53 protein-coding genes, 1 tRNA gene and 3 pseudogenes (1 of these 57 only partly in view) are annotated in these 54,006 nt (G+C 72.5%); 27 read left to right on the top strand and 30 right to left on the bottom strand.

What is annotated here, in order from left to right; translation table 11 throughout:
* The first annotated feature begins 204 nt into the window (after positions 1-204).
* From EDC50_RS11905 to EDC50_RS11895, 3 genes are all read left to right on the top strand, one after another.
* Entirely contained in the window at positions 205-1,278 is a 1,074-nt protein-coding gene (locus tag EDC50_RS11905) for a polyketide cyclase (protein WP_123770699.1), read from the top strand.
* A 286-nt stretch (positions 1,279-1,564) separates the two neighbouring features.
* Positions 1,565-1,933, top strand: coding sequence for a DUF423 domain-containing protein (locus EDC50_RS11900; RefSeq protein ID WP_123770698.1), 369 nt, complete (start codon positions 1,565-1,567; stop codon positions 1,931-1,933).
* Between the two features lie 3 nt (positions 1,934-1,936).
* Positions 1,937-2,611 carry a DNA-3-methyladenine glycosylase family protein gene (locus EDC50_RS11895; protein WP_123770697.1) on the top strand — a complete coding sequence of 225 codons (675 nt, stop codon included), beginning with the start codon at positions 1,937-1,939 and terminating at the stop codon, positions 2,609-2,611.
* Between the two features lie 444 nt (positions 2,612-3,055).
* On the opposite strand, the gene EDC50_RS11890 is transcribed toward EDC50_RS11895, so the two are convergent.
* From EDC50_RS11890 to EDC50_RS11855, 8 genes are all read right to left on the bottom strand, one after another.
* A complete protein-coding gene (locus EDC50_RS11890) occupies positions 3,056-3,415 on the bottom strand; it encodes a hypothetical protein (RefSeq protein ID WP_123770696.1) in 360 nt (119 codons plus the stop codon).
* 125 nt (positions 3,416-3,540) lie between these two features.
* The gene (locus EDC50_RS11885; protein ID WP_123770695.1) at positions 3,541-4,344 is read right to left on the bottom strand and encodes a M15 family metallopeptidase; all 804 of its coding nucleotides are present in this window, start codon (positions 4,342-4,344) and stop codon (positions 3,541-3,543) included.
* A gap of 9 nt (positions 4,345-4,353) precedes the next feature.
* Positions 4,354-4,896 (bottom strand): hypothetical protein, encoded by a 543-nt coding sequence (locus EDC50_RS11880; RefSeq protein WP_123770694.1) that lies wholly within the window; start codon positions 4,894-4,896, stop codon positions 4,354-4,356.
* A gap of 171 nt (positions 4,897-5,067) precedes the next feature.
* Complete coding sequence (locus EDC50_RS11875) at positions 5,068-5,247, bottom strand: DUF4177 domain-containing protein (RefSeq protein ID WP_123770693.1); 180 nt, start codon at positions 5,245-5,247, stop codon at positions 5,068-5,070.
* Positions 5,244-5,429 (bottom strand): type II toxin-antitoxin system antitoxin, encoded by a 186-nt coding sequence (locus tag EDC50_RS11870; RefSeq protein ID WP_123770692.1) that lies wholly within the window; start codon positions 5,427-5,429, stop codon positions 5,244-5,246. The genes EDC50_RS11875 and EDC50_RS11870 overlap by 4 nt, the downstream gene beginning before the upstream one ends.
* Positions 5,426-5,710 (bottom strand): hypothetical protein, encoded by a 285-nt coding sequence (locus EDC50_RS11865; RefSeq protein WP_123770691.1) that lies wholly within the window; start codon positions 5,708-5,710, stop codon positions 5,426-5,428. Before EDC50_RS11865 ends, EDC50_RS11870 begins: the two co-directional genes overlap by 4 nt.
* Before the next feature lie 8 nt (positions 5,711-5,718).
* Positions 5,719-6,582, bottom strand: a complete 864-nt coding sequence (locus tag EDC50_RS11860; RefSeq protein ID WP_123770690.1) for an SPFH domain-containing protein — start codon at positions 6,580-6,582, stop codon at positions 5,719-5,721.
* 311 nt (positions 6,583-6,893) lie between these two features.
* The gene (locus EDC50_RS11855; protein WP_123770689.1) at positions 6,894-7,823 is read right to left on the bottom strand and encodes a hypothetical protein; all 930 of its coding nucleotides are present in this window, start codon (positions 7,821-7,823) and stop codon (positions 6,894-6,896) included.
* Between the two features lie 320 nt (positions 7,824-8,143).
* Between EDC50_RS11855 and purT the strand changes: the two genes are divergently transcribed.
* Together purT and EDC50_RS11845 are read left to right on the top strand one after the other, a co-directional pair.
* Entirely contained in the window at positions 8,144-9,343 is a 1,200-nt protein-coding gene (gene purT / locus EDC50_RS11850) for a formate-dependent phosphoribosylglycinamide formyltransferase (protein ID WP_123770688.1), read from the top strand.
* An 88-nt stretch (positions 9,344-9,431) separates the two neighbouring features.
* On the top strand, positions 9,432-9,860 hold the full coding sequence (locus tag EDC50_RS11845) for an SPOR domain-containing protein (RefSeq protein ID WP_123770687.1): 429 nt from the start codon (positions 9,432-9,434) through the stop codon (positions 9,858-9,860).
* 139 nt (positions 9,861-9,999) lie between these two features.
* On the opposite strand, the gene EDC50_RS11840 is transcribed toward EDC50_RS11845, so the two are convergent.
* The 3 genes from EDC50_RS11840 to EDC50_RS11830 all read right to left on the bottom strand — a co-directional run bounded on the left by EDC50_RS11840 (position 10,000) and on the right by EDC50_RS11830 (position 12,945).
* Positions 10,000-11,235 (bottom strand): endonuclease/exonuclease/phosphatase family protein, encoded by a 1,236-nt coding sequence (locus tag EDC50_RS11840; RefSeq protein WP_123770686.1) that lies wholly within the window; start codon positions 11,233-11,235, stop codon positions 10,000-10,002.
* Positions 11,236-11,677: 442 nt separating this feature from the next.
* Complete coding sequence (locus tag EDC50_RS11835) at positions 11,678-12,418, bottom strand: arginyltransferase (protein ID WP_123770685.1); 741 nt, start codon at positions 12,416-12,418, stop codon at positions 11,678-11,680.
* Between the two features lie 77 nt (positions 12,419-12,495).
* A complete protein-coding gene (locus tag EDC50_RS11830) occupies positions 12,496-12,945 on the bottom strand; it encodes a DUF6491 family protein (RefSeq protein ID WP_123770684.1) in 450 nt (149 codons plus the stop codon).
* Between the two features lie 168 nt (positions 12,946-13,113).
* Here EDC50_RS11830 and EDC50_RS11825 point away from each other — a divergent pair.
* Positions 13,114-13,189, top strand: a tRNA-Phe gene (locus tag EDC50_RS11825).
* A 72-nt stretch (positions 13,190-13,261) separates the two neighbouring features.
* Here EDC50_RS11825 and EDC50_RS11820 read toward each other — a convergent pair.
* From EDC50_RS11820 to ftsY, 4 genes are all read right to left on the bottom strand, one after another.
* Positions 13,262-13,534, bottom strand: a complete 273-nt coding sequence (locus EDC50_RS11820) for an oxidative damage protection protein (protein WP_123770683.1) — start codon at positions 13,532-13,534, stop codon at positions 13,262-13,264.
* A gap of 3 nt (positions 13,535-13,537) precedes the next feature.
* Positions 13,538-14,590 carry an A/G-specific adenine glycosylase gene (mutY, locus tag EDC50_RS11815; protein ID WP_123770682.1) on the bottom strand — a complete coding sequence of 351 codons (1,053 nt, stop codon included), beginning with the start codon at positions 14,588-14,590 and terminating at the stop codon, positions 13,538-13,540.
* A complete protein-coding gene (locus EDC50_RS11810; RefSeq protein ID WP_123770681.1) occupies positions 14,587-15,774 on the bottom strand; it encodes an AsmA family protein in 1,188 nt (395 codons plus the stop codon). The genes mutY and EDC50_RS11810 overlap by 4 nt, the downstream gene beginning before the upstream one ends.
* 102 nt (positions 15,775-15,876) lie before the next feature.
* On the bottom strand, positions 15,877-17,151 hold the full coding sequence (ftsY, locus tag EDC50_RS11805; protein WP_123770680.1) for a signal recognition particle-docking protein FtsY: 1,275 nt from the start codon (positions 17,149-17,151) through the stop codon (positions 15,877-15,879).
* Positions 17,152-17,216: 65 nt separating this feature from the next.
* On the opposite strand from ftsY, the gene rsmD reads away from it, so the two are divergent.
* From rsmD to ggt, 5 genes are all read left to right on the top strand, one after another.
* Positions 17,217-17,876, top strand: coding sequence for a 16S rRNA (guanine(966)-N(2))-methyltransferase RsmD (rsmD, locus tag EDC50_RS11800; protein ID WP_123770679.1), 660 nt, complete (start codon positions 17,217-17,219; stop codon positions 17,874-17,876).
* Complete coding sequence (coaD, locus tag EDC50_RS11795) at positions 17,873-18,376, top strand: pantetheine-phosphate adenylyltransferase (RefSeq protein WP_123770678.1); 504 nt, start codon at positions 17,873-17,875, stop codon at positions 18,374-18,376. The genes rsmD and coaD overlap by 4 nt, the downstream gene beginning before the upstream one ends.
* A gap of 32 nt (positions 18,377-18,408) precedes the next feature.
* Positions 18,409-18,900 carry a hypothetical protein gene (locus tag EDC50_RS11790; protein ID WP_123770677.1) on the top strand — a complete coding sequence of 164 codons (492 nt, stop codon included), beginning with the start codon at positions 18,409-18,411 and terminating at the stop codon, positions 18,898-18,900.
* Positions 18,901-19,170: 270 nt separating this feature from the next.
* Positions 19,171-19,419, top strand: coding sequence for a YfhL family 4Fe-4S dicluster ferredoxin (locus EDC50_RS11785; protein WP_123770676.1), 249 nt, complete (start codon positions 19,171-19,173; stop codon positions 19,417-19,419).
* A 277-nt stretch (positions 19,420-19,696) separates the two neighbouring features.
* Complete coding sequence (gene ggt, locus EDC50_RS11780) at positions 19,697-21,445, top strand: gamma-glutamyltransferase (RefSeq protein ID WP_123770675.1); 1,749 nt, start codon at positions 19,697-19,699, stop codon at positions 21,443-21,445.
* Between the two features lie 24 nt (positions 21,446-21,469).
* On the opposite strand, the gene EDC50_RS11775 is transcribed toward ggt, so the two are convergent.
* The gene (locus EDC50_RS11775; protein WP_123770674.1) at positions 21,470-22,210 is read right to left on the bottom strand and encodes a response regulator; all 741 of its coding nucleotides are present in this window, start codon (positions 22,208-22,210) and stop codon (positions 21,470-21,472) included.
* 376 nt (positions 22,211-22,586) lie between these two features.
* Between EDC50_RS11775 and EDC50_RS11770 the strand changes: the two genes are divergently transcribed.
* The 11 genes and pseudogenes from EDC50_RS11770 to EDC50_RS11720 all read left to right on the top strand — a co-directional run bounded on the left by EDC50_RS11770 (position 22,587) and on the right by EDC50_RS11720 (position 34,017).
* Positions 22,587-24,620 carry a hypothetical protein gene (locus EDC50_RS11770; protein ID WP_123770673.1) on the top strand — a complete coding sequence of 678 codons (2,034 nt, stop codon included), beginning with the start codon at positions 22,587-22,589 and terminating at the stop codon, positions 24,618-24,620.
* Between the two features lie 51 nt (positions 24,621-24,671).
* Positions 24,672-25,286, top strand: a complete 615-nt coding sequence (locus tag EDC50_RS11765) for a DUF1318 domain-containing protein (protein ID WP_123770672.1) — start codon at positions 24,672-24,674, stop codon at positions 25,284-25,286.
* 302 nt (positions 25,287-25,588) lie between these two features.
* Positions 25,589-26,917, top strand: a complete 1,329-nt coding sequence (gene rlmD, locus EDC50_RS11760) for a 23S rRNA (uracil(1939)-C(5))-methyltransferase RlmD (RefSeq protein WP_123770671.1) — start codon at positions 25,589-25,591, stop codon at positions 26,915-26,917.
* A 212-nt stretch (positions 26,918-27,129) separates the two neighbouring features.
* The gene (locus EDC50_RS11755) at positions 27,130-27,639 is read left to right on the top strand and encodes a CYTH domain-containing protein (protein ID WP_123770670.1); all 510 of its coding nucleotides are present in this window, start codon (positions 27,130-27,132) and stop codon (positions 27,637-27,639) included.
* A 229-nt stretch (positions 27,640-27,868) separates the two neighbouring features.
* Positions 27,869-28,551, top strand: a pseudogene (locus EDC50_RS11750) (DsbA family oxidoreductase).
* A 184-nt stretch (positions 28,552-28,735) separates the two neighbouring features.
* Positions 28,736-29,734 carry a beta-N-acetylhexosaminidase gene (gene nagZ / locus EDC50_RS11745; RefSeq protein WP_123770669.1) on the top strand — a complete coding sequence of 333 codons (999 nt, stop codon included), beginning with the start codon at positions 28,736-28,738 and terminating at the stop codon, positions 29,732-29,734.
* Positions 29,734-30,300: a hypoxanthine-guanine phosphoribosyltransferase gene (locus EDC50_RS11740; protein ID WP_123770668.1), complete on the top strand. Its 567-nt coding sequence runs from the start codon at positions 29,734-29,736 to the stop codon at positions 30,298-30,300. The genes nagZ and EDC50_RS11740 overlap by 1 nt, the downstream gene beginning before the upstream one ends.
* A 148-nt stretch (positions 30,301-30,448) precedes the next feature.
* Complete coding sequence (locus EDC50_RS11735; protein ID WP_123770667.1) at positions 30,449-31,201, top strand: S-methyl-5'-thioinosine phosphorylase; 753 nt, start codon at positions 30,449-30,451, stop codon at positions 31,199-31,201.
* A 121-nt stretch (positions 31,202-31,322) separates the two neighbouring features.
* A complete protein-coding gene (locus EDC50_RS11730) occupies positions 31,323-31,541 on the top strand; it encodes a cold-shock protein (RefSeq protein WP_123770666.1) in 219 nt (72 codons plus the stop codon).
* A gap of 168 nt (positions 31,542-31,709) precedes the next feature.
* Positions 31,710-32,171: pseudogene (locus tag EDC50_RS16685) on the top strand (flavin-dependent monooxygenase); the annotation flags it as partial.
* Positions 32,172-32,376: 205 nt separating this feature from the next.
* Complete coding sequence (locus EDC50_RS11720; protein ID WP_123770665.1) at positions 32,377-34,017, top strand: acyl-CoA dehydrogenase family protein; 1,641 nt, start codon at positions 32,377-32,379, stop codon at positions 34,015-34,017.
* Between the two features lie 58 nt (positions 34,018-34,075).
* Here EDC50_RS11720 and EDC50_RS11715 read toward each other — a convergent pair whose 3' ends face one another.
* From EDC50_RS11715 to EDC50_RS11680, 8 genes are all read right to left on the bottom strand, one after another.
* A complete protein-coding gene (locus EDC50_RS11715) occupies positions 34,076-34,555 on the bottom strand; it encodes a cupin domain-containing protein (protein ID WP_123770664.1) in 480 nt (159 codons plus the stop codon).
* Positions 34,556-34,563: 8 nt separating this feature from the next.
* A complete protein-coding gene (locus EDC50_RS11710) occupies positions 34,564-34,833 on the bottom strand; it encodes a hypothetical protein (protein WP_123770663.1) in 270 nt (89 codons plus the stop codon).
* Positions 34,834-35,773: 940 nt separating this feature from the next.
* The gene (locus EDC50_RS11705; RefSeq protein ID WP_158635731.1) at positions 35,774-36,109 is read right to left on the bottom strand and encodes a hypothetical protein; all 336 of its coding nucleotides are present in this window, start codon (positions 36,107-36,109) and stop codon (positions 35,774-35,776) included.
* A gap of 64 nt (positions 36,110-36,173) precedes the next feature.
* The gene (locus tag EDC50_RS11700) at positions 36,174-36,575 is read right to left on the bottom strand and encodes a hypothetical protein (protein WP_123770661.1); all 402 of its coding nucleotides are present in this window, start codon (positions 36,573-36,575) and stop codon (positions 36,174-36,176) included.
* Positions 36,576-36,825: 250 nt separating this feature from the next.
* On the bottom strand, positions 36,826-37,413 hold the full coding sequence (locus EDC50_RS11695; protein ID WP_123770660.1) for a hypothetical protein: 588 nt from the start codon (positions 37,411-37,413) through the stop codon (positions 36,826-36,828).
* 105 nt (positions 37,414-37,518) lie between these two features.
* On the bottom strand, positions 37,519-37,980 hold the full coding sequence (locus EDC50_RS11690) for a hypothetical protein (RefSeq protein ID WP_123770659.1): 462 nt from the start codon (positions 37,978-37,980) through the stop codon (positions 37,519-37,521).
* A 57-nt stretch (positions 37,981-38,037) separates the two neighbouring features.
* Positions 38,038-38,682 carry a hypothetical protein gene (locus EDC50_RS11685; RefSeq protein ID WP_123770658.1) on the bottom strand — a complete coding sequence of 215 codons (645 nt, stop codon included), beginning with the start codon at positions 38,680-38,682 and terminating at the stop codon, positions 38,038-38,040.
* 68 nt (positions 38,683-38,750) lie between these two features.
* Positions 38,751-39,818, bottom strand: a complete 1,068-nt coding sequence (locus EDC50_RS11680; RefSeq protein ID WP_123770657.1) for a RelA/SpoT domain-containing protein — start codon at positions 39,816-39,818, stop codon at positions 38,751-38,753.
* A gap of 180 nt (positions 39,819-39,998) precedes the next feature.
* Between EDC50_RS11680 and EDC50_RS16680 the strand changes: the two are divergent.
* Positions 39,999-41,005 (top strand): annotated as a pseudogene (locus tag EDC50_RS16680) (integron integrase).
* Positions 41,006-41,067: 62 nt separating this feature from the next.
* Here the strand turns inward: EDC50_RS16680 and EDC50_RS11670 are convergent.
* The 4 genes from EDC50_RS11670 to EDC50_RS11655 form a co-directional block, all read right to left on the bottom strand.
* Positions 41,068-42,825, bottom strand: coding sequence for an ABC transporter transmembrane domain-containing protein (locus EDC50_RS11670; protein WP_123770656.1), 1,758 nt, complete (start codon positions 42,823-42,825; stop codon positions 41,068-41,070).
* A gap of 217 nt (positions 42,826-43,042) precedes the next feature.
* Positions 43,043-43,627, bottom strand: coding sequence for an IMPACT family protein (locus EDC50_RS11665; protein WP_123770655.1), 585 nt, complete (start codon positions 43,625-43,627; stop codon positions 43,043-43,045).
* Positions 43,624-44,520, bottom strand: coding sequence for a hypothetical protein (locus tag EDC50_RS11660; RefSeq protein ID WP_123770654.1), 897 nt, complete (start codon positions 44,518-44,520; stop codon positions 43,624-43,626). Before EDC50_RS11660 ends, EDC50_RS11665 begins: the two co-directional genes overlap by 4 nt.
* Positions 44,517-45,071, bottom strand: a complete 555-nt coding sequence (locus tag EDC50_RS11655; protein ID WP_123770653.1) for an RNA polymerase sigma factor — start codon at positions 45,069-45,071, stop codon at positions 44,517-44,519. Before EDC50_RS11655 ends, EDC50_RS11660 begins: the two co-directional genes overlap by 4 nt.
* 186 nt (positions 45,072-45,257) lie before the next feature.
* On the opposite strand from EDC50_RS11655, the gene EDC50_RS11650 reads away from it, so the two are divergent.
* The gene (locus EDC50_RS11650; protein WP_242003112.1) at positions 45,258-48,176 is read left to right on the top strand and encodes a bifunctional diguanylate cyclase/phosphodiesterase; all 2,919 of its coding nucleotides are present in this window, start codon (positions 45,258-45,260) and stop codon (positions 48,174-48,176) included.
* A 98-nt stretch (positions 48,177-48,274) separates the two neighbouring features.
* A complete protein-coding gene (locus EDC50_RS11645) occupies positions 48,275-48,796 on the top strand; it encodes a DUF1579 domain-containing protein (RefSeq protein ID WP_123770651.1) in 522 nt (173 codons plus the stop codon).
* Here the strand turns inward: EDC50_RS11645 and EDC50_RS11640 are convergent.
* Together EDC50_RS11640 and xseA are read right to left on the bottom strand one after the other, a co-directional pair.
* Positions 48,793-50,262, bottom strand: a complete 1,470-nt coding sequence (locus EDC50_RS11640; RefSeq protein ID WP_123770650.1) for an aldehyde dehydrogenase family protein — start codon at positions 50,260-50,262, stop codon at positions 48,793-48,795. The two genes, EDC50_RS11645 and EDC50_RS11640, sit on opposite strands and share 4 nt — an antisense overlap.
* A 313-nt stretch (positions 50,263-50,575) precedes the next feature.
* Positions 50,576-51,931, bottom strand: coding sequence for an exodeoxyribonuclease VII large subunit (xseA, locus tag EDC50_RS11635; RefSeq protein WP_123770649.1), 1,356 nt, complete (start codon positions 51,929-51,931; stop codon positions 50,576-50,578).
* A 290-nt stretch (positions 51,932-52,221) separates the two neighbouring features.
* On the opposite strand from xseA, the gene ispG reads away from it, so the two are divergent.
* Both ispG and EDC50_RS11625 read left to right on the top strand, forming a co-directional pair.
* Positions 52,222-53,487, top strand: a complete 1,266-nt coding sequence (ispG, locus tag EDC50_RS11630) for a flavodoxin-dependent (E)-4-hydroxy-3-methylbut-2-enyl-diphosphate synthase (RefSeq protein ID WP_123770648.1) — start codon at positions 52,222-52,224, stop codon at positions 53,485-53,487.
* A protein-coding gene (locus tag EDC50_RS11625) for a phosphatase PAP2 family protein (protein WP_425477922.1) crosses the window boundary here: on the top strand, positions 53,484-54,006 show its 5' portion. 206 nt of this gene lie beyond the right edge of the window; the window shows 523 of its 729 coding nt (coding positions 1-523); its start codon is at positions 53,484-53,486; its stop codon lies off the right edge, out of view. Before ispG ends, EDC50_RS11625 begins: the two co-directional genes overlap by 4 nt.

The raw sequence follows: 54,006 nt of genomic DNA, 5'->3' as shown, positions 1-54,006 counted from the left end.
AGATCGGGCAAACGCCTCGGCCCGCGACCGCGCCGTTCCGGCCCGGCCCGGGAACCGTACGTGCCGGTGCGGGCGCCGCCGGCACAGGGCGCGGCACACTTGCGATGCCGCGCTGCGGCGACTGCCACCGGTTACGTCTTCCTTGATACGATTGCCGGTCTGTGCCCCGGTCCGACCCGGGTCCCGGCTCCTGGAGAAACCTGAATGACCCGTCTGATCGAGATCTTGATTTCCTTGGCCATCGTGGCCGCGCTTTTCGTCATCGTCGGCGTGATGCTCCCGGCGAGCCGCCACCTGGAGCATTCGGCCGAAACGAACCGCAAGCTCACCATCGTCTACGACACCCTCAACAGCTTCCGCCGCTTCAAGGACTGGAACCCGCTGGTGCTGCGCGACCCGCGCGTCCAGATCAAGCTGTCGGGGCCGGAAAGCGGCGTCGGCGCGCGCCTGGACTACGAGTCGCAGGAGCGCGGCATCGGCACCGGCTCGTGGGAGATCGTCGCCAGCGAGCCGGGCAAGCGCGTGGCCTACAAGATCGAGAGCGTCGAGCCGGGCCGCAACAAGCGCTCCGAGTTCACGTTCCGGCCGACCGGTCGCGGCGGCCGCAACATCCAGATCACCCAGACCTACGACGTCGACTACGGCTGGAACCTGATCGGCCGCTACGCCGGCCTGTACGTCAGCAGCAACGTCGGCGAGGACATGAAGCTCGGCCTGGGCCGCCTGAGCAACATGCTGGCGGCGGTGCCGAACTACGACTACGCCGAGCTGAGCAAGGACGATGCGAGCAAGGCGCCGAAGATCGTGCAGCGCGACGCCGAGAACGTGCTGGCCCTGACCGCGGTGGTGGAGCGCACCAACGAGAAGGTCATGGGGCAGATGAAGATCAACCAGGAGTGGATCAAGAAGAACATGGAGGCCAACGGTCTCGAGGCCGCCGGCCCGGTGCGCATCGTGACCAACGAGTTCGGCTCCGAGAACTACTCCTTCGACGTCGTCCAGCCGGTGCGCAAGGCCGGCGAGACCGGCCCGGCGACCAAGCTCGACATCAAGACCAGCAACAACGTGGTCGCCGAGTTCCACGAGCCGGCCAAGGTCGCGGTGGCGCAGTACAAGGGCCACATGGCGAACCTGCCGCGCGTGCGCGACTCGCTGCGCGCCTGGGCGCTGACCCATGGCTACGAGACCGTCGACCGCCCGTACGAGATCTGGAAGAACGGCATCGACGCCGGCTTCACCGAAGAGGGCGACTTCGAGGTGGTCTGGGCGGTCAAGTAAGCCCGTCCCGCCGCCGGAGGCACCACGAACGCGCCGCGGATCTCCGCGGCGCGTTCTTTTTTGCCCGGCACGGCCGATGCGCGGCCGGCGCGGAGCGGCTGTCGTCCCGCGCACGGGCCGGGGGCGTGCCGCCCGCGGTGTCGCGGCGAAGGCCGCAGCCTCCCACGCGGGGCCGGCACCCGGCAGTCGGCGGGAGCGCCGCGGGGTGCGTTGGCGGGCCTGCAGGCGAAGGCAAGCACGGCGCCCTGCTATCGTGGCGGCCCCTTCGTCCGAGGCAGGCATTCGCATGGGCTCTCCCGCCGTCCCCGACTTCGCCGCGCGCATCCTCGCCGCCGGCGGCGCGGCGCTGGCCGCCGCCGGCATCGCGCTCGCCGCGTACGCCGCGCACATGGCTGAAGCGGCAGGGCAGGGCCGGCTGCACACCGCCGCGCTGTTCGCGTTCGGACACGGCGTCGCCCTGGCGGCGCTGGCGCCGCACGCGGGGCGCGGGCCGCGCCGGCTGGCGCTGGCGGGGCTGCTGCTCGGCGTGCTGCTGTTCGCCGGCGGCCTGGCGGCCGCGCACTTCTTCGCCGCGTCGACGCGCGCGGTGCCGTTCGGCGGCGGCCTGATGATCCTGGCCTGGCTGCTGTACGCGGCCGACGCGCTGAGGCGCTGACCCATGCCGCGCCATGCCCGCGGCTTCGACGTCGAGGCCGCCTTCGACCATCTGAGCCGCCGCGACGGCAGGCTCGGCGCGTGGATGCGCCGGCTCGGCCCGATTCCGCGCGACCCGCGCTGGCGCAAGCCGTTCGACCCGGTGGACGCGCTGGCCCGGGCGATCCTCTACCAGCAGCTCAGCGGCAAGGCGGCGGCGACGATCGTCGCGCGCGTCGAGGCGGCGATTGGCAGCGATCGCTTCCACTGCGACACGCTCGCCCGGATCGACGACGCCGGCCTGCGCGCCTGCGGCGTGTCCGGCAACAAGATCCTGGCGCTGCGCGACCTGGCCGCGCGCGAGGCGCGCGGCGAGATCCCCGACCTGCGGCGGATGAGCGCGATGGACGACGACGCGATCGTCGCTGCGCTGACCCCGGTGCGCGGCATCGGCCGCTGGACCGTCGAGATGATGCTGATGTTCCGCCTCGGCCGCCCGGACGTGTTGCCGGTCGACGACCTCGGCATCCGCAAGGGCGCGCAGGCGGTGGACAAGCTGGAGGTGATGCCGGCGCCGAAGGCACTGGCCGAGCGCGGCGAGCGCTGGGGGCCCTACCGCACCTACGCCAGCCTGTACCTGTGGCGGATCGCCGACCTGGCCAGCGGGGCCAAGGACGCGACCAAGCGCTCGCAAGAGTGACGGCTCGGAACGCCCGATGCCGCCGCCGCGCGGGGCCTTCGCGTTCGGCGGATTTCCGGCGACGGCGCCGGGCCGCGCTTTCGATGCCTGGTGGCGCACGCCGTGCTTTCGCCGGATCGCGCGGCAGCGTCGGGCCCGGCGAAGGTTGGGCGGGGCGTGGTCGAGACGCGGCCCAACACGATTGGAGCCACGCGGTTCCAAATGGCGGCCTGCAAGCTTGCCGGAGGGCCGGCCTGTGGGGGCATCGCGTCAAGCCGGACCGCGAAGCGGCCCCGACCGAGGCAGAGCGATGCCCCCGGCAGGCTGCCCCCGCGCCGACGGTCTCCGGAGCGCGACAGACGAGTCGGGGCACGGTTCGAGCCGATCGAATCCCATGCCTGGGCGGAACATGCGGCCGCGGGCCGGCGTCGGGCCCGATCCGCCCGGTGCGGCGGTTGCGCGGGATCAGCCGCGCTCCCCGGCCTTGCTCTCGATGTACTCGTCCATCCGGCTGAGCAGGCGCCACCATTCGCTGCCGTCGCCGCGGAAGGTGCGGATCGCGCCGGCGCGGACCAGGATCTTGCGCAGCTCGTCGTCGTCGAAGCCGCCCAGGTGCTTGCGCAGCGTCTCGAACGAGCGATCGGTGTAGCCGCGGTGGCTGAGGAAATGCCGCGCCGTTTCCTCGGCCATGTATTCGGTCTTGTGCGCCTCGCGGCTGAGCCGCAGCTGGTGGCGATACTGCTGCCGGTTGAGCAGGTAGCTGATGCCGCCGCCGACCAGCGCGCCGAGCAGCGAGGCCAGGGCGCCTGCGAGTGTCTCGTCCATACGCGTCTCCTCTGCATGGCCGGCGCCGCCGCCGGCGTGCGTGCTGCGGTCCGTGCGCGCCGGCATTGTCGCCGCGCAGAGTGAAGGCGGCGCCAGCGCGGGCGCGGCGTCGCCGGGACGCGCGCTCACCCGGCGCGATAGCGCCAGTGCCAGGGCTCGTAGACGATGCCGTGCGGGTTGTCGCGCGGGTAGCTCATGGCGAAGCCGAAGAACGCGGCGTTGGCGCGCAGCCACCCGAACGCCGGCGTGCGCTCGAACGATTCCTCCGCGGGCGGCTCGTCCGGCGTGCCGATGTCGAGGGCGAGGCCGGAGTGGTGCTCGCTGTAGCCGGGCGCGGCGTTCACCGCGAGGATGTCGTCGACGCCCAGGCCGCGCGCGCGCTTGCGCTCGAAGATGCCCAGCTGGTAGTCGTGGCTGCGATAGCCGGAGATCGCCTCCAGCACGATGCCGTCGCGCAGCGCCGCGGCGCGCAGATGGTCCCAGGCGCGGGCGGCGTCGGGATGCAGCCACAGCGGCCGGCGGTAGCGGTCGTGGCCGGCGAACGCCAGCCGGTCCGGCTCGGGCACCAGGCCGAGTCCGGTCCGCGCGGCGTAGTCGCGGCCCTCCAGGCCGAGCGCGCGCAGGCGCTGTTCGAGCCGGGTAAGCGGCAGTTCGCCGACGCGTTCCAGGCCGGGGCGCCGGTGCGGCGGGTGGGCGTCGAGCGCATCCAGCGCGGCCTCCAGGCCGGGTTCCCGGCGCAGGCGCGGCACCAGCGCGAGCAGGCCTTCGGGGAGGTCGGCGGCGAGGTAGCGCCCGTCGCGCTTGCGCCGCAGCACCCAGCGCGCCCGCGACAGCGCCCGCGCGTCCGCATTGGCGCGGGCCCGGAGCAGGTCGCCGGGCCACAGCTCGATCTCGGGCGTGTTGATCAGGACGCGGGGGCGGGGACGCATGCGCGCAGGTTAGCCGGGCGGACGGCCCGGCGCCATGTCGCGCAACGCGTCGAGCAGTTCCTGCGGGCGCTGCAGCGAAAGCAGCAGGTCCTGCCGCGCGGCGGGCAGCCACAGCGCGCGCCGGCCCCCGGTGAGCAGGCAGAAGCCCCGGCGGCGATTGCGCAGCAGGAACCCGCCGGCTTGGAAACCCGGCAACGCCATGCCGAACGACTTCAGGCTCGGGCGCAGTTCGGTGCGCTCTTCCAGGTCGACGACGCGGGCCCGCTCCAGTTCGAGGTCCGCGACGGGCACGCGGCGGGTGAACATCGCCGCGGCGACCACCAGCACGCCGTCGCGCAGCACGACGCGCCTGCGCCGCAGCCCGGAGACGCACAGGCCGATCGCGGCGGAGACGGCGAGGGCGGCGACCGCCTGGGCGGTGCGGTCGGCGCCGTTCGCCGGGGGATCGGTGGCGATCTGCCAGGCGACCATCGCGATGGGCAGGCCGAGCAGCACCGCCAGCGTCCACCAGGATCGCGGCGGCGGCGGGAACACGGGGAACTCGCGCTCCATCCTCAGCGCCTCCGTGGCCGACCGATGCGCCGCGCAGATGCCGCGGCCGCCACCCAAGCCGCGGCGGGAGGCTGCCGACGGACCTGGCGTCGCGCGCGTCCGATCACATGCATCACCCGTTCTCCCGTTGCGCCCTGTCCTTGCAAGGCCGCGGCCCACTTGGCGGCCGCGTCATTCTTCCGGCTTCTTCATCACCACCCGCAGCTGGTCGAACGGGGTGACCGGCATCACCGACACCAGTTCCCAGCCGTCCGCGCCGAGGCGGTCGAGTTCGTCCTGCAGGCGTTCGCTGACCGGCGGGCCGAGCATGCTCGGCAGGATCTCGAACACCCGATAGCGCCAGCGGTTCATTGCGTTGGGTCCTCCTGGGAGTCGCGTTTCGGTTGCGGCAGGCGCCCGGCCTTGCGCAGCGCGTCGCGCAGCACGTATTCGATCTGGGCGTTGAGGCTGCGCAGCTCGTCGTCCGCCCAGCGCTGCACCGCCGCGAGGATCTCGGCGTTGATGCGCAGCGGGTAGGCCTTCTTCTCGCTCACCTGCGTGTTCCGTCGCGCACCCAGCGCAGCAGCAGGAGCAGGCCGAGGCCGTTCACCGCCAGCGCCAGGGCGACGATCACGGCCAGCCGCCGCGCCGGGTCGTCGCCGGCCCAGAGCAGCCCGGCGGCGCCGGCGAGAATCGCGATGCCCACCGCCCGCATCAGCCGCGCCGCGGCCGGCATCGCGGGACGGCCGCCGGCGCCGCGGGCGAACAGCGCCGCGGCCACGAACGCGGGCAGGCTGCTGAGGGCCAGGATCGCCGGGACCAGGTACGCGCCCATCGCCCGCCTCAGTACAGCGAACCGGCGTTGACGACCGGCTGGGTGCCGCGCTCGCCGCACAGCACCACCAGCAGGTTGCTGACCATGTGCGCCTTGCGCTCCTCGTCGAGCTGGACCATGCCGCCCTTCTGCAGCTCGGCCAGCGCCATCTCGACCATGCCCACCGCGCCGGCGACGATCCGCGTGCGCGCGGCGATGATCGCGCTGGCCTGCTGGCGCTGCAGCATCGCCTGGGCGATCTCCGGAGCGTAGGCCAGGTGGCTGATGCGCGCCTCGAGCACGTCCACGCCGGCCTCGCCCAGGCGCTCGTCGAGCTGCTCCTTCAGGTGCTGCGAGATCTCCGCCGGATGGCTGCGCAGCGACACCTGGCCGTCCTCGTGCTGGTCGTAGGGATAGCTGCCGGCCATCGCCCGCACCGCGGCCTCGGACTGCACGTGGACGAAGCTTTCGTAGTCGTCGACGTTGTAGACCGCCTCGGCCGAATCGACCACCTTCCACACGATCACCGCGGCGATCTCGATCGGGCTGCCGTCCAGGTCGTTGACCTTGAGCTTGCCGCTCTCGAAGTTGCGCACCCGCAGCGAGACCTTCTTCTTGCCGTAGAAGGGGTTGTTCCAGCGCAGCCCGCTGTCCTTGACGGTGCCGACGTACTTGCCGAACAGGTTCAGCACCGCGGCCTGGTTGGGCTCGACCATGTACAGGCCGACCAGCACGAACAGCGCCGCTACGGCGAGCAGGACGGCCGCGGCGAGCGACGGCAGCGATTCGCCCTGCGCGCCGCGCACGAACAGCCAGGCCGCGAGCGCGGCGACGGCCAGCGCGGCCAGCAGGACGGGAATGCCGGGCAGGGAGCGGATCGGGTTCTCTTTCATGGCCGGACTCGGTCGGAATTTCGGATGTGATATCAAAACGATATCTGAAGGGCAAGCCACCGGGCGGGGCAGGCGGCGATCGCCGACGCGCGGCTTCCGGGCCTCGTTGGCCATGCGGCGCGCGCATCGGGCGCGCCGGCTTCCCGCCGCCGCGTGCGGACCGTCCGAACGGGTCTGCGCAGCGGAAGCAGCGGCTCCCGCCTTCGCCGGAAACGACGGCATGAAGCTGGCGGGGCCTCGCCGAAGGCCTGCGCCCGCGGCTCGCGGGCGGTGCGAATCGCGATGCGACGGGCCGGGCCGGCGCGACCCGGTCAGGGATCGATGCGGTACAGCGGCGCCGGCACGAATTCGCCGGTGGCGTAGAGCTCGCGGCCGTCGGCGCTCCAGCCCAGCGCCTCGGCCTGCGGCAGCCACGGCAGCGGCCGCACCTGCGGCGGGACGGCGACCGCGGCGGCCCAGTCCTGGTCGGGGCGGCGCGGATACAGCAGCAGGTGGCGGTAGGTCATCGCCGCCAGGACGCGGCGGTCGGGCGAGACGTCGGCGGCGGTGATCTGCACTTGTGTGCGCGCGCGCTGCGGGTTCCGGCGCAGGGTCCCGGCATCCGGTTCCGGCACGCCGGCCAGATGGCCGAGGAGGGCGGCGGTCTGCACGCTGCGGTCCGCGGGCCGCAGCGGCAGGGCGAACAGCTCCGGCGGCCGGCGCTTCTTCGAGATCAGCAGGACCTGCCCGGCCGCGGCGTCCACCGCCACCGCCTCGCAATCGCGCGCGCCGTCGGGCCAGCGGAAGGCGATCGACCAGGCCGGCCGTACCCGCGCGTTCTCCAGCCGTCGCGGTTCCTCGATCGCATGCAACTGCAGCGTGCGGCGCAGGCCGCCGTTGTCGCCAGTGTCGGCGATCAGCAGGTAGGCGCGGCCGTCGAGCTCGAACGCGGCGAGGTCTTCCCAGTCGGTCTTGCTGAGGCCTTCCACGCGCAGCGTGGCCAAGCGGTCGCCGTGGGCGTCCACCGCGAACAGGCGCGCCGGGTTGCCGCCGTCGTCGTGCATCCACAGCACGCCGCGATGGCGCCGCGACGCGGCCAGGCCGCTGATCTCGCCGAGCTGCGGGTCGAGCATCAGCCCGGCCAGGTGCGCGCCTTGCTCCGGCGGCCGCGGTTCCGGCCGGCCGTCGCCGCAACCGGCGAGCGCCGCCGCGATCAGGGCGGCGGCCAGCAGTCGCGGCGGCGGAACGGAGGCGAGCGGCATCCGGCAAGCATCGCATGCGCGTCCGCTTCGCCATAGACCGTGCGATGTGGCGGCGCAGGCGTCGGTTCTTGCCGCGGCTCCGCGCGGACGCACGCGGATCGGTCCGACGCGGAACCCCGGCGGGCCGGTCGGCGGCGGAGCGCACGGCCGAGCGCCGTGCGCATGCCGGGTCCCGCCCGCGTGCATCCGCGCCGATGGGCATGGATCCGCGGCAAGAACGCAGAACGGGGCGGATGTCGCCGCCACGACGGGGCGATGCGGCGCGATCGGCCGGCGGGGCGTGGACTAGACTAAGGCCCCCGACCAGCCCCGGATCGCGCATGACCACGCTCGGCACGCCCCTGTCCCCGCACGCCACGCGGGTGCTGCTGCTCGGCTCGGGCGAACTGGGCAAGGAAGTGGCGATCGAGCTGCAGCGCTTCGGCGTCGAGGTGGTCGCCGCCGACCGCTACGCCGATGCGCCGGCGATGCAGGTGGCCCATCGCAGCCACGTGCTCGACATGCTCGACGGCGCCGCGGTGCGCGCGCTGATCGCGCAGGAGCGGCCGCAGCTGATCGTGCCTGAGATCGAAGCCATCCACACCCAGACCCTGGTCGAGCTGGAGCGCGGGTTCGTCGAGCGCGGCGAGGCGGTGCGGGTGATCCCGACCGCGCGCGCCGCGCGCCTGACCATGGACCGCGAGGGCATCCGCCGCCTGGCCGCGGAAACGCTGGGCCTGCCGACCTCGCCGTACCGCTTCGTCGACACCGTCGAGGACTACCGCGCCGCGGTGCGCGAGATCGGGCTGCCGTGCGTGGTCAAGCCGGTGATGTCGTCCTCGGGCAAGGGCCAGAGCCTGGTGCGGAACGAGGCCGGGATCGACGCGGCCTGGGACTACGCCCAGACCGGCGGCCGTGCCGGCGCGGGCCGGGTGATCGTCGAAGGCTTCGTCGATTTCGATTACGAGATCACCCTGCTCACCGTGCGCCACGTCGGCGGCACCACGTTCTGCGCGCCGATCGGCCACCTGCAGCGCGACGGCGACTACCGCGAGAGCTGGCAGCCGCAGCCGATGAGCCCGCGCGCGCTGCAGCGTGCGCAGGACATCGCCCGGCGCATCACCGATGACCTCGGCGGCTGGGGCGTGTTCGGCGTCGAGCTGTTCGTCAAGGGCGACGAGGTGTGGTTCTCGGAAGTGTCGCCGCGCCCGCACGACACCGGCTTGGTCACCCTGGCCTCGCAGGACCTCAGCGAGTTCGCGCTGCACGCGCGCGCGATCCTCGGCCTGCCGATCCCCGCCGTTCGCGCGCACGGCCCGGCCGCGTCGTGCGCGGTGCTGGCGCAGGGCCACGGCGTGCCGGTGTTCCACGGCGTCGACGCCGCGCTGGCGCAGGCCGACACGCAGTTGCGCCTGTTCGGCAAGCCGCGCGTGGAAGGCCACCGGCGCGTCGCGGTGACGCTGGCGCTGGGCGGGGACGTGGAGCAGGCGCGCGAGCGCGCCCGGGCCTCGGCCGCGGCGCTGCGGGTCGAGTTGCGCTGAACGCCCCGCCGCGCCGGCTTCGGGATTCGCGGCGGCAAGGTTAGAGTGCAGGCGCGCTCCCACGGCTTGGAAGAGGACCCGACCCCGCATGAACGACCACCGCAGCGGCTTTGCCGTGTTCTTCTTCCCGCAGGCGCTGGAGGTGCTGGGCGAGGCGATCCGGCCGTACCTGCTCGACGGCCCGGCCGGGCCGCACGTGCTGTGCCACGAGATCGACACCGGCGGCGCGCTGATCGAGATGACCATCGACGGCCGCGGCCCGGACGGGCGGTCGGTGTCCCTGGAACTGATGGTGCCGGCGAACATGGTGCGGATGATCGTGTCGGTGCACACCGACGGCAGCACGTTCGGCTTCGGCCCGCGCGGGCCGGTCGCGGAGCCGGCGCTGCCCGCGGTCGGCCCGACCGCGATGCCGGCGCAGGCGCAGCCGCAGGCGGTACCGAAGCCGGTCGAGGCGCCGGCGCGGCCGGAGGGCGCGCCCGCGGAGACGCTGACGCGCACGCCGCCGAAACCCTGAGCGCCCGCGGCGCGATTCCGGCTGGTTCGCCCGATCCGTCGTTCTCCGGGACGGGCGAGGCGGGCGGATCCCCGCGATCGCGCTCCGGCGCGGCGCGGCGCGGGAAGGGCGAACGGAAAACGGAAAGCCGCGGCGCCGCTCAGCGCGGCGCCATCCGCAAGTCCACCCAGACCAGGCGGTGGTCGCTGCCGTCGGCGATCCCGGCCGCCGGATCCGCCGGCGCCGGCCAGAACACGCCGCTGCCCTCGACCTCGAGCCCGACCGAGGGCAGCACGTAGTCCAGCCGCAGCGTGCCCGCCTTCGGCCCGAAGTCGCCGGTGGCATGCGCCGGGTCGCCGCGGCGGACGAGGCCCGCGGCGGCGTACTTCGCGGCCGCTTGCGCGGCGCCGGCGCTGCGCGGCGTCGGCATGCGCGCCACGCGCGGGTGCTCGAGCAGTTCCAGGATGGCCTCGTGGCGGCCGTCGCCATCGGCCGGATCGTTGTTGAGATCGCCGGCGATCACGAAGCGCGCGTCCGCGGCCAGGCCGCCGCAGCGGCCGCGGTCGTCGCACAGCCAGGGCTTGTCGCCTGGGGTGACGTATTCGCGCCAGAGGCGGATCTCGTCGGCGTTGCGCGCGCCGTTGCGGTCCTCGGGGCCGTCGAACACCGGCGGCGTCGGGTGCGAGACCAGGAAGTGCAGCACGCCCTGCGGCGTGCGCACCGGCACGTCCCAGTGCGACTTCGACGACAGCCGCAACTGCGACCAGGTCGCCGGCGGATACCAGGCCGCGCCGGTGCGCGGGTCGCGCGGCGGCCGCGCGCCGGGCAGTGCGCTCCACTTCAGCAACTGGAAGGTGCGCGCCTGCGCGGCATCGATCGGATGCCGCGACAGCACCAGCATCCCGTACTGGCCGGGATGCAGGCCGTAGCCCCAGGCATCGTTGCCGCGCGCGCGGCCCTCGCCGCCGGCCGCGCCGTCGCGGTCCAGGTCCAGGCCGCTGGGCACGCCGGTGTTGACCGGCGCGAGGTAGCGGTACGGATAACGCAGCGGATCGCCGCCGCCGGGCTGCGCCACCTCCAGGTAGTAGCGCTGGAACAGGTCGGCGGCGCGGCCCTGCGGGTCGTAGTCGAATTCGTTGAGCAGCACCAGGTCCGGCCGCACCCGCTGCAGCACCGCGGCGATCTTGCGCGCGCCGGCGTCGCCGCCTTCCAGGCGCCGGACCAGGCCGCCCCCGGCGTCGTCGTACAGCGAGGCGTTGTAGGTCGCCACGCGCAGCGGTGCGGACGGGTCCATCGCTTCGGCCCAGGCTTTCGGATCGCCCTCGACGTTGATCCGCACGCAGGCGGCGAGCGGCAGCGCCAGGGCGGCGGCGAACAGGGTGCGCAGTCGGATCATCGCGCGATTCTGGCATGCGCGGACGACGCTTGCCGCCGCGCGTGCCCGGGAAGCGTCGACCCGAACGCGACGTTCGGGACCGCGGGGCGCACGTCCCAGGCCGTCCGCAGGGCCGCCGCGCATTTTGGGTTCCGCAGCGCGCAAACGCGTTCCCGCGCACGCGCGCCCCGGCGTTGTTCGCCGGCACGCGCAAGCGCGGCAGCGAGGCGGTGCGCTTAGGGAATGCTCTGGCCAGCCGGAACGTGCGCCGCCCGGTCCTTTGCCGCACGCGGGATGGAGTACCAAGGAGCGGAGCCCTCCCGCGGGAGCGCGCCGGCGCTCGGCGCCGGCCGGAAGCCGCGGCCATCGTGCGGGAAAGTCGCCGGAGCGCGCGGCGCGCCGGGCGCCCCGCTGCGCGAGGAAGAGGCAGGGCGGTTTCGGCGATGCACGGCCGCGGGCGCGATCACGCCGCGTCCAGGTCGCGCCAGCTCCTGCCGTCGAACGCCTCCAGCGGGCGGAAGCGGCGCTTGTAGTCCATCTTCGGGTGGCCCTGGATCCAGTAGCCGAGATAGACGTGGCGGCGACGCTCGCGCCGCGCCCATTCGATCTGCTTGAGGATCGCCAGCGTGCCCAGGCCGCGTCCGGCGAGCTCCGGCTCGTAGAAGGTGTAGACCGCGGAAAGCGCGTGGTCGGCGACATCGGTCACCGCGACCGCGAGCAGCCGCCCCGGGCCGTGCTCGCCCGGGTCGCGCAGCTCGAGGAACCGGCCCTCGCTCCAGCTGCCGACCAGGAACTGGTCGAACTCGGTGGCGCCGTGCCCGTCCATGCCGCCGCCGGCGTGGCGCGCGGCGAGGTAGCGGCGGTACAGCGCGAGCTGCTCGGCGGTGCGCCGCGCCGGCTGCACCCGCATCTCGACCCGGGCATTGCGCGCCAGGCAGCGGCGCTGGCTGCGGTCGGGCACGAAGCGGTCCACCGGGATGCGCACCGCGACGCAGGCGTGGCAGCCGTGGCAGTGCGGCCGGTAGAGGATGTCGCCGGAGCGGCGGAAGCCCCAGCCCAGCGCGTGCGGATACCACTGGCGCAGGCGCGGGTCGCGCGGGTCCAGCACCAGGTCGCGCGCGACCCGTTCCGGCCAGTAGCCGCAGGCGTGCTCGCCGGTGTGGAACAGGCGGAGGTCGTCGCTGTCCTGCGCATCGGTGCCCATGGCGCCAGCATAGCGCCGCCGCGCGTGAGCGGCGCGTCCGCCCGGCGACCGCCGCGTGGCCGTGCGCGGCGGCGGATTCAGCCTTCGCGCTCGGCGGTCTGCGCTTCGCGCTTGTCCTTCTCCGCCTGCTTCAGCGCCTTCACGTCGATCGGGCGGATCTCGCGGATGAAGCAGGGCATGCGGTCGACGCCGCGGCCGAGCACGATCACCTTGTCGAAGCGGCTGTGGACGCGCCCGAACTGGTTGGTCACGGTGATCGCATTGGCGAAGTCGAGGTCCTGGCAGGGACCGTTGAGTTCGAGCAGGTAGGCCTGGTTCGGCTTGGTCCACACCGCCAGCGCGCTGTCGCCGAGCGGCGTCCAGCCGTCCAGGCGGCCGAAGTACTGGAAGTTGCCGACCGGCGCGCCGGCGTTGGCGCGGTACAGCTCGAGGCGGTCGGCGTCGCGCAGCTTCGGATCGCTGGCGCAACCCGCAGCCGCGATCACGGCCGTGGCCAGCATCGACAGGGCGAGGAGCGAGCGTTTCATGGCGCCTCCTGGAAGCACGGGCGAAACAAGGACGGGATCATCATGCACCGCCCCGGCGGGCCCGCGCGGTCGCCCCGCGGCGCCGTTCAGCGCCGATCCGGCTTGCCAGCCGCGGACGCCATCCGTATCATTCCGCGTCTCGCACGGCCGCGCCGCGGTCGCGCCGACGGCCAGGTAGCTCAGTTGGTAGAGCAGGGGATTGAAAATCCCCGTGTCGGGGGTTCGATTCCCTCCCTGGCCACCATGCACCGGAAGAGCCCGCGCGAAGGCGCGGGCTTTTTCGTTCATGGGGCGCGGCGCTCGCGCCGCCGCGGGCCTACTGCGCGGGCGGCACGTAGCCAGCCGGCTTGGCGGCGTCGCCGCCGAACAGGAACTTCTGCATCTCGCCCTCGAGGAAGGCGCGGTGCTGCGGGTTCATCGGCGAGAGCCGGTTCTCGTTGATCAGCATGGTCTGGTGGGCGAGCCAAGCCTGCCAGGCGGCCTTGCCGATGTGGGCGTAGATGCGCTTGCCGAGTTCGCCCGGCCAGGGCACGAAGTCCAGGCCTTCGGTCTCGCGCTTCTCGTATTCGCAATAGACGGTGCGGGGCATCGCTCAACCTTCCAGCAGTTTGCGGATCGGCGCCGGGATGCCGTACGCGCGCAACTCGTCGCGCGCGACCCAGCGCAGGTCGTCATTGTCGCCGATGCGCGCGCGCAGCGCGGCATCGCGCCAGCGCCGCGGCTGCAACTGCAGCTTGTAATGGCTGAAGCCGTGGGCGACCGGCTCCAGCGCCTCGCCGTCGGCGCCGGTCTCGACGTTGGCCGCGAGCCACTGCCGCGCGAGGTCCAGATCGTCGAACTGCGGCAGCGTCCACAGCGCCGCCCACACGCCGCCCGGCGGCCGCCGTTGCAGCAGCACGCGGCCGGCGCGGTCCTCCAGCCAGAGCACGTGCGCGGACTTCTGCGGCAGCGCCTTGCCCGGCTTGGGCGTGGGCAGCTCGGCGACGCGGCCCTCGCGGCGGGCGACGCAGTCGTCCTGCAGCGGGCACAGCACGCAGGCGGGATCGGCGCGGGTGCACAGGGTCGCGCCGAGGTCCATCTGCGCCTGGGTGTAGTCGGCCATGCGCGCGGCCGGCGCGTGCGCGGCGTGCGCGTCGGCCAGCGCCCACAGCCGCTTCTCGACCGCGGGCAGGCCGGGCCAGCCGTCGACGCCGTGGTAGCGCGCGAGCACGCGCTTGACGTTGCCGTCGAGGATCGCATGGCGGTCGTTCCAGGCCTGGCTGAGGATCGCCGCGGCGGTGCTGCGGCCGATGCCGGGCAACGCGGTCAAGGCGTCGAGGTCGCGCGGCAGCTCGCCGCCGTGGCGCTCGACGCACAGCCGCGCGGTCGCGTGCAGGTTGCGCGCGCGGGCGTAGTAGCCCAGGCCCGACCACAGCGCGAGCACGTCGTCCAGCGGCGCCGCCGCCAGCGCCGGCAGTTCCGGCAGCGCGGCGACGAAACGCTCGAAATAGGGCACCACCGTGCGCACCTGGGTCTGCTGCAGCATGATCTCCGACAGCCACACCCGGTACGGCGTGCGCGGATGCTGCCAGGGCAGGCCGTGGCGGCCGGAGACGTCGAACCAGGCCAGCAGGCGCTCGGCGTAGCGCTGGCGGGCGGCGCTCATGGCGCGGCCCCGGCGTCGTCGAATTCGACTTCCACGCCTTCCAGCCGCGCGCCGGCCAGTTCCAGCGCGGGCGCGCGCAGGCGGCCGCGCAGCGGCGGCAGCGGCGACGGGCTCGCGCCGGCGTCGACCCAGGCGAGCAGCTCGGGCAGGCGGAACCCGCCGTCGAACTCGGCGCCCGCGCGGCGCAACTGCAACGCCGCCGGGCCGGAAAAGTCGGCGCCGCCGCGGTAGTCCAGCGCGAACGGCAACGGCGCGCCCGCGCGGTCGAGCGGCGCCGGCAGCGCCGGCCAGCCGGCCGGCCAGTCGGCGAGCACGCCTTGCAGCCGCAGGTCCATGCGCCCGCCCAGGCGCAACGCGCCGTGCGCATCCAGCGTCGGAATCGCGTTGCCGCCGCGCAGCGCCACGCCCAGCGGCGCCAGCGCCAGCGCGCCGCCGCGGTAGCGCAGCGGTCCCGCCAAGCCGAGCGCGAACGGCAGCTCGGCGCCGCCGCCGCGGTAGCGCGCCTGCGCGCCGAACTTCAGCGCGTCCAGGCCAAGGCCGTCGGCGCCGGCGCGCACGCGGCCGGACAGCCGCACCCGCATCGGCAGCGACACGCCCGGGGTTTCCACGCCCAGGCCGCCCGCCACGCCGAGACCGGCGCCCGCGCGCGGCCGGGTCAGCGCGGCGTGCAGCGCGAACGGAACCCGGGTCGTGCCGAACCTCGCGCGGCCCTGCAGGCGCGCGGTGCCGGGGCGGTCGGGATGGAACGAGGGCAGGTCGAGATCGAGCGCTTCGATGCGCCAGCCGTCGCCGAGCAGGGTGCCGCGCGTCACGCGCAGGCCGTCGCCGAGGCGCGGCCAGCGCATCGCCGGGCCGGGCGGGCGCTTGGCCTGCCAGCGCTGCAGCGCGCCCAGCTCGAGCCGCGGCGCGTCCAGTTCGATGCGCGCGAGGGCCAGGTCCGCGCCGCGCGAACGCAGCGTGGCCCACGGCACCTCCAGGGCGATGCGCTCGGCGCGCAGCAGCGGCGTCGCCGCCCCGGGCTCGCGGACGGTCACCTCGCGCAGCACCAGGCGCGGCGTGCCGCGCAGGCGGTATTCGCTGGCGCCGCGCGCTTCGATCTCCAGCCCGAGCGCGGCGCCGGCGCGGCCGAGGATCGCGCCGGCGACGACGCTCGGTTGCGAGACCCAGCGCAACGCGGGCAGCACGAGCAGCGCCGCGGCCAGCGCCGTCAGCGCGAAGCGCCGCCGTCGCGGCCCGCGGGCGGGCGGGGGGCTGCCGGGCGCTGGCGCGCGCATGCGCGGCGGCGGTCAGGCGCCGAGGCTTTCGGGCAGCAGCGCGTCGACGAAGGCTTCGGCGTCGAACACGCGCAGGTCCTCCGGCCGCTCGCCGATGCCGGCGAAGCGGATCGGGATGCCGAACTCGCGCGCCAGCGCGAACACCACGCCGCCCTTGGCGGTGCCGTCGAGCTTGGTCACCACCAGCCCGGTGACGCCGACCGCGGCGTGGAACTGGCGCAGCTGGCTGAGCGCGTTCTGGCCGGTGGTGCCGTCGATCACCATCAGCACCTCGTGCGGCGCGGCCGGGTCCAGCTTCTGCAGCACCCGCTTGATCTTGCCGAGCTCGTTCATCAGCCCGGTCTGGGTGTGCAGGCGCCCGGCGGTGTCGGCGATCAGCACCTGGGTACCGCGCGCCTTCGCCGCCTGCAGCGCGTCGAACGCGACCGAGGCGGCGTCCGCGTTCTGGCCCTGCGCGATCACCGCCACGCCGTTGCGCTCGCCCCAGGCCTGCAGTTGCGCGACGGCGGCGGCGCGGAAGGTGTCGCCGGCGGCGAGCATCAGGCTGCGGCCCTCGTCCTTGAAGCGGCGGGCGAGCTTGCCGATGGTGGTGGTCTTGCCGACGCCGTTGACGCCGACGGTCAGCAGCACGAACGGGCGCGCCGCCTCGTCGATGCGCAACGGCTGCGCCACCGGCTGCAGCATCGCGATCAGCTCGGCGCGCAGCGCGGCGCGCAACGCGTCGGCATCGGCGAACTCGCGCGCCTTCATCCGCTTGCGCAGGCCTTCGACCAGTTGGGTGGTCGCGGTGACGCCCACGTCGGCGGTGATCAGCGCCGTCTCGACCTCGTCGAGCAGCGCGTCGTCGAGCTTGGGGTTGCGCGAGAACAGTCCGCCGAAGCTGCGCGCGAACAGGCTGCCGCGCAGGCGCTCGCGCCAGCCGGGCTTGCCGCTGGGCGCCGGCGCCGGTTCGGCCGCGGGCAGCGGTTCGGACGGCGCCGGCGCCGGCTCGACGTCCATCGCCGCGGCGATGGCTTCGGCCGGGATCGGTTCGGCGGCGGCCGCCGCGTCGGCCGGCGCGGCCGCCTCGGGCGCTCCGGATTCGCGCCGCGCCGGTTCCGGTCGAGCTTCGGGGCCCGCCTCCGGCGGCGGCGGCGCCTCGGCGGCCGTTTCCGCAGCCGGTTCGGCCCGCGCCGCAGTGGCGTCCGCGGGCGCGCCCGGGAACGCCGCGGCCAGTTCCTCGATGCTGTAGCGCTCGCCCTCGGGCTTGGCGTCGTGTGGCTTCTTGCGGCGGAAAAGACTGAGCATCGAGGGGAACGTCGGCGAATGCGCGAGAATGGCTACATGCTAGCACCGGCCCGCGCGCGCCCCCGATGAACAAACGCCCACGGCGAAGCCCGAACGCGAGCGGCGCCGCGCCGCCCGGACGCGTCCGCCTGATCGGCGGGCGCTGGCGCGGCACGCGCCTGGACGTGCCCGATCGCCCCGGCCTGCGCCCGACCGCCGACCGTGTGCGCGAAACCTTGTTCAACTGGCTGATGCCGGTGCTGCCGGGCGCGCGCGTGCTCGACCTGTTCGCCGGCAGCGGCGCGCTCGGGCTGGAGGCGCTGTCGCGCGGCGCGGCCGAGGCGGTGCTGGTCGAGCGCGACCCGGCGCTCGCCGCGAACCTGCGCGCGCTGGCGGCGCGCCTGCCCGGCGGCGAGGCCGCGCGCGTGGTCGAGGCGGACGCGCTGGCGTGGCTGGCGCGGCAGCCCGCGGCCGAGTTCGACCTGGCCTTCGTCGATCCGCCGTTCGCGGCCGGGCTGTGGGACGCGGCACTCGCGGCCCTGCCGGCGCGGCTCAAGCCGGACGCTTGGCTGTACCTGGAGGCGCCGCACGGCGCCGGGCCGGCGCTGGCGCCGGAGTGGCGGCTGCATCGCGAAGGCCACACCCGCGAGGTGCGCTACGCGTTGTACCGGCGGTCGCCGTCCGCCGCTGCTACACTGCCGGCCTCGCCGGCCAGCGGCCGACCGGTTCACCCGACCGACGAATGACCCCAGCCCGCACCCGCATCGCCGTCTATCCCGGCACCTTCGACCCGATCACCAACGGCCACATCGACCTGGTCGACCGCGCCGCGCCCCTGTTCGAGCGCCTGGTCATCGGCGTGGCCGAGAGCCCGGCCAAGGGCCCGGCGCTGCCGCTGTCGCTGCGGGTGGACCTGGCGCGCAAGGCGGTCGCCCATCACCCGCACGTGGAAGTGCGCGGCTTCGACTGCCTGCTGGCGCATTTCGTCGCCGAGATCGGCGCCGGCGTGCTGCTGCGCGGGCTGCGCGCGGTCTCGGACTTCGAGTACGAGTTCCAGCTGGCGAGCATGAACCGCCACCTGATTCCCGACGTCGAGACGCTGTTCCTCACTCCGGCCGAGCAGTACGGCTTCATTTCCTCCTCGCTGGTGCGCGAGATCGCCCGCCTCGGCGGCGACGTCTCCGGTTTCGTACCGCCGGCGGTCGCCGCGGCGTTGCAGGCGCAATGGCAACGCCACCCAACCTGATGTCCACCCAAGCACGAAATAGGGGAATCCCGATGAAGAGCACCACCCGCCTGCTGCTGATCGCCTGCCTGTCGTTGCCGCTGCTGGCCGCCTGCCAGAAGGAAGAGGCCAAGCCGGCCGAGGTCGTCGAGGCGCCGCTGACCGCGCCGACCACCACCGACAGCGCCGCGTGGGACAAGTATCTGACCGAGGTGGTCAAGCGCAACATCGAGGGCGCGACCAACGTCTACCTGTACACGCTGCCCGATCCGGCCGGTCCTGACTTCCAGGGCGAGTACGACCGCCAGCTGGAGAAGGCCAAGACCGACGTCTCGCGCGGCGGCGTCGAAGGCACGCTGCTGGCGTTCGGTTCGCAGAACTCGGCCAAGAGCGCCGACCTGGCGGTGGCCGCGTTCGCCGGCGCCCAGGCCGGCAGCATGAACGGCGTGCGCGTGCTGTTCATCGGCGCGCCGGCCGACAGCGAGCGGGTCAAGGCCGCGGTCGCGCCGTCCGGCGCGAAGTTCGAGTTCTTCGAGGTCAAGTGACGATCCCGCGCGTGGCCGCCACCGGCGGCCACGCCTCGCGGAACCCTCATCCCCGCGAAAGCGGGGATCCAGCGGCTTCGGTGCCTCGTCTTCGCGGGCCCGCTCCGCGCTCTCGCGAAAGCGGCGGGGCGACGCCTTTCAACCGGTCCCGGCGTCCCCATATCCGCTACGGCGAGCGGCCCGAAAGCGCCGCCTTCCGGCGGCCACAGCCCGCCTTTCGCGGAAACCACGGCCCAGGCATGGCCGAGGCCGTGCCAGGCTCCGAAGCGCATGTCCCTCAAGATCAACGATCTCTGCATCAACTGCGACGTCTGCGAGCCGGCCTGCCCGAACCAGGCGATCGCGCAGGGCGAGACGATCTATGTGATCGATCCGGCGCGCTGCACCGAATGCGTCGGCCATTTCGACGAGCCGCAGTGCGTGGCGGTGTGCCCGGTCGAATGCATCGATCCGGACCCGGCGTTCCCGGAAACGCAGGAGCAGCTGCTGGCCAAGCTCGCCCGGTTGCAGGGGCGATGATGCGGTCGCGGCGAAGCGGCGCCCGCCGCTTCGCCGGTGGTCGTGCGAAGCCGTCGTTCGGCCGCCTGCCGTGTCCCGATCGCGAAGCGCTCGCGCCGCACCGCATGCCGGTCGCCCGCCGTTTCATCCGCGGCGCCGGCCGGCGCGCGTCCGCGGCGAGGCGGATTCGCCGGATCGCGCCCGTCCGCGGAAAAATCAGTTCCGGCGTTCCCCGGGCGCCGAAGCGGCCGAGCCGCTATCTTCCGGTCCGTAGCCCCATCGATACAGGAGCCAGCCGATGCGTGCCGCCGTCTTGCGGGTCTTGCTGACCTTCAGCCTGTTGTGCACCGCGACCCTGCCGCTGCAGGCGCGGCAGAGCGGGCCGGCGCAGCATCCGCCCGGCGCGGCCATCGCCAGCGCGCACGAGCTGGCCACCCGCGCCGGCTTCGAGATTCTGGCGCAGGGCGGCAACGCGTTCGATGCCGCGGTCGCGGTGTCGGCGACGCTGTCGGTGGTCGAGCCGATCAGCTCCGGCCTCGGCGGCGGCGGCTTCTTCCTGCTGCACGACGCGAAGCGGAACCGCGACGTGTTCGTCGACGCGCGCGAGACCGCGCCGGCCGCGGCCACGCCGCAGGCGTATCTCGACGGGAACGGCGGGCTCGACCGCGACCGCGCCACCAACGGACCGTGGGCGGCCGGCATCCCCGGCCTGCCGGCGGCCCTGGTGCACCTGTCGCAGCGCTATGGCCGGCTGCCGCTGAAGGCCTCGTTGCAGCCGGCGATCCGCATCGCCCGCGACGGCTTTCCGGTCTATGCGCGGATGGCGCGCGGCTACGCGCAGCGGCGTGCGGTGATGCAGCGCTATCCCGGCACGCGCGCGGTGTTCGAGCCGGAAGGCCGGCCGTTGCAGGAGGGCCAGACGTTCCGCCAGCCGGACCTGGCGCGCACGCTGGAGCGGCTGGCCGAGCGCGGCTTCGACGGTTTCTACCGCGGCGAGATCGCGCAGCGGCTGCTCGAGGGCGTGCGCGCCGAGGGCGGCCGCTGGAGCGCGGACGAGCTGGCCGGCTACCGCGTGCGCGAACGCGAACCGCTGCGCTTCGAGTACGACGGCTGGGAGATCGTCACCGCGCCGCCGCCGTCCTCCGGCGGCATCGCCCTGGCGCAGATGCTGCAGATCCTCGAGCCGTGGGACCTGGCCCGGCTGGAACCGGCGCAGCGCGTGCACCTGACGGTCGAATCGATGCGCCGCGCATTCCGCGACCGCACCTTCTACCTCGGCGATCCGGATTTCGTGCGAATCCCGGTCAAGACACTCACCTCGCGCGACTACGCCGCCGGCTTGCGCGCCACGATCAATCCCGACCGCGCCACGCCCAGCGCGCTGCTGTCGGGCCAGCCGACGCCGCTGGAGGACGAGGAGACCACGCACTTCTCGATCATCGACGCCGAAGGCAACCGCGTCGCCGCCACCCAGACGGTGAACCTGCTGTTCGGCTCGGGCCTGGTCGCGCCCGGCACCGGCGTGCTGCTGAACAACGAGATGGACGACTTCGCGCTCAAGCCCGGAACCCCGAACGCGTTCGGGGTGATGGGCTTCGACGCCAACGCGCCGAAGCCGGGCAAGCGCATGCTCAGCTCGATGACGCCGACCTTCATGGTCTCGCCGGACAAGGTGGTGGCGCTCGGCACGCCGGGCGGCAGCCGCATCATCACGATGGTGCTGCTCGGCGTGCTCGGGTTCGCCGATGGGCTCAATGCGCCGGAAGTCGTGGCGCTGCCGCGCTACCACCACCAGTGGCTGCCGGATGCGATCTCGATCGAGCGCGACGCGCTCTCCGCGGAGACCATCGCGCGGCTGCGCGCGCTCGGCCATACCGTGGACGTGCCGCAGGAAAACGGCGACGGCCGCCGCTCCAGCGACACCTGGGGCAGCCTGCAGGCGGTGGCCTGGGACCGGCGCCGCGATGCGCTGGAGGCGGGCAGCGATCCACGCAACCCGGTCGGCAGGGGCGAGGTGGTGCCGGCGGCGGAGCTGCGGCGCAAGTGAGCCCCGGCGCCGCGCGCGGCGGCGTCATGCGGCCGGCCCGGCGGGCCTGCGCGCGAGGGTCAGTTCGGCGGTCGCGCGCAGCCGCGCCAGCGCGTCGGGGCTGGCGGGCGCGGCCTGCAGCGCACGCACCGCCGCCTCCAGCCGCGCCGCGCCGACGAAGCCGCAACTGGCGCGCAGCCGGTGCAGTTCGCCGCGTACCGCCTCGCTGTCGCTGCGCGCGGCCGCCGCGGCGATCGCCTGCAAGGTCTTCGGCAGCTCCTTGACGAACAGCCCGCGCAACGAATCGACGTGGCCGCGCTGGCCGTTCAGCGCGCGCAGCGCCGCGTCGTCGTCCCACAGCGGCGCTTCGGCGTCGTCGCGGTAGTCCGAGGCCGCTTCGCGGACGCCCGCGGAACCGCCGAGCCGCGCGCGCGCCGCGCGCTGCAGCGCGTCGGCGGACAGCGGCTTGACCAGCACGTCGGCGAACCCCGCCGCGCGCAGCGCGTCGTGGACGTCGCGCTCGTGCGCGGCGGTGTGGGCGAGGGCGGGCGTGCGCGCATCGTGCGCGCGCAGGCGCGCCAGCAGCTCGGCGCCGCTGCCGTCGGGCAGGTGCGCGTCGATCAGCCACAGGGCGTAGCGGTGGCGCCGGGCCAGGGCGGCGGCCGCGGCCACGCCGTCGGCGGCATCGACCTCGGCGGGCAGGCCTTGCAGCGCGGCAGCGAAGAAGGCGCGGCTGGTGGGATCGTCTTCGACCAGCAGCAGGCGGGGCGGTCCGTCGGGCGTCATCGTCGTGCGCGTCCTGTCGGTATGCTGCGCGGATGGCGCCGCCGATCTTAGAACCTGTGTCCGCGTCCGGCCAATGCGCCGCCGGGTCGCCGGCGGCGCGGCCGCCCCATCGGTCCGGGGGCGGCGAAGGGCCTTTTTCCCGCGCATGGGGAACGGGTGGAGCGCGGCCGGCGGGAAGGACTGGTGCGGCACGCGGTGAGCCCGTTCCCGTGGGCTCTTCGGCGGCGGCGTCCCTGCCGCCGAAGGTCGCGCCAGCCCAGGTCCCCGGCCGCGTGCGCGGCGTGGCGAGCGCATGGAAAGCGACGCCCGGCGGCTCGCCGCGGCCGGCACGAGGGCGGGTGGGCGCCGGCCCGAACCGGCGCCGGAAGCGCGGACGATGACCCGATTGCGGTTCCTGCTCGGTTGCCTGCTGCTCGTCGCGGCGGCGACCGCCAGCGAGGCGGCAGCGCGCAGCGCGCAGGCGCGGATCGCGCGCGTGAGCACCGCGGTGGCGACCCTGGACGGCGTGCGCGTGCGCCTGGACTGGCCGGCGCAGGCGCGCGAGGGCGTGCTGTCGCTGCAGGCCGCGCGCGTGGAGGCGCCGGAGCTGGGCTATCGCTTCCATGACCTGCAGTGGCGCTGCCCGCTGCGCCGCGACGGCGCGCGCTGGCGTTGCGAGGGCGACGTGCGCGCCGGCCGCGGCCGTCCGTTGCGCCTGGCGATCGAGCTCGACGATGCGCGTACCGCCGCACGGCTGCACGATCGCCGCAGCGCGATCCGATTGCGGCGCGACGCCGCCACGCCCGAGCTGACCCGGATCGAGCTGGCCCGCGTTCCGCTGGCCTGGGCCCAGGCACTGCTTGCGCAGGCCTGGGCCGCGCCGCGCCTGAGCGCCGGCAGCGTGGACGGGCGGCTCGACGTGATCGCCCCCAGCGGCGCCGACCTGCGGGTCGAAGGCCCGCTGCGGATCGACGGCGCCGCGCTGGACACGCCCGACGGCCGCGTCGCCGCCGAGGGCGTCGGCGCGGCAGTGGAGCTGCGCGCGCGTTTCGGCGAACGGGCCACCCGCGTCGGCGTCGCCGGCGCCGTGCGCGGCGGCGAGCTGCTGTTCGGCAACGCCTACCTCGCCCTGCAGCGGCGCCGAGTCGCGTTCGCGCTGGAAGCCGAACGCGACGGCGAGGGGCCGTGGCGATTGCCGCGCCTGCACTGGGACGACCCGGGCGTGCTGCGGGTCGACGGCCGCGCCGTGCTCGGCGCCGATGCGGGACTGCGCGCGCTGGACGTGGGCGCGGCGATGCCGGACCTGCGCGCATTGCGCGACGGCTATCTGTCCGGCTTCCTCGGCGTCGCCGGCCTCGCCGACCTGCGGCTGGCCGGCGCGGCCGCTGCGCGCCTGCGCTACGACGCGGGCGCCCTGCACGAGTTCGACCTGCGCCTGGACGGGGTCGCGGTCGACGACCCGCAGGGGCGCTTCCGCGTCGCCGACCTCGCCGGCGACGTGCGCTTCTCGTCCGCCGAGAGCCTGCGCAGCGAACTGCGCTGGCAGGGCGGCGAGCTGCACGGCCTCGACTTTGGCGCAGCGCGCCTGCCGCTGCTGGGCGAGCGCGGCGAACTTCGCCTGGCGGACGAGGTCGCGGTGCCGCTGCTCGGCGGCCGCGCCCGCCTCGCGCACATGCGCCTGCGCCCGCCCGCGGACGGACGCGGCCTGGAGCTGAATTTCGGCCTCGACCTCGAGCGGCTCGACATCGCGCGCCTGGCCGCTGCGCTGCAATGGCCACCGTTCGCCGGCGAACTGACCGGGCACATCCCGCAGGCGCGCTACGCCGACGACCGGCTCGAGTTCGAGGGCGGCCTGGCGGTGCACCTGTTCGGCGGCGCGGTGCAGGTGTCGTCGCTGGCGATGGAGCGGCCGTTCGGCGTGGCGCCGACGTTGTCGGCCGACATCGCCTTCGACGACATCGACCTGCAGTCGCTCACCGGCGTGCTCGGCTTCGGCAGCATCACCGGCAAGCTCGACGGCGAGGTCGCCGGGCTGCGCCTGGTCGATTGGACCCCGGTCGCGTTCGACGCGCGGCTGCGCACCGACCGCGCCGCCGCGCGCCGCGCCGGCGTGCGCCAGCGCATCAGCCAGCGCGCGGTGCAGGATCTTTCGAGCGTCAGCGACGCCTCGTTCATGGGCAGCCTGCAGGCGCGGCTGATCGGCCTGTTCGACGACTTCGGCTACGCGCGCCTCGGCATCGGCTGCCGCCTCGCCGAGCAAGTCTGCGAGATGGACGGGCTGGGCTCGGCCGGGCCGGGCTTCATCATCGTCGCCGGCGCGGGCCTGCCGCGCTTGAGCGTGATCGGCTTCAACCGCCGCGTCGACTGGCCGACGCTGCTCGAGCGCCTCGCCGCGGCGGGCTCGGGCGACGTGAAACCGGTCTTCGAGTAAGGTAGCCGCGTCTCGCCGCCCGTCTTGCGGCCCTGCCACAGGAGAAGTCCGATGCGTCGTTGGATGGGGATACCGGTCGCCGCCGTGATGCTCAGCGCCTGCGTCACGATCAACGTCTACTTCCCGGCCGCCGAGGCGAAGGAGGCCGCGCGCGAGTTCGTCGAGAAGGTGATCGGCGACGAGGCGGCGCAGCCGGAGGCCGAGCCGGCGCCGAAGCCCGGCCCGGGCGGGCAGAGCGCGCGCCTGCGCGCGCCGGCGCGGCTCGACCTGCTGGCGCTGGTCGGCATCGGCAGCGCCCATGCGCAGGGCCAGCCGGACATCGACATCAAGACGCCGGCGATCCAGGCGATCCAGGCGCGCATGGCCGCGCGCTTCGAGGGCCAGCTGCGGCCGCTGTTCGACGCGGGTGCGCTGGGCTTCGCCAACGACGGCACCGTGGCGGTGCGCGACGCGGCCAAGATCCCGCTGGCGCAGCGCGTCGCCGCGAACCAGGCGGTGGCCGAGCAGAACCGCGACGCCAAGGCGGTGTACCGCGAGATCGCCGTCGCCAACGACCACCCCGAATGGGAGCAGCAGATCCGCGCGGTGTTCGCGCGGCAGTGGATCGACAGCGCGCGCCCGGGCTGGTGGGTGCAGGACGCGGGCGGCGGCTGGCGGCAGAAGTAGTCGGCGGGCCGCGGCCGGCCCGGCCCTCGCCGCAACCCTCTCCCGCGAGCGGGAAAGGGCGTGCGGTTCCTCGCGAAGGCCCCTGCCCGGCAAGCCGCTCCCTTCCCGCGAGCGGTCCTTCGCAGGGCTTGCCCTCTGCACGGAAAGGCGTTCGGCGTCCCCGCGCGTGCCTTCCCGCAAGCCGCGCCTTTCGCGAACGATCCTTCCGCAGGGCCCCTCTCCCGCGTGCGGAAGGGAGCGGGGCGAGGGCCGAGGCGCCGCATCTGCGACAATAGCCGGCTCCCCCGACCCCGCTCGATGCCGTGGCCCGCCTCGACCCAACGCCGTTCCTCGCCGAAATCACCGACCTGACCCACGACGGCCGCGGGGTCGCGCGCCGCGACGGCAAGGCGGTGTTCGTCGCCGGCGCGCTGCCCGGCGAACGGGTGATGGCGGTGCAGACCGGTCGCCACCGCAGCTTCGACGAGGCGCGCACGGTCGAGGTGCTGCAGGCCGCGCCGGAGCGGGTCGCGCCGCGCTGCGCGCATTTCGGCGTGTGCGGCGGCTGCGCGCTGCAGCACTACGCGGAGGAGAAGCAGATCCTGGCCAAGCAGCGCGTGCTGCTGGAGAACTTCGATCGCATCGGCCACGTCGCGCCCGAGCGGTTGTTGCCGCCGCTGGCCGACGCATCCTGGGGCTACCGGCGCAAGGGCCGCTTCTCGGTGCGGCGGGTCGAGAAGAAGGACAAGACCCTGGTCGGCTTCCGCGAGGCGGACCCGCGTTTCGTCGCCGATCTGGCGGAGTGCCGTACCGTGATCCCGCAGATCGGCGAGAGGATCGGCGCGCTCGCCGCGCTGGTCGACGGCCTGCAGGCGCGGCGCGAGATCCCGCAGATCGAGTTCATCGCCGGCGACCCGGCGCCGGAGTTCGGCGGCGTCGCGCTGACGTTCCGCCACCTGGCGCCGCTTTCGGACGAGGACCGGGCCGCGCTGGTCGCGTTCGGCCGCGCGCAGGGCTTCGCGATCTTCCTGCAGCCGGGCGGCGTCGACAGCGTGCACCCGCTGTGGCCGGAGGCGCCGCGGCTGGCGTTCTCGCTGCCGGAGTGGAACGTCGAGTTCCTGTTCCGCCCGCTGGACTTCATCCAGGTCAACGCCGGGCTCAACGGTAAGATGATCCGGCATGCGCTGGACCTGCTCGATCCGCAACCGGGCGACCGCGTGCTCGACCTGTTCGCGGGCCTGGGCAATTTCACCTTGCCGCTGGCGCGCCGGGTGCGCGAGGTGGTCGGCGTCGAAGGCGAGGCCGGGCTGGTGCGGCGCGCGCGCGAGAACGCGGCGCACAACGGCATCGCCAATGCGCAGTTCCACGCCGCCGACCTGGCCAAGGACCTGGGCGGCGAGCCGTGGATGAAGCAGGGCTTCGACGCCCTGCTGCTCGACCCGCCGCGCTCCGGCGCCGACGCGGTGCTGGCGCAGCTGCCGCTGAAGCAGTTCCGGCGCATCGTCTACGTGAGCTGCCATCCGGCGTCGCTGGCGCGCGACGCGGGCTTCCTGGTCAACGAGAAGGGCTGGAAGCTGCGCGCGGCCGGGGTGATGGACATGTTCCCGCACACCGCGCACGTGGAAAGCATCGCGATGTTCGAGCCGGGCTGACGGTCGCGCCCGGCTTGCGCGCGGCGGCGGGAGCGCGGCCGGGCACGGGCGCGGCGCGCCGTGAATGCGCCCCCGCAGGCCCTTCGGCGGCATCCCCGCCACCGAAGGTCGCGCCGGGCGGCGCCGGTTGCCAGGCGGCGTGGCGGATCGCCGGGAAGCAAGGCGCAGGCGCCTGCATCGGGGCAGGCGCGATCGGAACAACGGGAGACCGCATGGGCATCGAAATCGAACGCAAGTTCCTGGTGGCGGGCGACGGCTGGCGCGAGGCCGCGCACAAGGTCGTGCCGATGGCGCAGGGCTACCTGAACGACGTCGCCGCGCTCGACCACGGCGCGATGAAGGTGTCGGCGCGGGTGCGCATCGCCGGCGAGGCGGGCTTCCTGAACCTGAAGTCGCGCGAGCTCGGCCACACCCGGCAGGAGTTCGACTACCCGATCCCGCTCGACGATGCGCGCGCCCTGCTGGGGCTGTGCGTCGGCGGGCGCGTCGAGAAGCGTCGCCACTACGTCGAGCATGCCGGCCGGCTCTGGGAGGTGGACGAGTTCCTCGGCGACAACGCGGGGCTGGTGGTGGCGGAGATCGAGCTGGCCTCGGCCGAGCAGCCCTTCGCCCGCCCGACCTGGCTGGGCCGCGAAGTCACCGACCAGGCGCGCTACTACAACCTGCTGCTCGCCGAGCGGCCGTATTCGCGGTGGAGCGAGGCGGAGAAAGCCGGCGCTTGATTCCCGCGCGGGTCGCGGGCGTACTGCCGCGCGGCCATGCGGCTTGCGGGCGCTGCCCTCCGCCGGCGAACGCGCGCGGCCGCCCCGCCGCACCATCGCGTGGCGGAAACGGGGCGGAATGCGCCGTTCCAGGCGCGACGGCGGCGAGGGGCGGATCGTCCGCTACGCTGCAGGGGGGGATCGGCGCCCGCGGCCGACGCCTGCGCTTCCCGACTTGCGAGCCTTCCCCATGCGCATCGACATCTGGTCCGACGTGGTCTGCCCCTGGTGCTGGATCGGCAAGCACCGCCTGCGCCGCGCGCTGGAGCGGCTCGGGCCGGCGGGGCAGGCCGTCGAATTGCGCTGGCACGCGTTCCAGCTCGATCCCGAAGCGGGGACGACGCCGGTGCCCCTGCGCGAGGCCTACGAGGCCAAGTTCGGCGGCCGCGAGCGCACCGAGCAGATCCTTGCGCAGACCCAGGCCACCGGCCGCGCCGAGGGCTTGCCGTTCGACTTCGACCGCGGCCAGGTGCGGGTGAGCACCTTCGACGCGCACCGGCTGCTGTGGCTGGCCGGCCGCGAGGGCGATGCGGACGCGGCCGGCGAGGCGCTGTTCCGCGCGCATTTCGCCGAGGGCCGCAACCTGGCCGATCCGCGAACGCTGCTCGATGCCGGCGCCGCCGGCGGGTTGGGCGAGGTGCGGGTGCGGGCGCTGCTGGTCTCCGGCGAGGGCATGGCCGAAGTGCGCGCGCAGCTGGCGCAGGCGCGCGCGTTCGGCATCCGCGCGGTGCCCACCTCGTCGTCGACGGCCGCCTCGCGGTGCAGGGCGCGCAAGCGCCGGAGACCTTCCTCGCCGCGTTCGCGCGGCTCGGCGTGCAGGCGCCGCCCGCGGGCGGGGACGCGGCCTGCGGGCCCGACGGCTGCACCGTCTGAGCGGGCCTGGCGAAAGAAACGTTCCGCACGCGGGCCGGCCCGAGAGGCGGGCCGCGCCGGGACCGGCGCGCGCCGGCTGCGGCGCCGCCGCCGCACGCGGTGCCGGCCACGCGCGGTTTCTCGTTTCCGGCCATCTGCGCGACAATGCCCGGCCGCGTCATCGCCGCGTTTCCGGAGTCCTTCCATGCTCGTGATCGGCGTCGCCGGCACCGAACTCACCGCGCAGGAGCGCGACTGGCTGCAGCACGATGCCTGCGCCGGCGTGATCCTGTTCGCGCGCAACTTCGCCTCCCAAGCCCAGGTGGCCGAACTGGCCGCGGCCATCCGCGAAGCCGCGCCGCGGCCGCAGCTGGTCTGCGTCGACCAGGAGGGCGGCCGCGTGCAGCGCTTCCGCGAGGGCTACAGCGCGCTGCCGCCGCTGCGGCGGTTCGGCGAGCGCTGGCGCGCCGGCGACCGCGACGGCGCCCTCCAGGCGGCCGAGGCGCACGCCTGGCTGATGGCGCGCGAAGTGCAGGCCAGCGGCGTCGACCTGAGCTTCGCGCCGGTGGTGGACCTGGATCGCGGCAACCTGGCGATCGGCGACCGCGCTTTTTCCGACGATCCGGCCGTGGTCGCGGAATTCGCCCGCGCCTACGTGCGCGGCATGCACGCCGCGGGCATGGCGGCCACGCTCAAGCACTTCCCCGGGCACGGCTCGGTGCGCGCCGACACGCACGTCGACGCCGCCGCCGACCCGCGCACGCTCGAGGAGCTGCGCGCGAGCGACCTGCTTCCGTTCGCCGCCGGCATCGACGCCGGCGCCGACGCGGTGATGGTGGCGCACGTGAGCTACCCGGCGATCGCGCCGGAGCCGGCCGGGTTCTCGCGGCGCTGGATCGAGGAGATCCTGCGCGGCGAACTGGGTTTCCGCGGCGTGGTGTTCAGCGACGACATCGGCATGAAGGCGGCGCTCGCCGCCGGCGGCGTGGCGCAGCGCGTCCATGCGCACCTGGACGCGGGATGCGACGTCGTCCTGGTCTGCCACCCGCAGTTCGTCGAGGAGGCGCTGAAGGCGGTGGAAGGGCGCGCGCTCAACACCGCGGCGCTGATCGGGCTGATCGGCCGCGGCGCGCTCGGCTGGGACGGCCTGATCGCCGACGGCCGCTACGGCGAGACCCGTCGCCGCCTGGAGGGCCTGGCCTGATGGACGCCACTGCGAACAACCCCGAGCTCGCCGCCGCGCTGGCGCGGTCGGACCTGCTGTTCGACCGCACCGCGTTGGAGCGGGCGATCGCGCGCATGGCCGCGCCGATCCGCGCCGACTACGCCGGCGAAGTGCCGGTGTTCCTGACCGTGATGCACGGCGGCCTGCCGTTCGCGGCGCAGCTGGCGATGGAGCTGGGCGCGCTCGGCCTGGATCTGGAGTTCGACTACCTGCACGCCACCCGCTACCGCGGCGACACCCGCGGCGCCGACCTGGTGTGGAAGCACCGCCCGGCCACGCCGCTGCGCGACCGGCGCGTGCTGCTGGCCGACGACATCCTCGACGAAGGCCACACCTTGGCCGCGATCCGCGACTGGTGCCGGGAGCAGGGCGCGCGCGAGGTGCGCATCGCCGCGCTCGCGGTGAAGCGGCACGACCGCTGCGTGCCGGGCATCGCCGCCGACTACGTCGGCGTCGAGGTGCCGGACCGCTACGTGTTCGGCTACGGCATGGACTACCGCGAGCAGGGCCGCAACCTGCCCGCGATCTACGCCCTGCGCGAGTGACCGGAGCGGGCCGGACCGCGCCTCGAGACGGCGCGGTCCGGAAGGCCTGCCCGGCCGGTCCGGGCAGGCGTCCAGCGCCGCCGACAACCCACCCCCATCCCTGCCTTCCCGCCGAACGGGGAGGAGCCAAGCAGCAGGAGCCCGCGACATGAGCGATCCCGCCCTCGCCGTCATCGGCGGCACCGGCCTGTACAAGCTGGCCGAGCTGGAGGACGTCGAAACCCTCCAGCCGCAGACCCGCTTCGGCGCGCCATCCGGGCCGATCCGCGTCGGCCGGCTGGGCGGCCGACGCGTCGCCTTCCTCGCCCGCCACGGCGAAGGCCATTCGCTGCCGCCGCACAAGATCAACTACCGCGCCAACCTCGCCGCGCTGCAGGCGCTGGGCGCCACCCGGGTGCTGGCGCTCAACACCGTCGGCGGCATCACCGAGCGCTTCGGCCCGCGCGTGCTGGCCTGCCCGGACCAGCTGATCGACTACACCTGGGGCCGCATCTCGACGATCTGCGAGGAGGAGGGCAGCGAGGTCCTGCACGTCGACTTCGGCGAGCCCTACACCCGCGCGCTGCGGCAGGCGGTGCTGGCGGCGGCGCGCACCGCCGGCGTGGCGGTGGTCGACGGCGGCTGCTACGGCGCCACCCAGGGCCCGCGCCTGGAGACCCGCGCCGAGATCGCCCGGTTGCGCCGCGACGGTTGTGACCTGGTCGGCATGACCGGCATGCCCGAGGCCGGCCTGGCCCGGGAGCTCGGCCTGGATTACGCCTGCCTGGCCATCGTCGCCAACTGGGCCGCGGGCGCCGGGCCGGATCCGGACGAGGCCATCACCCTGCAGGACGTGCTGGACAACGTCGCCGCCGCCACCGCGGGGGTCCCGGCGCTGGTCCGGGCCCTGGTCGCAGCGTGAAGACGGACTTCACATTTCGGCGATTGTCAAGCTGCGGTTCACTTTGCATACTCGGCTGGCGCCCGGGACCGCCACCGCGTGCCGTGCGCGACATCGCATCCAGCATGAGGTCAATAAGGACATGCAGTACGGCACTGTGAAATGGTTCAACGACGCCAAGGGATACGGCTTCATCTCGCCCGAGGACGGCAGCGCGGATGTATTCGTGCACTTCTCCGCGATCAACGCCAAAGGATTCCGCAGCCTGCAGGAAGGCCAGCGCGTGAGCTACGAGCTCACCCAGGGCCCGAAGGGCGCGCAGGCGTCCGGTGTGACCGTCGCCGCTCCCGCCACCGCATGAGCCCCGCGGCCCCGGCCCGTCTGGAAGGCCCCGCTTCGGCGGGGCCTTTTTCGTAGGAACGAGCGGCAAGGACGGGACTCCGCTTTCCCGTTTCGCCGCGGCCGGTCCGCTTCCTCGTCCTCTTCCCCCGTTTCCGGCTGCGCGTCTCGTCCTCATCCCGCTCCCAGCATGGGCAAGCCGCTGCGCATCGCCATCGTCGGATACGGCACCGCCGGCCAGGCCGCAGCGGTGCTGCTGAGTCGCGACGGCCACCGGGCCCGGCCGGCGCCGGCCTGCTGCTGCAACCCACCGGGCTGGCGGTGCTGTGGGCGATGGCTTGCTCGATGCAGCGCTGGCGCACGACGCACGCATCGGCCGGCTGTACGGCGAGACCGCGCGCGGCCGTCCGGTGCTGGGCCTGCGCTATCGCGAGCTCGACCGGCGCTTGTTCGGCCTCGGCATGCAGCGCGGCGCGCTGTTCGCGTTGCTCGATGCAGCCTGGCGCGAGGGCCGGGCCGTGCGTTGCGGCCGCCGCATCGTCGCGATGGACCGCGCCGCGGCGTGCTGCGCGACGCCCTGGGCGACGAACACGGCGCCTACGACCTGCTGGCCGTCGCCGACGGCGCGGCGTCGTCGCTGCGCGCGCAAGTGGCGACGCCGGCGGGTGCTGAGCGGCACGCGCCGCGGTTGGCTGGGCAGGCTCGCGTTCGAGCCCGGGTTTCTCGACGCGCTGGCCGCGCCGGCCGCAGCGCGCCCGCTGGCCGCGGTCGACGCGCCGGCCGGGGCCTGGCGCGGAGTCAGCCCATCGCATCGGGCCGCGCCTAGAATCGCCACAACCCCGCTCCCGGAGTAGCAGATGGACCCGCTGCCGCCGTTCGCCACCCACCGCGTCGACAACCAGCCGCCCGAGTTCGCCCCCCGCGACCTGTGGGCCGACGACGCCGCATTGCGCGAAGCCGTGGCGCGCGAGGACGGCGCGGGCTTCGCCGAGACCCTGGCGATCTACGGCGCGCTCGCCGGCGACGAGCTGTACCGGCTGAGCTTCGACGCCCACCGCGACCGTCCGCGCCTGCGCACCCACGACCGCTTCGGCCAGCGCATCGACCTGGTCGAGTTCCATCCGCATTACCACCGCATCATGCAGGCCGCGGTCGAGCACGGCGTGGCCGGGCTGTCGTGGTCGCAGCCGCGCCCCGGCGCGCACGTCGCGCGCGCGGCGCTGAGCTACCTGCATCACCAGGTCGAGCCGGGCACCAGCTGCCCGCTGACCATGACCCATGCCGCGGTGCCGGTGCTGGGCCGCGCGCCGGCGCTGGAGGACTGGGCGCGCAAGGCGGCCGGCCCCCACTACGACCCGCGCGACCTGCCGGCCGCGGACAAGCTCGGCCTGACCCTCGGCATGGGCATGACCGAGAAGCAGGGCGGCAGCGACGTGCGCGCCAACGCCACCGTCGCGACGCCGCTGGCCGCGGAGGGCGAGTACGAGCTCGTGGGGCACAAGTGGTTCTTCTCCGCGCCGATGTCCGACGGCTTCCTCGTGCTCGCGCAGGCGCCCGGCGGCCTCACCTGCTTCCTGCTGCCGCGCTGGCGCCCGGACGGGCGGAAGAACGCGCTGCGGCTGATGCGGCTGAAGGACAAGCTCGGCGACTGGTCGAACGCCTCGTCGGAAGTCGAGTTCGCCGGCGCCTGGGCCCGGCGCATCGGCGAGGAGGGCCGCGGCGTGGCCACGATCATCGAGATGGTGATGCTGACCCGGCTCGACTGCATGCTCGGCTCGGCCGCGGAGATGCGCATGGCGCTGGCGCAGGCGCTGCACCACGCCCGCCACCGGCACGCCTTCGGCCGGCGCTTGGCCGAGCACGCGCTGATGCGCAACGTGCTCGCGGACCTCGCGGTCGAGGTCGAGGCGGCGGTGGCGCTGGCGATGCGCGCCGCGCGCGCGGTCGACCGCGCCGCGCTCGACCCGCACGAGGCCGCGCTGGCGCGCCTGGTCACCGCCGTCGGCAAGTACTGGGTGTGCAAGCGCGCCCCCGGGTTCGTCAACGAGGCGCAGGAATGCCTCGGCGGCGCCGGCTACGTGGAGGAGTCGCTGCTGCCGCGGCTGTACCGGCAGGCGCCGCTGAACTCCATCTGGGAAGGCAGCGGCAACATCCAGTGCCTCGATGTGCTGCGCGCGCTGACGCGCGAACCGGAGGCGGGCGCCGCGCTGCTGGCCGAACTGGAGGCGGCGCAAGGGCTGCAGCGCGACTTCGACGCGCAGCTGGCCGCGCTGCGCCCGGTGCTCGGCGGGCGGACACCGATCCTCGAGATCGAAGCGCGGCGCTGGACCGAAGCGATGGCGCTGGCGCTGCAGGCCGCGCTGCTGCTGCGCGCCGGCAACCCCGCCGCGGAAGCGTTCTGCGTCACGCGCCTGGCCGGCGATCACGGCAACGCCTACGGCACCCTGCCGGCCACGCTGGCGGACGGGCGACTGCTCGAACGCGCGCTGCCGGGATGAACGGCGGTTCCGCGCTTTTCATTGCGCGTGGGCCAGTGCGGACGCCGATGCGAACGGCTCAGTACGCCGTGCCGTCCTTGTGCAGGAACCGCCAACGCCCCTCGACGAACGCCGCAGCGAGATCGTCGTCCGGATACGCGACCTCGTCGCCCGCTGCCCGGTCGCCCACCTCCAGGTAGACGACGTCCCCGTCGCTTTCGTTGACCAGATGGTGGGCATTGCCGCTGCCGGCCTTGAAGCCGGCGCACATGCCCGGCTCCAGCAAAGTGCGGCCCTCGTCGGTGTACAGCGTGGGACGGCCGGAGAGGACGTAGACGAACTCGTCCTGCCTGCTGTGCGCGTGGCGCAACGCCGAGATCGCGCCGGGCGGCAGCACCGTCAGATTCACCCCGAAGTTGGTCAGCCCGAACAGATCGCCGAGCGGACGCTTGATCCGCCCCGCAACGCGCGAGGCGAACGGTTCGGGGTAGAGCGAGGGTTTGGTCCGCGGCGCCGCCTGTGCGGCGTGGATCGCGGTCGGGAAAGCGGGGTCGTTCATGCGTGCGTCTATCCGAGCCGGCGGCGATCGAACGCCAAGCCTATCGCCATGCCGGCGGAGAGCCCCAAGATGCTCCAGGGCGTCGTCTCGCCCATGAAGCGGTAACCCAGCGCGCCGCCCGCCACGAGCCCGGACAATGCACCGACGGCGAGCCATTTGATCGGCGGGAAGCCGCGGGTGCGCTTCGAGGCCAGCCGCGCCGCCGCCCGCTGCTGCTCCCGCTGGGGTTGTTCCAAAAGGGCCTGTGACGCGGCCTTGGCCTGGTCTTCGTCGAGCATGGGCGGACTCCTGCTGTGCGTGTTACCTGGATCGAACCGAGCCGGGCGGAGATGCCGGCCGTGGACGCGCGGACCGGCGGGGAATGGCTGGCGACCGGTCTCTCCCGGGCCTACGCCCATGGTGCAAGGGTACGGCCTGGAGATGGGCCTGTCGCACTCGCAGTGGCTGTTGGCGGCTACACACGCCGCACGATGCATGCGAGCCGTGGGGAATCTTCGTCAGCCGAGCCGCGGACGTGCTTGCTAGAGCAAATGCCGCGAGCGGTATCCGGATTCAGGCGCGATGGCGCAGCTCAACGGTGCAAGCGGCCGGCTACTGCGGGGGGGGGCTTCTGCGATATGCCGAGGAACTCCCGGTCCTTGGAAGAAGGGCGGTAACGGCAGGGCGCCTCGTGACCCAGGTAGATCCCCATTCGTTGGTTCCTCGAGGTTCGGGCCCGCGGAACCAGGGCTGTGTCGAAGCCTGATGCGGCGGCGCGCAGCACCAGCAGGGTGCAAGCGGCGAACTCCTTCTCGTGGTCCGGTATCAAAGCGTGGCGCAAAGTTCCATGACCTCCTAGGGATGCCAGTGTTGCCCCTCGGCAAGGCAGCCGTGTTGCTCGGCAGCCTGGTCCATGGCCTCGCCCGCAATGTACGCATGACTACGCAGCCATGAAGCAACGGCCTTGGTAATGCCGTGGCCGCCGCGATGCCACCCGTGAAGACAAAAGCAGCTGGCACGCAGCAGCCCCTGGCGTTACCCGCCTTGCGTTGACGTCCGGCGCGGGTGAGCGGAATTCCAAATTCACGCTGGCTTGGCCTTGGCGTTCGACAAGCCAGTGGCACGTTTCCACGAGAATGAAACGCCTGGAATGCTTTTTTTGCGGCCCATAGCGATCTCCCCTGCGCGCCTGGCACCTGGGTAAGCCGGGCCACGAAGCGGCTCGGCCTGGACGAAGTGTCAGTCGTGCAGCTGCGCCAACCGTGCGGCTTTATCCTTCGCGGCCTTGCGAATGGCCGGCCCGGCCAAATACCGGCCGGCCAGCATCCAGGCGCCCATGCTGCCGAGAAGCACCCATACGGCAGCGGTCTTGTCCGACCCCGGCACGAAGTACAGGAAGCCTGCCAGGCCCAGGCCTGCCAGGAACACGAGCCAAGCCACCCAGCTCCGTCGAAGCGCTCGCTGCGTTTCTTCTGCGACGATCTCTCGAGCAAGAGGCTCGCTAAGGCGGTATTCCTTGGCCACTGCGTCCGCGGTGATGATTTCGGCCCGCAACATGGTGATCTCTCCCTGCACGGCTAACGCCAGAGTTAAGCCGCGAGGCGGCTTCGGCTTGAACGAATTGTTAGGCTCAACCCGACTAGAACGACTTGCTAAATGCCATGGCTGTACTTTGGATATTCTGGCTCCTCAGCTGATTTCTACGTGCAACGACATCCTGCTCCGTGGCGTAGTACTCCCAGCCTTTCGAGCGCATGCATGCAACCCATAAGTCGTGCGCTTGCGCACGGCTCATATTGGGAACAAATACTTTGCGTCCACTCCCAAGTACAACATCGCGTGTTCCGGCAACAGCGGCGGCGCGATTAACCTCTAAGTCGCACTCGCTTTCGTGTCCGTTCCCGAAGCGCGTCCACTGACTCTCGCTGGTGAAATTGGCGACTAGATTTTGGTCGCCGTTCCAAACGAAGTAGTAGTCCTTTAATCCATCTTGGGCTAACGCGGAAAAACTACTAGCCAAGAACGTGACGGCGGCAATCATCTTCGCATGGGATGTCCTCTTGGAAGAGTTCACGCTCGAGCAGCATATCTGCATGTCCTGGCACTCCACTTTTCGCGCATCCGCCTGTAGCGGTGCGGCATTTCGATTAGAGATACGTTGTTATGACGCTAGCGCCGGCGCCGATAAGCGTTCCAATGAATCCCTAAATTGCAGATTCCACGTAACCTCCCGTGCGCTCTAACGCCTGAGTTAAGCCGCGCCGCGAAGCGGCGTCGGCTTGGACGAATTGTTAGGGCCTAATCTGCCAACTCTCGGTTACAAACTCTTCCGTACATCTCACAAGCACTGCCGCAGAGCTTATGAGGTCTTCGAGCGCTCTGAGCGGTACGCGCTCTTTAGTAGCTAGTTCGTGGGCGTACATGTGGCGGAGCTTGAACAGTGTTTCCACTTGAGCCAGCAAGTGTGGGAAGACTTCTCCCACGGGCGAGGTGTTCCACTGGCTCAATGGATGCGCAGAAAAGAATCGGGTGTAGTCGGTCGCGAGCAGGGCAGAAAGGTGGGAATTGATATCAGACAAGCCATTGAGTGGCAGGAGATGGGCCACGAAATGACCCAGAGAAACCTTCTTCTTGTGAATGGCCACAACCGACTCTGGCGTGAACCTAATTTCCTTAAGCTCACCAATGCGTTCGACGAACGGTTCGCCGGAGTCAATGATGTCTGCAATCAGTAGGCGAAAGTAGCCTTCAACACAGGCTATGTACCCTATTGCTCCATATTTGAGCCATTCGCTTCGATAGCTAATGGACTTGTCTAGTTGCTTGATCTCCCTAAAGCCCTTTACGAGTGGATGTACTCGACGCGCAAAGAGATCCATGCGCGTCCCGCGCTTATGCAGGCGGGATTGCTTTGAAAGAATTTCCTCGATGACGTCTCGTCTAGCCGCGGCGAAGCCGGTTCGGCTTGAATGAATTGTTAGGGCTCATCCCGAGATCCCTGACAGCGATCCACAGTAGACCATAGACCGGCATACAACGAAATGAGAAGCGGCGAACCCAGCACAGCAGGCCAGTAGGCCGGCGGCAAATGCTGCCCAAGGAAGCATCTGACGCCGACGTGCGATGACGGCGGCTATGACAGCGGCAATGCCCAGACCAGGCAGCGAAAACAAGTGGCCGAGGCCAAGCAGGCCTTCGGGCTGCGGCAAAGACGCTTGCCATGCCCAATAGAAGAGGAAGGATGCGGCAAGTGCCGCAGCAGCACCGGTTGTGAACAATGGCGGTGCTTTAGCGATCTGCGCCAAGCCGACAAGACCAAACCAGGCAATCAGGTAGTACCTGATGCCCGCATAGATCGGGTCGCCAAAGATGGACGTTGCAGCCAGCAAGGCGAACCCGATGCCAAGCGCAATGACACTATCTATCCGCCGCGACATTGTGCGCATGAGCCCTAACGCCTGAATTAAGCCGAGTCGCGAAGCGGCTTCGGCTTGAATGAATTGTTAGCCTTCATTTGTGGTGGTAGCTGGAGCGAGATGCGCATAGAGTTCTTCGGCAGTTTTGAGCGCGGCCTCTTTGGTTTTGCGGCTGACTTGGCTTTCCGCGACCGATACGTGTAACAGCGCTATCAGCATATATGTGGCAAACCACACAGCAACGCGAGGCTGGTTGGTAGCGAATTTGTGCCAGTGGATGAGAGAGTTCTTATCGCTGGGGGAGAACCAGCACATTGCTCTTTGCCAACTGGCAAGCTGTTGTTTGTCTAGCACACTCAAGTAGACGTCGAAGGCGAAATCGACGTGATCTACTCTGTGAGCGAGATTATTCCGAAGGGATGCCAGGCGCCGAATAAAGCGCCGCTGCGGCGAGTCAAGGAGGCCGAGATCCTTGGCTAGGGATAGCTTGCCAATCTCCTCGTCCGCAAGTGGCAGTCGCTCAATCAGCCTACGGACACGAGGCTCGCCAAGATGGGAGACAAGTGCTTCAGTTATAGAAGTTTCGATCAATGCTTGAACTTTGATCAGAAATGACCAGTCGCTGTCATTCTCTAACTTTTTGAGAAACGCGCCGCAGTCTTTGACCCCCGACGATAGACTCGTCTTGAGCTCGTCGAATATCTCCTGCACGTAGCGGTGATGTATGGGCATGAAGGCTAACACCTGAGTTAAGCCGCGCCGCGAAGCGGCGTCGGCTTGGACGAATTGTTAGCATCCACCTACGGCTTCTCTGGCGGCCACTTGGCAATCAACTTCGCTAACGCAGAGGTGCCGGCGGGATCACTTAAGTGCTTAAGGGTGTTCTCGGCGGACTGGATGTCTTTCAGAAGCTTGTCGCTTGAACTCTCGTACAGCATTTTGTGCAAGCGCTCAGTTGTGCTTGGGCTTGAGAAGAGATAGTCGAGCGACTTCTCACGCTTCATCTTCTCCACTTGCTCGCGAAGTTTACGGATGGTTTGCTGCGAGTCCTTGTCCTGCTGCTTGAGACGAGCAAGCTCCTCTAGGGACTCTTCCATGGATCTTAGACTTTCGTCGCGTTCCGCAGACGCTTGGGATATCTGCAGTTGGTAGCCCTGGATTGCAGCCGCCAATCCACGTACAAACGTGCCCATCTCATCCGCGCTTCCGGCTAGACGGTTGAATATCGTGAGAAAGTATCCGACAAGTTCGTTGTCCGAGAAGTTAGGGTAGCGAACCGTGTGGTCGATTTCGCTCCATCCCTCTTCGAAGATTGTTCGAATCTGAACCTCCGCGACAACACGGCGATTCAACGGCTGCGATCCAAAAACATAGTGAACGGATCGGTAGCCGGCTGGGTGGATTTTCACCTCTAGGTCGTGGTTTCGGTATTTCTCTGTTAGCTCGTCGGGATCTCCGTTTCGGATATACGCCACAGGTGGCTCCAGGGGCGTCCAATCAGCCGTTAGAGATTTGTGGATATCGAAGCAATCGTCTTTGAAGAGATGGAGCGCCCGTATCCCGATAAGGTCAGTGACCACAGTGTAGTAGTTGCTTCTGTCTACTGAAGCATATTTCTCTTCTTCCGCAGCTCTCTTTCGAACAATCTTTTCTAGCAAGTGTCCCGTGTCCTTAATGCGCCACCTTACGGAATGGACGCCGGGAATCTTCTGGATGAGGTTGGCATAGAGCGTGGCACTTTCGATAAGTGGCTGTCGCTGGTGTTCGTGGTCTGCTGCGATGGCCTGCAGTTCCTCCCAAGAAATGCGTGCGCGCTCCCAAGTGGCCTGCTCAATGCGGTTGGCGGTTAGAAAATCTTCAAGCTGCATAATCAGTCCTGTGGGTGCTAACTATAAGTAGACCCCAAATCCGGGGTGTTGCGCCGTATGGTTCAACCGGTGCGGCCTTGCGTCAAGCCGAAATCCCACGTTAGGACAAGGCTTTTCCCGACTGTCGGACGGGCGGGTGCACGGCAGGATTCCGTGCAGCGGCTACGGAATCGAGGGCGTATGAGTTACACCCCTGGAAATGCGGGCGTAACGGAAGGCGACGGGGCAGGGCGGGCGCCGCGGCTTCTGGACGAGGTTCGGCGGCATTTGCGGTTGAAACACTGCAGCTTGCGTACCGAGCAGGCTTATGTGGGCTGGATTCGCCGGTTCGTGCTCGTCAACGACAAGCGCCATCCGCGCGCGATTGGGGGCGGCCGAGGTGGAGCGCTTCCTGTCGGCGCTCGCGGTGGAGGGCCGGGTCGCGGCCGGGACGCAGAACCAGGCCCTGGCGGCGCTGTTGTTCCTGTACAAGGTCGTGCTGGGCGTCGAGTTGCCGTGGCTGGACAGCGTGCAGCGCGCCAAGCGCCCGCGGCGGCTGCCGACGGTGCCGGCCCGCGAGGAGGCGCGACGGCTACTGGCCGCAATGGAGGGGCGGCCGTGGCTGATCGCCAGCCTGCTGTACGGCACCGGGTTGCGTCCGATGGAGTGCCTTCGGCTGCGGATGAAGGACGTGGATTTCGCGCGCGTGGAGATCGCCGTGCGCGGCGGCAAGGGAGGCAAGGACCGGCGCACGGTGCTCCCGCGCTCGCTGGTCGAACCCCTGCAGCGCGAAATCGAGCGGGCGCGACTGCTGCACGAAGGCGATCTGGCCGCCGGTTCGGCGCGGTGTGGTTGCCGCACGCGCTGGCGCGCAAGTATCCGAACGCCGCGCGCGAATTCGGCTGGCAGTACGTGTTCCCGTCGTTGCGGCGCTCGCGCGATCCGCGCGACGGCCTGGAGCGGCGGCATCATTTCGACGATGGGTGCGGTCGCGGGCGCTGAAAACCGCGTGTCGTCGCGCCGGCATCGTCAAGCCGGTGTCGGCGCACACGTGGCGGCACTCGTTCGCCGCGCATCTGCGGGAGGCGGGTTACGGCATCCGCACCGTACAGGAATTGTCGGGGCACAAGGACGTGAGTACGACGCAGATCTGCACGCATGTGCTCGATCGCGGCGCCGGCGGAGTGAGGAGCCCGCTGGACCGGTGAGAGGCATGCCGCCCACGGCGCCGGCTCCAGCTTGAATGAATGGAAACGGCGACAGCGGGCGCTCAATCGAGGAACTGCAGCCTCGCCAGCTCCGCATACAGCCCGCCCTGCGCCAGCAGCGCCTCGTGGGTGCCCTCGGCGACGACGCGGCCGCGGTCCATCACCACGATGCGGTCGGCCTTGAGCACGGTGGCCAGGCGGTGAGCGATGACCAGGGTGGTGCGGCCTCGCATCAGCGCCTCCAGCGCCTGCTGCACGGCGCGTTCGCTGTGCGCGTCGAGCGCGCTGGTGGCCTCGTCCAGCAGCAGGATCGGTGCGTCCTTGAGGAGGGCGCGGGCGATCGCGATGCGCTGCTGCTGGCCGCCGGACAGGCGCGCGCCGCGCTCGCCCAGTTCGGTGTCCAGGCCTTGCGGCAGGGCGCCGATAAAGTCGGCGGCATGGGCCGCGCGCACCGCGGCCTCGAGCGCCGTATCGTCGGCGTCGAGGCGGCCGTAGCGGATGTTGTCGCGGGCGCTGGCGGCGAAGAGGGTCGGCTGCTGCGGCACCAGGGCGACCGCTTCGCGCAGTTCGGCCAGGTCGAGCGCGCGGATGTCGTGGCCGTCGATGGCGATGCGGCCGGCCTGCGGGTCGTGGAAGCGCAGCAGCAGCGAGAACACCGTGCTCTTGCCGGCGCCCGACGGGCCGACCAGGGCCACGGTCTCGCCGGGGCGCACGCGCAGGTCGAAGCGCTCGAGCGCGGGCGCGTCCGGGCGCTGCGGGTAGTGGAAGGTGACATCCTCGAACGCGATCTCGCCCCGCAACGGGCGCGGCAGCGGCGTGGGCCGGGCCGGCGGGACCACCGCCGGGCGCTCCTCGAGCAGCTCGCCGATCCGGCCCATGCCGCCGGCGGCGCGCTGCAGCTCGTTCCACACCTCGGCCAGCGCGCCCACCGAACCGCCGCCGATCAGCGCGTACAGCACGAACTGGCCCAGCGTGCCGGCGCTCATGCGTCCGGCGACCACGTCGTGCGCGCCGGACCACAGCACCAGGGTGATCGCGCCGAAGACCAGCACGATGGCGACCGCGGTCACCCAGGCCTGGGCCTGGATGCGGCGGCGCGCGGCATCCACGGCGATCCGCACCGCCTCGCCGAAGCGGCCGCGCTCGTACGGCTCGCGCGCGTGCGCCTGCACCGTGCGCACCGCGCCGATGGTCTCGTTGGCCAGGGCGTTGGCGTCGGCGATGCGGTCCTGGCTGTCGCGCGCGATCCTGCGCAGGCGGCGGCCGCCGACCACGATCGGCAGCACCGCCAGCGGAATGCCGACCAGCGCGAACGCGGCCAGGCGCGGGCTGGTCACGAACAGCATCGCCAGGCTGCCGACCACGGTCACCGCGCTGCGCAGCGCCACCGACATGCTGGAGCCGACCACGCTGCGCAGCAGCTCGGCGTCGGCGGTCAGGCGCGAGACCAGCTCGCCGCTGCGGTTGCGGTCGTGGAAGCCGGCGTCCAGGCCGATCAGATGCGCGTACAGGCGCTGGCGCAGGTCGGCGACCACGCGCTCGCCCAGCAGCGAGACGAAGTAGAAGCGGGCGGCGGTCGCCAGCGCCAGCGCCACCGCCACCGCGAACAGCAGCAGGAAGGCGCGGTCGATCGCCGTGCCGCCGCCGCCGGCGAAGCCCTGGTCGATCATGGTGCGGAACGCCACCGGCAGGCTCAGCGTGGCCGCGCTCGACGCGCCGAGCGCCACCAGCCAGGCGACGAACAGGCCGAGGTGCCGACGCACGAACGGCCAGAGGGCGCGGAGGCTGCCGAGGGGGGCGCGGGGAGAGGGATCGCTCATGGGATGGTCTGGTCTCGTTCGCTCGGGACCGGGGGAGCACCGGAGGGCGGCACTGTACCGGCTCGGCTTCGGGGCGTCTTCAAGGGCGGGCCCGGATGACCGCCTCGCCTCGCCGAAGCGCGCTCCCGCGGCTCAGCCCGTGGAGCGCGCTAGAAACCGGATCATGCCGCCTCGGCGATGCCGTCGGCGTCCGCGGAAAACGCATCGCCGGCGAGCGTCAGGCTTCGCTGAAGCGCACCCGGTCGCGGGTGGCATCGCGCAGGCGGCGCTTCAGCGACGGCAGTTCGGACTCGGGCAGGCGCAGGCGCAGGCCGACGCCGTCGGCACGGTAGCGCTCGTCGAGCTTCTCCGCGCCGTGCGCGGCCAGGGCGGCGTGCACCGCGCCGGTGTCCTCGAACGGGAAGTCCAGCCCCACCTCGGCGACGCGAACCAGCTCGCGGCGCGGCGCGGTGCGCAGGCATTCGGCGGCGCTGCCGCCGTAGGCGCGGACCAGGCCGCCGGCGCCGAGCTTGACGCCGCCGAACCAGCGCGTGACCACCACGACCACCTGGTCGAGTCCCTGGCCGTCGATCGCCGCGAGGATCGGCCGGCCCGCGGTGCCGGCGGGTTCGCCGTCGTCGTTGAAGCGGTATTCCTGGCCGATGCGGTAGGCCCAGCAGTTGTGGGTCGCGGCCGGGTCGGCGACCTGGGCGACGAAGGCCAGCGCCGCAGCCGCGTCGGCGGCCGGCGCGGCCTGGGCGAGGAAACGGCTGTGCTTGACCTCGAGCAGATGCGAGGCCGGGCCGGCGAGGGTGGCGCTCATCGATCCGCGGCGGCGTCGAGCGCGCGCACGTCCTCGGGCACGTGCAGGCGCGGGTGCGCGCGGCGGAACCCGGCCAGGCTGGCGCGGGCGCCGTCGAGGTCGCCGGCGTCGCGGCGTTCGCGGATGCGTTGCAGCCAGTCCGCGGGCGGCAGATGCGCATCTTCCCGCGCGGCGTCACCCGGCCGCACCCGCGAGCCGGCGACCCGGGCCGCTTCGGCCGCGGACGCCGCGCGCGCGGCCTGCGCGGGTGCGGCATCCGCCGAGTTCGGGGCCGGCGCCCGGGCGGAATCGCCGGGCGCGGTCGCCGGCGCCTCGGCCGGGGGCGCCCTGCGCATGCGCGCTTCGGGCGCGGCGTATTCGGGGGCGGGCGTCGCCGGCGCGGGAACCGCCGCGGCCGGCGCCGACAGGGCCGGCGGTGGCACGTCGACGGGCGAGGGGGCTTCGACGACCGGCGGCGGTGCCTCCGGCTTCCGTTTCGGCGTGGCCGGCGCGGGCGCGTTCGGTACGGGCGCGGGCGCCGGGGCGCGCAACGGCCGCTGCGATTCGAGGGCGGGGGCCGGCGCGGCGACGGGCCGGCCTTCGCCGGGGGCGACGGCGCGTTCGGGCGCCGGCGCCGATATCGTCGCCACCGGCGGCGCTTCGCCGGCTTCCGGCCGCGATTCCGGTTGCGGCCGCATCTGCCAGGCGACGCCGGCCGCGACCACCACCGTCGCCGCCGCACCGACGAACGCCGGCCAGCGGCGCCGGCGCGGCGCGGAGGCGGCATGCGCGGCGGCCAGGATCTTCGCGTCCACCGCGGGCGGGGGTCCGCCTTCGTGCGGGCCGACCCGCGCCAGGCGTTCGGCCAGCGCGCGCTCCTCGGCGGACAGCGGGTCGTGCGGGTGTGGGCTCATTCGCTCAATCTCGCGCGCAGCTTGTCCATCGCGTAGCGCAGCCGCGACTTGACGGTTTCCCGGCCGACGCCGGTGATCGCGCCGATCTCCTCCAGGCTCAGTTCCTGCTCCAGGCGCAGCAGCACCACCTCGCGCTGCTCCTCAGGCAGGGTCTCCAGCGCCAGCTGCAGGCGGCGGCGCTGCTCGAACTCGGACAGCTCGCGCTCGGGCGTGCTCGGGTCGGGCACGCGGGCGGCGCGCTCGTCGCCGTCCTCGGGCGCGGGCGGGCGGTGCTTGAGCCCGCGCCAGTGGTCGTGCAGGCGATTGTGGGCGATGCGGAACAGCCAGGTCCTGAATGCCGCCTCCGGCTTCCAGCCGGCGCGCGCGGCGATCACCCGCTGCCACACGTCCTGGAAGAACTCGTCCGCCAGCGCCGCGTCGCGGGCCTGGCGCAGCAGGAAGCGGTAGAGCGGGCCGCGGTGGCGGGCGTAGAGCTGTTCGAACGCGACCGCGTCGCCGGCCGTCCAGGCCAGCATCAGCATCTCGTCGCTCGCGTCCGCGGCCGAATTCATCCGCGGCAGGGTACGGGGCGGAGGCGCGGACGGGAAGCGGGCGCGCGAGGCGGGGGCGCGGGCGGGCATGTCGGGATCAACGGACGTAGGCCGCCGGCGGGGTCGGGCGCGCGATCCATGCGGGCGGGCCGCTTCCGCGGCAACGGGCATCCGTTATCCTGCCGGCGTCCTCCCAGGAACCCGTCCGTGCCTCACCGCATCCGCCCGAGCGTGGCGATCGTCGGCGCCGCCAAAGAGAACGCGCTCGCCGCGGCGCTCCAGGCCGCACTGCCGGCCGGGGCGGAAGTCGCCGCGCTGTGGCGCACCGCGCAGCAGGCCGCCGCCGGCGCCGGTTCCCGCGGCGCGGTCTCGGCCGGGGCGCCGCCGGTGCTGGCGCGCCGCGCCGAACAACTGCTGCTCGGGCAGGCGCAGCCGCGCGACTACTCGCACCGGATCGAAGCGGTGTGGAACGGGCGCGACGGCGACCGCGCCGCGGTCGTGGCCAGCCTGGCCGCGCCGGTCGCGCCGGAGACCCGCCAGGCCTGGTCGAGCCTGGCCCGGCACGCGGTCGCCGCGCACCTGGACGCGCTGCGCGCGCAGGCGCGGATCGAGCAGCTGGCCAAGTCCGAACGGCTGCAGCTGGCGCTGTACGAGATCGCCGACCTGGCCGGCTCCGACCTCGACCTGGGCGACATGCTGCGCCGCCTGCACCGGGTGGTCGCCGGGCTGATGTACGCCGAGAACCTGTACATCGTGCTCTACGACGACATGCGCGACACGCTGCGCTTCCTGTACTTCGCCGACCGCGTCGACCCGTTCGCGCCGGACCCGGCGCAGGAGCTGCCGGCCGGCGGCATGCCCAACAGCATCACCCTCGCCCTGCTGCGCCACGGCGCGCCGCTGATGGGGCCGTCGGCGGAGATCCGCGCGCGGCTGGGCGTGGTGCCCGACGCGGCGCACGGCCCGGACAGCGAGGACTGGCTCGGCGTGCCGATGCGCCGCGACGACCGCGTCTGCGGCGCGATCGTGGTGCAGAGCTACGACCGCCCGGGCGTCTACGGCGACGAGGAGCGCGCGCTGCTGTCGTTCGTCGCCCAGCACATCCTCACCGCGCTGGACCGCTACCACGCCCGCGAGGAGCTGGAGCGGCGCGTCGAGGAGCGCACCCAGGCGCTGCAGCTGAGCAACCGCGACCTGCAGGCCGAGATCATCGAGCGCCAGCGCGCCGAACGCCTGCAGCGCGCGCTGTTCCGCATCGCCGAGCTGTCGATCAGCGCCGAGACCCTGGAGCGCTTCTACACCCAGGTCCACGACGTGGTCAGCGACCTGCTGTACGCGCGCAATTTCTACATCGCGCTGCTGTCCGAGGACGGGCAGCGGCTGGAGTTCCCGTACTCGATCGACGAGCGCGATCCGCACCGCGAGAGCCGTACCCTCGGCGCGGGACTGACCGAGTACGTGATCGCGCGCGGCCAGCCGCTGCTGGCGGACCGCAGGCAGATCGCCGCGCTCGAGGCCGACGGCAAGGTGCGCAGCCGCGGCGCGCAGGCGCACTACTGGCTCGGCGTGCCGCTGCTGCGCGGCGACGCCGTGGTCGGGGTGATCACCGTGCAGAGCTATTCCCCGGCGATCAGCTTCACCGCGCGCGACCAGGAGCTGCTGACCTTCGTCGCCCATCACATCAGCATCGGCCTGGCGCGCAAGCAGGCGCAGGACCGCCTGGTGGCCGCGCACGCCGAACTGGAGCAGCGCGTGGCCGTGCGCACCCGCGAGCTGGCGCAGGCCAACGCCGAACTGCTGGCGCAGATCGGCGAGCGCCTGCGCGCCGAGCAGCGCCTGACCCACCAGGCCCTGCACGACGCGTTGACCGGCCTGCCCAACCGCAGCCAGCTGCTGGAGCGCCTGGCCGGCGCGATCAAGCGCGCCGAGAGCGGCGACAGCGGCAGCTTCGCCGTGCTCTTCCTCGACCTGGACCGCTTCAAGCTGATCAACGACAGCGTCGGCCACTCCGCCGGCGACGAACTGCTGGTCGAAGCCGGCCGCCGCATCGTCGACGCGGTGCGCGAGCGCGACACCGTGGCCCGGTTCGGCGGCGACGAATTCGCGATCCTGGTCGAGGACATCGCCGGTGCGCACGAGGCCGAGGCGCTGGCGCAGCGCATCCTGGCCGTGCTCGGCGAGCCGTGCTGGGTCGCCGGGCGCGAGGTGTTCCCGTCCGGCAGCATCGGCATCGCCCTGTGGCACCCGCGCTACCGCAGCGGCGTGGAGCTGCTGCGCGATGCGGACGCGGCGATGTACCGCGCCAAGGCCAGCGGCCGCGACCGCTGGGCGGTGTTCGACGAGGCCATGCGCGAGGAGGCGGTGCGCATCCTCGACCTGGAGGCGGACCTGCGCCGGGCGATCAACGGCGACGGCTTCGTCGCGTTCTACCAGCCGATCGTGCGCCTGGACGACCGCAAGGTGATCGGCCACGAGGCGCTGCTGCGCTGGCGCCACGAGCGCCGGGGCCTGCTGCTGCCGGGCGAGTTCATCGGCCTGGGCGAGGACAGCGGGCTGATCGAGGAGGTCGACTGGATCCTCTACGCGCGGGTGATGGAGGAAGTCGCCCGCGGCGGCGAGGGCTACGTGTCGGTGAACGTGTCGCCGCGGCACTTCCGCTCCGGCGACTTCGCCGAGCGCCTGCTGCGCCTGATCGACCGCGCCGGCGCCGATCCGCACCGCGTGCGCATCGAGATCACCGAGGTCGCGCTGCTCGACGACGTGCCGCGCGCGCTGCGCATGCTGCGCACCCTGCGCAACCACGGCGTGCTGGCGCAGCTGGACGATTTCGGCACCGGCTTCTCGGCGCTGTCCTACCTGCACCGGTTCCCGATCGAATGCCTGAAGATCGACCAGAGCTTCGTCGCCGGCCTGGCCGGCGAGGCGCAGCCGGAAAGCGTGGCGGTGGTGCGTGCGATCCAGGCGCTGGCCGGCACGCTCGGCATCCATACCATCGGCGAGGGCGTCGAGAGCGAGGCCCAGCGCGCGGTGCTGCGCGAGCTGGGCTGCGTGTACGGCCAGGGCTACCTGTTCGGGCGGCCGGCGGAACGCGCGCCGGAACGGATCGAACGCATCGCGGTGGGCTAGGCGCGTACGGCCGCGGAGCGGGCCGCGGCAGAGCGCAAGGTCGCCGGTTCGCGGGGCGACGGTGGCGGCACCGGCGCACGCACCCGAGGAGCGAACGCATGGGCAAGGCCGAATTCGAACGATCGTTGCAGTCGGGCGGGCACGCGGCGCTCGCGGAACTGGCCGGCGACTGGGCAGGCACCACCCGGGTCTGGTTCGAGCCGGACGCGCCGCCGGCGATGGAAGTCGCGCAGACCGGCCGCATACGCCGGGTGCTCGGCGGACGCTTCCTGCTGCACGAGTACCGCTACGGCGAGGGCGACCGGGCCGGCGAGGGCATGGCGCTGTACGGGCTGCACCTGGACGAGCAGGCGTTCGAAGCCGCCTGGGTCGACAGCATGCACACCGGCACTTCGATCATGTTCTCCACCGGCGCCGACCGCGGCCACGGTTTCGACGTGCTCGGCAGTTACGGCGAAGGGCAGGGCGGCCCGCGGTGGGGCTGGCGGACGCGGATCGCGCAGCCGTCGCCGGACCAACTGGTGCTCACGATGTTCAACATCGCGCCGGACGGCAACGAAGCGAAGGCGGTGGAAACCCGCTACGTCCGCCGCAAAGCGGACGCGTCCGCCGGCGCCTAGCCCGTACGCGGATCGCGCAGCACCAGCAGCCGCGGCTCGGTCATCTCCTCGATCGCATAGCGCACGCCCTCGCGGCCGAGGCCGGAGCGCTTCACCCCGCCGTAGGGCATGTTGTCGACGCGGAAGCTGGGGACGTCGCCGACGATCACACCGCCGACCTCGAGCCGGTCCCAGGCGCGCATCGCGTGCTCGAGGCTGCCGGTGAACACGCCGGCCTGCAGGCCGAAGTCGCTGTCGTTGACGCGGTCGAGCGCGTCGTCGAAGTCCTCGAACGGCTCCAGCAGCGCGACCGGGCCGAACGCCTCCTGCCGGTACAGGTCGCAGTCGCGCGGCACGTTCTCGAGCAGCGCGGCGGGCAGCATGTTGCCCTGGCGCGGGCCGCCGGCGAGCAGCTTCGCGCCGCCCTTGCGCGCGGCGGCGATCCAGCCCTCCAGGCGCTTCGCCGCGGCCTCGTCGACCATCGGCCCGATGAACGTGCCTTCGTCGTGCGGATCGCCCATGCGCAGCCCGCTTACGGCGGCCTTCAGGCGCTTGCGCAGCTTGTCGTAGAGCGCGGCCTGCACGTAGACGCGCTGCACGCTGATGCAGCTCTGCCCGCTCTGGTAGTAGGCGCCGAACACCAGCCGCTCGACCACCTCGTCCAGCGGCCGGCCGGGATCGGCGTCGACGATGCAGGCGGCGTTGCCGCCCAGTTCCAGCGTCACCTTCTTGCGCCCTGCGCGCGCCTTCAGGTCCCAGCCGACCAGGCCGCCGGTGAAGCTGAGCAGGGCGATGCGCTCGTCCTCGACCAGCTGCGCGGCATCGTCGTTGGAGCAGGCCAGCACCGAGAACGCGCCCCGTGGCAGGTCGGTCTCGGCCAGGATCCCGGCGATGATCAGCGCGCCGATCGGGGTCTTTTCCGACGGCTTGAGCACGAACGGGCAGCCGGCCGCGATCGCCGGGGCGACCTTGTGCGCGACCAGGTTCAACGGGAAGTTGAACGGCGTGATGAAGGCGCAGGCGCCCACCGGCACGCGCTTGACCAGGCCGCGGTAGCCGCGCGCGCGGGGCGAGACCTGCAGTTCCACGGTCTCGCCGCCCACGCGCGTGGCCTCGCCCGCGGCGATGCGGAAGGTATCGATCAGCCGCTCGACCTCGCCGCGCGCGTCGCGGATCGGCTTGCCGGCCTCCACGCACAGCGCCAGCGCCAGTTCCTCCGCGCGCTCGCGGAAGCGGCGCACGCAGTGTTCCAGCACGTCCCGGCGCGCGTCGGGCGGGAATTCGGCCATCGCCTCGCGGGCCTTGTGCGCGGCGACGATCGCCTTGCGCACTGCCGCCGCGTCGGCCAGCGCGACGCGGGTGGCGACGGTGCCGCGGTACTTGTCGCGCACCTCCAGGTCGGTGTTGGCCTGGACCGGCCGGTTGGCCAGGTAGTACGGATAGCGCGAAGGCAGCTTCGGCGCGGCGGAGCGGGCGGATTTGGCCATGGCGGACTCCGTGAGGGGGACGCGGTCAGGGTAGAACACGCCGCGTGGGAGAAAGGTCAGGCGGCTCCCCGTGCGTCGGGGGCGGGGCAGTGCGCCAGCGCGAGCCGGCGAGGCGAGGTGCGTCTCCCGGGGGCCGGGGCATGCCGCCGGCGAGCCGCGCATCGCGGGGCCTCGCCCGCGCGACGCGGCTGCGCTGGCCGCGCCGCCCACGGCCGCGCCGTGGGCGTGACGGGCGGCTACGCGCCGCGCGAAGCGGCGCGGGATTCGTCGTCGCCGCTTCCGGGTTGTTCCGCAGAGGCGTGCGGGCCGCGCCTCATGTCGCCGCGTCCTCCTCGCCCGACTCCACGCGCAATGCCAGCCGCCCGTCGGCGAGGCGCGCCCGCAGCCGCTCGCCCGGCGCGACCTCGTGCGCGCTGCGCACCACGTGGCCGTCCTCGCGCTGCAGGATCGAATAGCCGCGCGCGACCGTGGCGAGCGGGCTGACCGCTTCCAGCGAACGCGCCAGCGCGCGCAGGCGCAGGGCATCGTGCGCGAGGCGGCGCGCGACCGCCGCCTGCGGCCGCGCCGAAACCGCGCCGAGGCGCTCGCGCAGGCGCGCGAGGCGGCGCTGCGGATGCGCCGCGCGCAGCACCGCGCCGGCGTGGCGCAGGCGCGCACGCTCGGCTTCGAGCCGGCGCCGCCAGGCCGCGTCCAGCCGGCGCAGCGCCTCGGCCTGGCGCCGGCACAGCAGGTCCAGGCGCGCGCGCGGGCGCAGCGCGTTGAGGCGCAGCGCGGCGCGGTCGGCGCGTTGCATCGCCTGGCGCAGGCGCTGCGCCTGCAGCGTCCGCAGGCGCGCCTGCAGCGCGTGCAGGCGGCGCAGCAGGTCGTCGCGGTGCGGCACCAGCAGTTCCGCGGCGACCGACGGCGTCGGCGCGCGCACGTCGGCGGCGAAGTCGCTGAGGCTGAAGTCGGTCTCGTGGCCGACCGCCGACACCACGGGAACCGGGCAGGCGGCGATCGCGCGCGCCAGGCGTTCGTCGTTGAACGCCCACAGGTCCTCCAGCGAACCGCCGCCGCGGGCCAGCAGCAGGGCGTCGTAGCGGCCGCTGGCGGCGGCGCGTTGCAGCATCGCCACGATCTGCGCAGCGGCGCCGTCGCCCTGCACCGGCACCGGCAGCACCTCGGCCTCGACCAGCGGAAAGCGCCGCGCCAGCACGCTGAGCACGTCGCGCACCGCGGCGCCGGTCGGCGAGGTGAGCACGCCGAGGCGGCGCACGTAGTGCGGCAACGGACGCTTGCGCGCGGCGTCGAACAGGCCTTCGGCGGCGAGCTTGGCCTTCAGGTCCTCGAACGCGCGCCGCAGCGCACCCTCGCCGGCCTCTTCCATGTGGTCGAGCACGAGCTGGTAGTCGCCGCGGGCCTCGTACAGGGTCAGCCGGCCGCGCGCGAGCACGCGCAGGCCCTCGCGCGGCTGGAACCGCAGCCAGGTGCTCTTCGGCCGGAACATCGCGCAGCGGACCTGGGCGCGCTCGTCCTTCAGGGTGAAGTAGAGGTGCCCGGACGAGGGCCGCGAGACGTTGCCCAGCTCGCCCTCGACCCAGACCGACGGGAAGGCCCCCTCCAGCAGGTCGCGCGCGAGCGTGTTCAGCTGGCTCGGGGTGAGGACGTGCTCGGGGCTGGCGGCGGGCATCGTTCGGGAGGCGCGTGGGGGAGCCGCCACTCTAAGAGTTGCGGGCGCGGTGCGCATCCGCGAACCGACCTCGCGCAGCGTGGCGGTTGCGAGAACGTCGGCCCGGGGCCGGCCCGCAGCCCGACTCCGGGCCGAGGGAGCTCTGGAACCGACAGGCAAGCCGGATCGAAGTGCGGACTCGAGCCGACTCAAGTCCGTCCGTCCGCGTGCGGGCGGAACACGCGGCCCGGGTCCCCGGGCGTTAATCCGGCGCGGGGAAACGCCCCATCCCGGCCCGGTACAATGCGCGGATGAATTCCGAAGCCGTTCCGCCCTGCGTTCCGCCCGCGTTCGGCCCCGTGCCGCGCCGCCAGACCCGCGCCGTCCGCATCGGCGGCGTCGCGGTGGGCGGCGGCGCGCCGGTGGTGGTGCAGTCGATGACCAACACCGACACCGCCGACGTCGCCGCCACGGCCAAGCAGATCGCCGAACTGTGGCGCGCCGGCTCGGAGCTGGTGCGGATCACGGTGAACACGCCCGAGGCCGCCGCCGCGGTGCCGCGCATCGTCGACAAGCTGGCGATGATGGGCGTGGAGGTGCCGATCATCGGCGACTTCCACTACAACGGCCACCAACTGCTGACCCGGGAGCCCGCCTGCGCCGAGGCCCTGGCCAAGTACCGCATCAATCCCGGCAACGTCGGCTTCGGCAAGAAGAAGGACGCGCAGTTCGCCACCCTGGTCGAACTGGCGATCCGGTACGGCAAGCCGGTGCGCATCGGCGCCAACTGGGGCTCGCTGGACCAGGCCCTGGCCGCGCAGCTGATGGACGAGAACGCCCGCCTGCGCGAGCCGCGCGAGGCCGGCGAGGTGCTGCGCGAGGCGCTGATCCGCTCGGCGCTGGACTCGGCCGCGCGCGCGGTCGAGCTCGGCCTGCCCGCGGACCGCATCGTGCTGTCGGCCAAGGTGAGCGGCGTGCAGGAGCTGATCGCGGTGTACCGCGAGCTCGCCCGCCGCGGCGACTACGCGCTGCACCTGGGCCTGACCGAGGCCGGCATCGGCAGCAAGGGCATCGTCGCTTCCGCGGCGGCGCTGGCGGTGCTGCTGCAGGAAGGCATCGGCGACACCATCCGCATCTCGCTCACGCCCGAGCCGGGCCAGTCGCGCACCCAGGAAGTGGTCGTCGCCCAGGAACTGCTGCAGACGATGGGCCTGCGCGCGTTCACCCCGATGGTCACCGCCTGCCCGGGCTGCGGCCGCACCACCAGCACCTTCTTCCAGGAGCTCGCCAAGAAGGTGCAGGAGCACGTGCGCGCGAAGATGCCGGAGTGGAAGGTCACCCACCCGGGCGCGGAGAACCTCACCCTGGCGGTGATGGGCTGCGTGGTCAACGGGCCGGGCGAGTCGCGCCACGCCAACATCGGCATCTCGCTGCCGGGCACCGGCGAGGCGCCGGCGGCGCCGGTGTTCGAGGACGGCGAGAAGTCGGTGACGCTGCGCGGCGAGAACATCGCCGATGAGTTCGTCGCCCTGATCGACCGCTACGTCGAGCGCAAGTTCGGCGCGGGGAGCGCGTGACCGGCGCGCGCGGCAGCCTCGTCTCGCAAGCCCTGCGCTACGCCTGGGCGCTGTTGCGCCGCCATCCCTGGAGCCTGGCGCTGGTGTTCGCCGGGCTGCTGCTGCCGCTGTGGCTGTTCGGCGAACTGGCCGAGGAGATCCACGAGCAGGAGGCCATCGCGTTCGACGAGCCGCTGCTGCGCTTCGCCCAGGCCGCCGCGAGCGAGCGCCTGGATCGCTTCTTCGTGCTGGCGTCGAAGCTGGGCTACGACTGGGGCGTGGTGCCGTTCGACGTCGCGCTGGTGCTGGTGCTGGCGGCGCTGCGCCGGTTCCGCGCCGCTACCTTCGCCGCCGTCGCCCTGGGCGGCTCGGCGCTGCTGAACATGGCGACCAAGGCGGTGTTCGCCCGCGACCGGCCGGCGCTGTGGGAGTCGATCGCGCCGGAGACCACCTACAGCTTCCCCAGCGGCCACGCGATGGGCTCGATGACGCTCGCCGCGGTGCTGGTGCTGCTGGCCTGGCGCAGCCGCTGGCGTTGGC

The sequence above is a fragment of the Vulcaniibacterium tengchongense genome, assembly GCF_003814555.1.
In the GTDB taxonomy this organism is placed as follows: domain Bacteria; phylum Pseudomonadota; class Gammaproteobacteria; order Xanthomonadales; family Xanthomonadaceae; genus Vulcaniibacterium; species Vulcaniibacterium tengchongense.
This window is presented reverse-complemented; position numbering and strand designations above follow the sequence as displayed.

Bases quoted from the DNA above. Each gene is read 5' to 3' on its own strand.
- EDC50_RS11680 (WP_123770657.1), bottom strand. From the start codon at position 39,818: ATGCAGCTTGAAGATTTTCTAACCGCCAACCGCATTGAGCAGGCCACT.
- EDC50_RS11665 (WP_123770655.1), bottom strand. From the start codon at position 43,627: ATGAGCGCCACCCTCGCCGGCCCGGCCTCGCATCTGCTCGAGGTCAAG.
- EDC50_RS11855 (WP_123770689.1), bottom strand. From the start codon at position 7,823: ATGCCGCTCGCCTCCGTTCCGCCGCCGCGACTGCTGGCCGCCGCCCTG.
- ispG (WP_123770648.1), top strand. From the start codon at position 52,222: ATGAATTCCGAAGCCGTTCCGCCCTGCGTTCCGCCCGCGTTCGGCCCC.
- EDC50_RS11640 (WP_123770650.1), bottom strand. From the start codon at position 50,262: ATGGCCAAATCCGCCCGCTCCGCCGCGCCGAAGCTGCCTTCGCGCTAT.
- EDC50_RS11685 (WP_123770658.1), bottom strand. From the start codon at position 38,682: ATGCCCATACATCACCGCTACGTGCAGGAGATATTCGACGAGCTCAAG.
- ftsY (WP_123770680.1), bottom strand. From the start codon at position 17,151: ATGCTCAGTCTTTTCCGCCGCAAGAAGCCACACGACGCCAAGCCCGAG.
- EDC50_RS11690 (WP_123770659.1), bottom strand. From the start codon at position 37,980: ATGCGCACAATGTCGCGGCGGATAGATAGTGTCATTGCGCTTGGCATC.
- EDC50_RS11710 (WP_123770663.1), bottom strand. From the start codon at position 34,833: ATGCTCGACGAAGACCAGGCCAAGGCCGCGTCACAGGCCCTTTTGGAA.
- purT (WP_123770688.1), top strand. From the start codon at position 8,144: ATGACCACGCTCGGCACGCCCCTGTCCCCGCACGCCACGCGGGTGCTG.
- coaD (WP_123770678.1), top strand. From the start codon at position 17,873: ATGACCCCAGCCCGCACCCGCATCGCCGTCTATCCCGGCACCTTCGAC.
- EDC50_RS11740 (WP_123770668.1), top strand. From the start codon at position 29,734: ATGGACGCCACTGCGAACAACCCCGAGCTCGCCGCCGCGCTGGCGCGG.
- EDC50_RS11695 (WP_123770660.1), bottom strand. From the start codon at position 37,413: ATGGATCTCTTTGCGCGTCGAGTACATCCACTCGTAAAGGGCTTTAGG.
- EDC50_RS11905 (WP_123770699.1), top strand. From the start codon at position 205: ATGACCCGTCTGATCGAGATCTTGATTTCCTTGGCCATCGTGGCCGCG.
- EDC50_RS11645 (WP_123770651.1), top strand. From the start codon at position 48,275: ATGGGCAAGGCCGAATTCGAACGATCGTTGCAGTCGGGCGGGCACGCG.
- EDC50_RS11785 (WP_123770676.1), top strand. From the start codon at position 19,171: ATGTCCCTCAAGATCAACGATCTCTGCATCAACTGCGACGTCTGCGAG.
- EDC50_RS11700 (WP_123770661.1), bottom strand. From the start codon at position 36,575: ATGATTGCCGCCGTCACGTTCTTGGCTAGTAGTTTTTCCGCGTTAGCC.
- EDC50_RS11775 (WP_123770674.1), bottom strand. From the start codon at position 22,210: ATGACGCCCGACGGACCGCCCCGCCTGCTGCTGGTCGAAGACGATCCC.
- EDC50_RS11730 (WP_123770666.1), top strand. From the start codon at position 31,323: ATGCAGTACGGCACTGTGAAATGGTTCAACGACGCCAAGGGATACGGC.
- EDC50_RS11670 (WP_123770656.1), bottom strand. From the start codon at position 42,825: ATGAGCGATCCCTCTCCCCGCGCCCCCCTCGGCAGCCTCCGCGCCCTC.
- EDC50_RS11660 (WP_123770654.1), bottom strand. From the start codon at position 44,520: ATGAGCCCACACCCGCACGACCCGCTGTCCGCCGAGGAGCGCGCGCTG.
- EDC50_RS11755 (WP_123770670.1), top strand. From the start codon at position 27,130: ATGGGCATCGAAATCGAACGCAAGTTCCTGGTGGCGGGCGACGGCTGG.
- EDC50_RS11875 (WP_123770693.1), bottom strand. From the start codon at position 5,247: ATGAACCGCTGGCGCTATCGGGTGTTCGAGATCCTGCCGAGCATGCTC.
- ggt (WP_123770675.1), top strand. From the start codon at position 19,697: ATGCGTGCCGCCGTCTTGCGGGTCTTGCTGACCTTCAGCCTGTTGTGC.
- EDC50_RS11890 (WP_123770696.1), bottom strand. From the start codon at position 3,415: ATGGACGAGACACTCGCAGGCGCCCTGGCCTCGCTGCTCGGCGCGCTG.
- EDC50_RS11865 (WP_123770691.1), bottom strand. From the start codon at position 5,710: ATGGGCGCGTACCTGGTCCCGGCGATCCTGGCCCTCAGCAGCCTGCCC.
- EDC50_RS11655 (WP_123770653.1), bottom strand. From the start codon at position 45,071: ATGAATTCGGCCGCGGACGCGAGCGACGAGATGCTGATGCTGGCCTGG.
- EDC50_RS11895 (WP_123770697.1), top strand. From the start codon at position 1,937: ATGCCGCGCCATGCCCGCGGCTTCGACGTCGAGGCCGCCTTCGACCAT.
- EDC50_RS11885 (WP_123770695.1), bottom strand. From the start codon at position 4,344: ATGCGTCCCCGCCCCCGCGTCCTGATCAACACGCCCGAGATCGAGCTG.
- EDC50_RS11765 (WP_123770672.1), top strand. From the start codon at position 24,672: ATGCGTCGTTGGATGGGGATACCGGTCGCCGCCGTGATGCTCAGCGCC.
- EDC50_RS11840 (WP_123770686.1), bottom strand. From the start codon at position 11,235: ATGATCCGACTGCGCACCCTGTTCGCCGCCGCCCTGGCGCTGCCGCTC.
- EDC50_RS11845 (WP_123770687.1), top strand. From the start codon at position 9,432: ATGAACGACCACCGCAGCGGCTTTGCCGTGTTCTTCTTCCCGCAGGCG.
- EDC50_RS11790 (WP_123770677.1), top strand. From the start codon at position 18,409: ATGAAGAGCACCACCCGCCTGCTGCTGATCGCCTGCCTGTCGTTGCCG.
- EDC50_RS11835 (WP_123770685.1), bottom strand. From the start codon at position 12,418: ATGGGCACCGATGCGCAGGACAGCGACGACCTCCGCCTGTTCCACACC.
- rsmD (WP_123770679.1), top strand. From the start codon at position 17,217: ATGAACAAACGCCCACGGCGAAGCCCGAACGCGAGCGGCGCCGCGCCG.
- EDC50_RS11715 (WP_123770664.1), bottom strand. From the start codon at position 34,555: ATGAACGACCCCGCTTTCCCGACCGCGATCCACGCCGCACAGGCGGCG.
- nagZ (WP_123770669.1), top strand. From the start codon at position 28,736: ATGCTCGTGATCGGCGTCGCCGGCACCGAACTCACCGCGCAGGAGCGC.
- EDC50_RS11880 (WP_123770694.1), bottom strand. From the start codon at position 4,896: ATGGAGCGCGAGTTCCCCGTGTTCCCGCCGCCGCCGCGATCCTGGTGG.
- EDC50_RS11735 (WP_123770667.1), top strand. From the start codon at position 30,449: ATGAGCGATCCCGCCCTCGCCGTCATCGGCGGCACCGGCCTGTACAAG.
- EDC50_RS11720 (WP_123770665.1), top strand. From the start codon at position 32,377: ATGGACCCGCTGCCGCCGTTCGCCACCCACCGCGTCGACAACCAGCCG.
- xseA (WP_123770649.1), bottom strand. From the start codon at position 51,931: ATGCCCGCCGCCAGCCCCGAGCACGTCCTCACCCCGAGCCAGCTGAAC.
- mutY (WP_123770682.1), bottom strand. From the start codon at position 14,590: ATGAGCGCCGCCCGCCAGCGCTACGCCGAGCGCCTGCTGGCCTGGTTC.
- EDC50_RS11860 (WP_123770690.1), bottom strand. From the start codon at position 6,582: ATGAAAGAGAACCCGATCCGCTCCCTGCCCGGCATTCCCGTCCTGCTG.
- EDC50_RS11900 (WP_123770698.1), top strand. From the start codon at position 1,565: ATGGGCTCTCCCGCCGTCCCCGACTTCGCCGCGCGCATCCTCGCCGCC.
- EDC50_RS11830 (WP_123770684.1), bottom strand. From the start codon at position 12,945: ATGAAACGCTCGCTCCTCGCCCTGTCGATGCTGGCCACGGCCGTGATC.
- EDC50_RS11820 (WP_123770683.1), bottom strand. From the start codon at position 13,534: ATGCCCCGCACCGTCTATTGCGAATACGAGAAGCGCGAGACCGAAGGC.
- EDC50_RS11770 (WP_123770673.1), top strand. From the start codon at position 22,587: ATGACCCGATTGCGGTTCCTGCTCGGTTGCCTGCTGCTCGTCGCGGCG.